48 protein-coding genes, 3 tRNA genes and 9 pseudogenes (2 of these 60 running past the window's edge) are annotated in these 57,174 nt (G+C 58.4%); 32 read left to right on the top strand and 28 right to left on the bottom strand.

From position 1 onward, the window contains the following. Window positions 1–548: the final stretch of a hypothetical protein gene (locus AU14_RS08720; RefSeq protein ID WP_236744567.1), read on the top strand. It extends 1,243 nt beyond the left edge of the window; only the last 548 of its 1,791 coding nucleotides appear in the window; its start codon lies off the left edge, out of view; the stop codon is at window positions 546–548. Window positions 549–783: 235 nt separating this feature from the next. On the opposite strand, the gene AU14_RS08725 is transcribed toward AU14_RS08720, so the two are convergent. Continuing rightward, a tRNA-Leu gene (locus AU14_RS08725) sits at window positions 784–870 on the bottom strand. Between the two features lie 261 nt (window positions 871–1,131). On the opposite strand from AU14_RS08725, the gene rnr reads away from it, so the two are divergent. The 8 genes and pseudogenes from rnr (at window position 1,132) to alr (ending at window position 9,433) form a co-directional block, all read left to right on the top strand. Continuing rightward, window positions 1,132–3,735 (top strand): ribonuclease R, encoded by a 2,604-nt coding sequence (gene rnr / locus AU14_RS08730; protein ID WP_041340345.1) that lies wholly within the window; start codon window positions 1,132–1,134, stop codon window positions 3,733–3,735. A 15-nt stretch (window positions 3,736–3,750) separates the two neighbouring features. Beyond that, window positions 3,751–4,488 (top strand): 23S rRNA (guanosine(2251)-2'-O)-methyltransferase RlmB, encoded by a 738-nt coding sequence (rlmB, locus tag AU14_RS08735; RefSeq protein ID WP_041340347.1) that lies wholly within the window; start codon window positions 3,751–3,753, stop codon window positions 4,486–4,488. Window positions 4,489–4,730: 242 nt separating this feature from the next. After that, window positions 4,731–5,159 (top strand): 30S ribosomal protein S6, encoded by a 429-nt coding sequence (rpsF, locus tag AU14_RS08740; RefSeq protein WP_041340349.1) that lies wholly within the window; start codon window positions 4,731–4,733, stop codon window positions 5,157–5,159. Between the two features lie 25 nt (window positions 5,160–5,184). Next, entirely contained in the window at window positions 5,185–5,415 is a 231-nt protein-coding gene (gene rpsR, locus AU14_RS08745) for a 30S ribosomal protein S18 (protein ID WP_007154918.1), read from the top strand. A 26-nt stretch (window positions 5,416–5,441) separates the two neighbouring features. Continuing rightward, the gene (locus tag AU14_RS08750; RefSeq protein WP_041340350.1) at window positions 5,442–6,308 is read left to right on the top strand and encodes a YybS family protein; all 867 of its coding nucleotides are present in this window, start codon (window positions 5,442–5,444) and stop codon (window positions 6,306–6,308) included. A 20-nt stretch (window positions 6,309–6,328) separates the two neighbouring features. Continuing rightward, window positions 6,329–6,775, top strand: a complete 447-nt coding sequence (gene rplI / locus AU14_RS08755) for a 50S ribosomal protein L9 (protein WP_041340352.1) — start codon at window positions 6,329–6,331, stop codon at window positions 6,773–6,775. Window positions 6,776–6,953: 178 nt separating this feature from the next. Beyond that, window positions 6,954–8,358, top strand: a pseudogene (gene dnaB, locus AU14_RS08760) (replicative DNA helicase). Further along, window positions 8,358–9,433 (top strand): annotated as a pseudogene (gene alr, locus AU14_RS08765) (alanine racemase). The pseudogenes dnaB and alr overlap by 1 nt, the downstream one beginning before the upstream one ends. A gap of 35 nt (window positions 9,434–9,468) precedes the next feature. Here the strand turns inward: alr and AU14_RS08770 are convergent. Next, window positions 9,469–9,825, bottom strand: a complete 357-nt coding sequence (locus tag AU14_RS08770) for a hypothetical protein (protein ID WP_041340354.1) — start codon at window positions 9,823–9,825, stop codon at window positions 9,469–9,471. 161 nt (window positions 9,826–9,986) lie between these two features. Here AU14_RS08770 and AU14_RS08775 point away from each other — a divergent pair, with 161 nt between their 5' ends. Then, window positions 9,987–10,862, top strand: a complete 876-nt coding sequence (locus AU14_RS08775; protein WP_041340356.1) for a sugar nucleotide-binding protein — start codon at window positions 9,987–9,989, stop codon at window positions 10,860–10,862. Between the two features lie 22 nt (window positions 10,863–10,884). Here the strand turns inward: AU14_RS08775 and fnr are convergent, their stop codons facing one another. Both fnr and fabB read right to left on the bottom strand, forming a co-directional pair. Then, entirely contained in the window at window positions 10,885–11,637 is a 753-nt protein-coding gene (gene fnr, locus AU14_RS08780; protein WP_041340358.1) for a fumarate/nitrate reduction transcriptional regulator Fnr, read from the bottom strand. Window positions 11,638–11,772: 135 nt separating this feature from the next. Then, complete coding sequence (gene fabB / locus AU14_RS08785) at window positions 11,773–12,981, bottom strand: beta-ketoacyl-ACP synthase I (protein WP_094191189.1); 1,209 nt, start codon at window positions 12,979–12,981, stop codon at window positions 11,773–11,775. A gap of 216 nt (window positions 12,982–13,197) precedes the next feature. Here fabB and AU14_RS08790 point away from each other — a divergent pair, with 216 nt between their 5' ends. The 3 genes from AU14_RS08790 (at window position 13,198) to AU14_RS21220 (ending at window position 14,624) form a co-directional block, all read left to right on the top strand. After that, window positions 13,198–13,731 carry an Mpo1 family 2-hydroxy fatty acid dioxygenase gene (locus tag AU14_RS08790; RefSeq protein WP_041343793.1) on the top strand — a complete coding sequence of 178 codons (534 nt, stop codon included), beginning with the start codon at window positions 13,198–13,200 and terminating at the stop codon, window positions 13,729–13,731. Window positions 13,732–13,851: 120 nt separating this feature from the next. Then, complete coding sequence (locus AU14_RS21215; RefSeq protein WP_236744568.1) at window positions 13,852–14,160, top strand: hypothetical protein; 309 nt, start codon at window positions 13,852–13,854, stop codon at window positions 14,158–14,160. A 98-nt stretch (window positions 14,161–14,258) separates the two neighbouring features. Further along, entirely contained in the window at window positions 14,259–14,624 is a 366-nt protein-coding gene (locus AU14_RS21220) for a helix-turn-helix transcriptional regulator (RefSeq protein WP_236744601.1), read from the top strand. Here the strand turns inward: AU14_RS21220 and ylqF are convergent. Next, window positions 14,575–15,509 (bottom strand): annotated as a pseudogene (gene ylqF, locus AU14_RS08800) (ribosome biogenesis GTPase YlqF). The gene AU14_RS21220 and the pseudogene ylqF sit on opposite strands and share 50 nt — an antisense overlap. Before the next feature lie 241 nt (window positions 15,510–15,750). On the opposite strand from ylqF, the gene AU14_RS08805 reads away from it, so the two are divergent. Continuing rightward, a complete protein-coding gene (locus tag AU14_RS08805) occupies window positions 15,751–16,203 on the top strand; it encodes a Spy/CpxP family protein refolding chaperone (RefSeq protein ID WP_052472003.1) in 453 nt (150 codons plus the stop codon). A 62-nt stretch (window positions 16,204–16,265) separates the two neighbouring features. Here AU14_RS08805 and AU14_RS08810 read toward each other — a convergent pair whose 3' ends face one another. From AU14_RS08810 to AU14_RS08825, 4 genes are all read right to left on the bottom strand, one after another. Then, window positions 16,266–18,761 carry an efflux RND transporter permease subunit gene (locus AU14_RS08810; protein ID WP_041340364.1) on the bottom strand — a complete coding sequence of 832 codons (2,496 nt, stop codon included), beginning with the start codon at window positions 18,759–18,761 and terminating at the stop codon, window positions 16,266–16,268. Between the two features lie 99 nt (window positions 18,762–18,860). After that, entirely contained in the window at window positions 18,861–19,910 is a 1,050-nt protein-coding gene (gene lipA, locus AU14_RS08815; RefSeq protein ID WP_041340366.1) for a lipoyl synthase, read from the bottom strand. 181 nt (window positions 19,911–20,091) lie between these two features. Then, window positions 20,092–21,369 carry an O-acetylhomoserine aminocarboxypropyltransferase/cysteine synthase family protein gene (locus tag AU14_RS08820; protein ID WP_041340368.1) on the bottom strand — a complete coding sequence of 426 codons (1,278 nt, stop codon included), beginning with the start codon at window positions 21,367–21,369 and terminating at the stop codon, window positions 20,092–20,094. 98 nt (window positions 21,370–21,467) lie between these two features. Beyond that, window positions 21,468–22,682 (bottom strand): serine hydrolase domain-containing protein, encoded by a 1,215-nt coding sequence (locus AU14_RS08825; protein WP_041343797.1) that lies wholly within the window; start codon window positions 22,680–22,682, stop codon window positions 21,468–21,470. A gap of 156 nt (window positions 22,683–22,838) precedes the next feature. Here AU14_RS08825 and AU14_RS08830 point away from each other — a divergent pair, with 156 nt between their 5' ends. Together AU14_RS08830 and AU14_RS08835 are read left to right on the top strand one after the other, a co-directional pair. Beyond that, window positions 22,839–23,171 (top strand): DMT family transporter, encoded by a 333-nt coding sequence (locus AU14_RS08830; protein WP_041340371.1) that lies wholly within the window; start codon window positions 22,839–22,841, stop codon window positions 23,169–23,171. A 131-nt stretch (window positions 23,172–23,302) separates the two neighbouring features. Then, window positions 23,303–24,091, top strand: coding sequence for a substrate-binding periplasmic protein (locus AU14_RS08835; RefSeq protein WP_094191190.1), 789 nt, complete (start codon window positions 23,303–23,305; stop codon window positions 24,089–24,091). Window positions 24,092–24,118: 27 nt separating this feature from the next. On the opposite strand, the gene AU14_RS08840 is transcribed toward AU14_RS08835, so the two are convergent. From AU14_RS08840 to AU14_RS23275, 13 genes and pseudogenes are all read right to left on the bottom strand, one after another. Continuing rightward, complete coding sequence (locus tag AU14_RS08840) at window positions 24,119–24,316, bottom strand: hypothetical protein (protein ID WP_052472004.1); 198 nt, start codon at window positions 24,314–24,316, stop codon at window positions 24,119–24,121. A 140-nt stretch (window positions 24,317–24,456) separates the two neighbouring features. Continuing rightward, window positions 24,457–25,758 (bottom strand): sensor domain-containing diguanylate cyclase, encoded by a 1,302-nt coding sequence (locus AU14_RS08845; RefSeq protein ID WP_201773523.1) that lies wholly within the window; start codon window positions 25,756–25,758, stop codon window positions 24,457–24,459. Window positions 25,759–25,962: 204 nt separating this feature from the next. Beyond that, window positions 25,963–26,409: a PACE efflux transporter gene (locus AU14_RS08850; protein ID WP_041340374.1), complete on the bottom strand. Its 447-nt coding sequence runs from the start codon at window positions 26,407–26,409 to the stop codon at window positions 25,963–25,965. 122 nt (window positions 26,410–26,531) lie between these two features. Beyond that, a tRNA-Met gene (locus AU14_RS08855) sits at window positions 26,532–26,608 on the bottom strand. Between the two features lie 92 nt (window positions 26,609–26,700). Further along, complete coding sequence (ychF, locus tag AU14_RS08860; RefSeq protein ID WP_041340377.1) at window positions 26,701–27,792, bottom strand: redox-regulated ATPase YchF; 1,092 nt, start codon at window positions 27,790–27,792, stop codon at window positions 26,701–26,703. A gap of 82 nt (window positions 27,793–27,874) precedes the next feature. After that, window positions 27,875–28,465: an aminoacyl-tRNA hydrolase gene (pth, locus tag AU14_RS08865; protein ID WP_041340380.1), complete on the bottom strand. Its 591-nt coding sequence runs from the start codon at window positions 28,463–28,465 to the stop codon at window positions 27,875–27,877. Between the two features lie 21 nt (window positions 28,466–28,486). After that, window positions 28,487–29,134: a 50S ribosomal protein L25/general stress protein Ctc gene (locus AU14_RS08870; RefSeq protein ID WP_041343803.1), complete on the bottom strand. Its 648-nt coding sequence runs from the start codon at window positions 29,132–29,134 to the stop codon at window positions 28,487–28,489. Window positions 29,135–29,300: 166 nt separating this feature from the next. Continuing rightward, complete coding sequence (locus AU14_RS08875; RefSeq protein ID WP_041340382.1) at window positions 29,301–30,251, bottom strand: ribose-phosphate pyrophosphokinase; 951 nt, start codon at window positions 30,249–30,251, stop codon at window positions 29,301–29,303. Window positions 30,252–30,303: 52 nt separating this feature from the next. Next, window positions 30,304–30,378: transfer RNA gene (locus tag AU14_RS08880), tRNA-Gln, on the bottom strand. 19 nt (window positions 30,379–30,397) lie between these two features. Continuing rightward, the gene (ispE, locus tag AU14_RS08885; protein ID WP_041340385.1) at window positions 30,398–31,261 is read right to left on the bottom strand and encodes a 4-(cytidine 5'-diphospho)-2-C-methyl-D-erythritol kinase; all 864 of its coding nucleotides are present in this window, start codon (window positions 31,259–31,261) and stop codon (window positions 30,398–30,400) included. Beyond that, window positions 31,258–31,898, bottom strand: a pseudogene (gene lolB, locus AU14_RS08890) (lipoprotein insertase outer membrane protein LolB). Before lolB ends, ispE begins: the two are co-directional and overlap by 4 nt. Then, entirely contained in the window at window positions 31,898–33,295 is a 1,398-nt protein-coding gene (locus tag AU14_RS08895; RefSeq protein ID WP_330217976.1) for a tetratricopeptide repeat protein, read from the bottom strand. Before AU14_RS08895 ends, lolB begins: the two are co-directional and overlap by 1 nt. Further along, window positions 33,223–33,642 (bottom strand): hypothetical protein, encoded by a 420-nt coding sequence (locus AU14_RS23275; protein ID WP_330217977.1) that lies wholly within the window; start codon window positions 33,640–33,642, stop codon window positions 33,223–33,225. Before AU14_RS23275 ends, AU14_RS08895 begins: the two co-directional genes overlap by 73 nt. Before the next feature lie 235 nt (window positions 33,643–33,877). Between AU14_RS23275 and hemA the strand changes: the two genes are divergently transcribed. The 4 genes and pseudogenes from hemA to AU14_RS08915 all read left to right on the top strand — a co-directional run bounded on the left by hemA (window position 33,878) and on the right by AU14_RS08915 (window position 37,870). After that, the gene (gene hemA / locus AU14_RS08900; protein WP_041343805.1) at window positions 33,878–35,167 is read left to right on the top strand and encodes a glutamyl-tRNA reductase; all 1,290 of its coding nucleotides are present in this window, start codon (window positions 33,878–33,880) and stop codon (window positions 35,165–35,167) included. Then, window positions 35,164–36,252: a peptide chain release factor 1 gene (gene prfA / locus AU14_RS08905; protein ID WP_041340387.1), complete on the top strand. Its 1,089-nt coding sequence runs from the start codon at window positions 35,164–35,166 to the stop codon at window positions 36,250–36,252. Before hemA ends, prfA begins: the two co-directional genes overlap by 4 nt. Next, window positions 36,242–37,131 (top strand): annotated as a pseudogene (gene prmC, locus AU14_RS08910) (peptide chain release factor N(5)-glutamine methyltransferase). Before prfA ends, prmC begins: the two are co-directional and overlap by 11 nt. Next, complete coding sequence (locus AU14_RS08915) at window positions 37,121–37,870, top strand: HesA/MoeB/ThiF family protein (protein WP_041340389.1); 750 nt, start codon at window positions 37,121–37,123, stop codon at window positions 37,868–37,870. Before prmC ends, AU14_RS08915 begins: the two are co-directional and overlap by 11 nt. Window positions 37,871–38,040: 170 nt before the next feature. Here the strand turns inward: AU14_RS08915 and phrB are convergent. Further along, a pseudogene (gene phrB / locus AU14_RS08920) lies at window positions 38,041–39,442 on the bottom strand (deoxyribodipyrimidine photo-lyase). A 209-nt stretch (window positions 39,443–39,651) separates the two neighbouring features. On the opposite strand from phrB, the gene AU14_RS08925 reads away from it, so the two are divergent. The 11 genes and pseudogenes from AU14_RS08925 to AU14_RS08975 all read left to right on the top strand — a co-directional run bounded on the left by AU14_RS08925 (window position 39,652) and on the right by AU14_RS08975 (window position 52,856). Further along, entirely contained in the window at window positions 39,652–40,440 is a 789-nt protein-coding gene (locus AU14_RS08925; protein ID WP_179944721.1) for a hypothetical protein, read from the top strand. Between the two features lie 50 nt (window positions 40,441–40,490). After that, complete coding sequence (locus AU14_RS08930) at window positions 40,491–41,351, top strand: mechanosensitive ion channel family protein (RefSeq protein ID WP_041343807.1); 861 nt, start codon at window positions 40,491–40,493, stop codon at window positions 41,349–41,351. Next, window positions 41,332–41,829 carry an ATP-dependent zinc protease family protein gene (locus AU14_RS08935; RefSeq protein ID WP_041340392.1) on the top strand — a complete coding sequence of 166 codons (498 nt, stop codon included), beginning with the start codon at window positions 41,332–41,334 and terminating at the stop codon, window positions 41,827–41,829. The genes AU14_RS08930 and AU14_RS08935 overlap by 20 nt, the downstream gene beginning before the upstream one ends. Next, window positions 41,826–42,734, top strand: a complete 909-nt coding sequence (gene rimK / locus AU14_RS08940) for a 30S ribosomal protein S6--L-glutamate ligase (protein WP_041340394.1) — start codon at window positions 41,826–41,828, stop codon at window positions 42,732–42,734. Before AU14_RS08935 ends, rimK begins: the two co-directional genes overlap by 4 nt. A 1-nt stretch (window position 42,735) precedes the next feature. After that, window positions 42,736–43,803, top strand: coding sequence for a succinylglutamate desuccinylase/aspartoacylase family protein (locus tag AU14_RS08945; protein ID WP_041340395.1), 1,068 nt, complete (start codon window positions 42,736–42,738; stop codon window positions 43,801–43,803). 13 nt (window positions 43,804–43,816) lie between these two features. Continuing rightward, a complete protein-coding gene (locus tag AU14_RS08950; protein WP_041340397.1) occupies window positions 43,817–44,242 on the top strand; it encodes a secondary thiamine-phosphate synthase enzyme YjbQ in 426 nt (141 codons plus the stop codon). Between the two features lie 259 nt (window positions 44,243–44,501). Continuing rightward, window positions 44,502–45,478: pseudogene (locus tag AU14_RS08955) on the top strand (TAXI family TRAP transporter solute-binding subunit). 93 nt (window positions 45,479–45,571) lie between these two features. Continuing rightward, a pseudogene (locus AU14_RS08960) lies at window positions 45,572–47,749 on the top strand (TRAP transporter permease). 97 nt (window positions 47,750–47,846) lie between these two features. Then, window positions 47,847–49,654, top strand: a pseudogene (locus AU14_RS08965) (sensor histidine kinase). Continuing rightward, the gene (locus tag AU14_RS08970) at window positions 49,651–51,003 is read left to right on the top strand and encodes a sigma-54-dependent transcriptional regulator (protein ID WP_041340400.1); all 1,353 of its coding nucleotides are present in this window, start codon (window positions 49,651–49,653) and stop codon (window positions 51,001–51,003) included. Before AU14_RS08965 ends, AU14_RS08970 begins: the two are co-directional and overlap by 4 nt. Window positions 51,004–51,161: 158 nt before the next feature. After that, window positions 51,162–52,856, top strand: coding sequence for a methyl-accepting chemotaxis protein (locus AU14_RS08975; protein WP_041343809.1), 1,695 nt, complete (start codon window positions 51,162–51,164; stop codon window positions 52,854–52,856). Between the two features lie 75 nt (window positions 52,857–52,931). On the opposite strand, the gene AU14_RS08980 is transcribed toward AU14_RS08975, so the two are convergent. From AU14_RS08980 to AU14_RS08990, 3 genes are all read right to left on the bottom strand, one after another. Beyond that, on the bottom strand, window positions 52,932–54,287 hold the full coding sequence (locus AU14_RS08980; protein ID WP_052472005.1) for a PhoH family protein: 1,356 nt from the start codon (window positions 54,285–54,287) through the stop codon (window positions 52,932–52,934). A gap of 54 nt (window positions 54,288–54,341) precedes the next feature. Then, on the bottom strand, window positions 54,342–54,833 hold the full coding sequence (locus AU14_RS08985; RefSeq protein ID WP_041340405.1) for a CBS domain-containing protein: 492 nt from the start codon (window positions 54,831–54,833) through the stop codon (window positions 54,342–54,344). Window positions 54,834–54,901: 68 nt separating this feature from the next. After that, complete coding sequence (locus AU14_RS08990; protein ID WP_041340407.1) at window positions 54,902–55,639, bottom strand: START domain-containing protein; 738 nt, start codon at window positions 55,637–55,639, stop codon at window positions 54,902–54,904. A 453-nt stretch (window positions 55,640–56,092) separates the two neighbouring features. On the opposite strand from AU14_RS08990, the gene AU14_RS24055 reads away from it, so the two are divergent. Further along, entirely contained in the window at window positions 56,093–56,782 is a 690-nt protein-coding gene (locus AU14_RS24055) for a DUF2804 domain-containing protein (protein ID WP_456237747.1), read from the top strand. Between the two features lie 22 nt (window positions 56,783–56,804). Here AU14_RS24055 and minE read toward each other — a convergent pair whose 3' ends face one another. After that, window positions 56,805–57,056 carry a cell division topological specificity factor MinE gene (gene minE / locus AU14_RS09000; protein WP_041340410.1) on the bottom strand — a complete coding sequence of 84 codons (252 nt, stop codon included), beginning with the start codon at window positions 57,054–57,056 and terminating at the stop codon, window positions 56,805–56,807. Window positions 57,057–57,059: 3 nt separating this feature from the next. After that, window positions 57,060–57,174: the final stretch of a septum site-determining protein MinD gene (gene minD, locus AU14_RS09005; protein ID WP_041340413.1), read on the bottom strand. 698 nt of this gene lie beyond the right edge of the window; the window shows 115 of its 813 coding nt (coding positions 699–813); its start codon lies off the right edge, out of view — the gene reads right to left on this strand; the stop codon is at window positions 57,060–57,062.

Genomic DNA, 57,174 nt, shown 5'->3' on the forward strand with positions numbered 1-57,174 from the left:
CCAGCGAGTTGGGTGGCAATCCGGAGGTGACCTACAGCTGGACAATTGATGGCGACGACCGGGTTGAGCTTGAGGCTCGCATTTTCCGGCCTGATGGCTCCGTGCTGACCAAGCGGACTCTTGCGTCAGGATCCATTGCAGATGAAATCGCCGGCTTTGTCCCTCACACCCTGAGCGAGGGCGCGACTGAGTTGATGTCGTTGCAGTTGGCGGCTACTCGTGAGCAGTGTGAGGTGACGGATGACATGGCTGGGTTAGATGGCGCGGTCACTGCGGTAGAGCCGTTCACGTACTCGGGCTACGAGCCGCAGCCAGTGTCATTCAGCGATCTGGAAATGGAGCTGGACACCCGCACGCTATTAGATCCCGGCACCAATGGCGAGGTCACATTCAATCGTTTACTGCGTTACGGCTTCCTGGATCCACAAACTGCCGGTCTGAGCAACGTGGATTCGACGCGGGGCTTTGAATGGATGATGTACTACCCGCCGGTGGCAAGTTCGGCGTTTGCGCCTGCCCAGCCGAACCTGATCGAGGAGCTTATCTAACTCGGCATAACGGCGACAAGCCCTGTGGTCGCGAGTTTGATCGCACGCCAACATCGGCCTACGCACGGGTCGAATACGATTATCAGTCGCTGTCTGATTACCTGATAGGGCTGTTGCAGTAGGTGAGCGCCCACAAGAGATATAACGAAAACAGTCCGGCCACGCAGATCAGCGGGTCGTAGTCGTTTGAAAAATCGTTTGATTTGGGTAATTCGCCATTTCCTGGGGGAGGAAATGGTGCCGAGGAGAGGACTTGAACCTCCACGGGGTTGCCCCCACTAGCACCTGAAGCTAGCGTGTCTACCAATTTCACCACCTCGGCAGGTGATTTGCAGTTCGTCGTTAGTCAGTTGAAAAACTGGACGTTTCTGCCAGCGGTGAGGTGTGTCCCTCAACCGATGGCGCGTACTTTAATAATTCCGACAAAAGCTGTCAAACGTTTCGAAAAAGATGGGCAGGTATTTGTGCCTATTCTTCTCCCCTTGTTAGGCAGCTACCCCATCACGACGTTATACTGCAACACAAATCTTATACACATGAGCCTTAGAGGCTCGGTATCACAGTAATCATAGAAAGGATCCGAATGGTTTCCAGGAAGAAAGAGCATCAGGACCCTCACGCCAATCGTGAGGCCGATAAGTACGAAAATCCTATTCAAAGTCGTGAGTTCATCATCGCCCACTTGAAAGAGAGAGGGGCGCCGGCAACTCATGAAACCCTGTGCGACGAGCTGGGGCAAACCTCGCCTGAGGGTGTTGAAGCGCTTCGCCGCCGCCTTATCGCCATGTGTCGTGACGGACAGATGATCTGCAACCGTCGTGGTGCTTACCTGCCCATCGAAGAAGCGGACTTGGTAACCGGTCGTATCATCGGTCACAAGGACGGCTTCGGTTTTCTGGTGCCGGACGACGGTGGCTCCGACCTGTTCCTGACCGCACGCCAGATGCGCCAGGTCTTTCATGGTGACCGGGTGGCTGCCAGGGTGGATCGGGTTGACGACCGAGGGCGCCGCGAGGGCGTCATTGTCGAGGTGCTCGAGTACCGTACCAATCAGACTGTAGGCCGGTTTTTCCAGGAAAGCGGTATCAGTTTCGTGGTGCCGGAAAATGCCCGTATCAATCACGAAGTGCTGATACCACAGGAGCATGCCGGTGAAGCTCGTCACGGCCAATACGTGGTTGTGGATATTATTCGTCAGCCCAGTGTGCGAACTCAGCCGTTGGGCAAGATTGTTGAAGTGCTGGGCGAGCATATGGCGCCAGGCATGGAAATTGATGTTGCCATCCGGTCCTACGACATTCCCAACAGCTGGCCGCCAGCGTTAGGGGAGCAGGTCGCCAAGATTCCGGATGAGGTCACTGAAAAAGATAAAGAAAACCGGGTTGATATCCGTAACCTCCGGTTGGTGACCATTGATGATGAGACCGCTCGTGACTTCGACGATGCGGTCTATTGCGAGCCAAGGCCACGGGGTGGTTACCGCCTGCTGGTTGCGATTGCAGACGTATCCCATTATGTCCGTCCGGGCTCGCCGCTGGATGATGAGGCGGTAAACCGCAGTACGTCGGTTTACTTCCCGGACCACGTGGTTCCAATGCTGCCCGAGAAGCTGTCCAACGGTCTGTGCTCGCTGAATCCAGGTGTCGATCGCTTGTGCATGGTGGCCGACATGACCATCAGTGCTTCCGGCAAAATCAGTGGCTACAGTTTCTATCAGGCGGTGATGTACAGTCATGCCCGGCTTACCTATAACAAGGTGAGCGACATGCTGGAAAATCCCGATACCGAGTCGGGTTATCGTCTGTGTGAGCAGTACGCTCATGTGCTGCCACAGCTGCACAACCTCTATGGTCTGTATCAATTGCTCCGTAAGGCCCGGACCGAGCGCGGCGCGATTGATTTCGAAACCACGGAAACGAAGATTGTCTTCGATGCTGATCGCAAGATTGAAGAGATTGTCCCGGTTACCCGGAACAATGCTCACAAGATCATCGAAGAGTGCATGCTGTGTGCGAACGTGGCTACCGCCAAGTTCCTCAAGAAGCATAAGCTACCGGCGCTGTACCGGGTTCACGATGGCCCGTCCGAAGAGCGTCTGAATGCAGTCAGGCTGTTCCTGGGCGAGCTGGGTCTGCAGTTGGGTGGCGGTGATACCCCCAGCTCCGCCGACTACCAGGCATTGCTGTCAGAGATTTCGGATCGCTCCGATGCCAACGTCATCCAGACGGTCATGTTGCGTTCACTCAGTCAGGCGGTGTACAGCCCGGAGGAAGGCGGTCACTTTGGTCTCGGATTTTCCGGTTATTCGCATTTCACGTCGCCGATTCGTCGCTACCCTGATTTGATCGCCCACCGGGCCATCAAGTCGGTGATTCACAGCGAGTCAACGTCCAAGGATATTGTGAAGCCGCCGAAGTCGGATCCGGAGTTGGCGGAATACCCCTACGATTTCGCGCGCATGCAGCAGCTGGGCGAACACACCTCGATGGCCGAGCGCCGCGCCGACGACGCCACCCGCGATGTCATGGCCTGGCTCAAATGCGAGTACCTGCGTGATCACGTCGGCGAGGAGTTCGACGGTGTGATTGCGGCCGTGGTGCCGTTCGGGTTCTTTGTTCAGCTGTCCGGTGTCTATATTGAAGGGCTGGTGCATGTCTCGACGCTCAGCGGTGATTTCTTCCATCACGATTCCGCCAAGCATCGGCTGATCGGCGAGCGCACGGCCATGAGTTTCCGGCTGGGTGACGAGCTGCGGGTTAAGGTGATGCGAGTCGGTATGGAAGATCGCAAGATCGATCTGGAGCTGGTCAGTGAGCCGGTGCACCGTAAAGAAGATCGTGACGCGCTCGATATCCCGGATCGTTCGGATGCCAAGAAAGGTCGGCGCAAGGCCGGTGGCAAGTCCGGAGGCGGCAAGCCAGAGGGCCGTGCGAAAGCTCCAGGCAAGGCGCCGCGGACCGGGGGTTCGGATAAAAAGTCGGACGCCCCGCTGAAGGCGCCCCGGAAACGACCTGCGGCCTCCAAGCCCAGTTCCAAGCCCAAGCCGGAAAGCTCGAAGCCGAACCCGGACGAGCCGATGTCTGCTCGGGATGAGCTGGTGGCTCAAGCCGCCAAGCTGGCCCTGGATAAGGACAAGAAGCCGGGCAAGGACGGTAAAGCCGACAAAAAGCGCAAATCCCGTAAATAACAGGAAGCAGAGTCAGTGTCCGGAGAATTTGTGTTTGGCTGGCACGCGTTTGAGGCTGTCCTCAAGCGTGAGCCCGAGAGGTTGCAGCAGGTCTGGATTCAGACCGGCAGACAGGATAAGCGCGTCAAAAGCGTGACCGATGCGCTCGATGGTTTGGGCGTGCGCTGGAAGGTGGTTCACCGTCGTGAACTGGATGAGCGCGTCTCTGGTGTGCACCAGGGTATCGTGGCTGCCGTCAGCGAGAGCCGGGAATGGACCGAAGATGATCTGCTGGCCCAGTTGGCCAGCAGTGACAAGCCGCCGTTCCTGTTGGTACTGGATGGCGTCACCGATCCTCATAATCTGGGGGCCTGCATGCGCACCGCCGATGCCGTGGGTGTCCAGGCGGTGATTGTGCCGAAAGACAAGTCCGCGTCCCTGACGCCTGTCGCTCGAAAGGTAGCCTGTGGCGCCGCGGAAACCGTGCCTTTTGTGCGGGTAACCAACCTTGCCCGGTTCCTGAGAACCCTGAAGGATCAAGGGGTCTGGTTGATTGGTACTGCCGGTGAGGCGGATGCAACGCTGTTCCAGGCCGACTTCAAGGGGCCGGTCGCGCTGGTGATGGGGGCCGAGGGTAAGGGCATGCGCCGGCTGACCCGGGAGCATTGTGACCAGCTCATCAATATCCCCATGCTGGGTCATGTCGACAGCCTGAATGTGTCCGTGGCTACGGGTGTTTGCCTATACCAGGCATTGCGCCAGCGCCTTGGTTAACCCTTGCACAGAAGCCCCCGTCCGCCTAGAATACGTCACCCCTTTTCCAAGGGGTGGCTTCGTGTTGTCTGCTCGTCAGGCATGCCCAGCCACGCTTTTGATCAAGCCTTTCTCGTAAAGCCTTATTGATAAAGCAAAAAGAAACCGACAGCTAAGGCTGTCACCTCCTTGCTTTCGCGTTTTGCCGCCGATATTTGAAATGGCGGTCAAAAAGAAAGCTGTTTAAACCGTAGGGAGAACTCATGCGTCACTACGAAATCGTTTTCATGGTACATCCGGATCAGAGCGAGCAAGTGCCCGCGATGATCGAGCGTTATACCGGCGTCATCACTGAAGATGGCGGTCAGGTACATCGCTTGGAAGATTGGGGCCGTCGTCACATGGCATACCCGATCAACAAGATTCACAAAGCTCACTACGTGCTGATGAACGTTGAATGTTCACAGGCCGCGATGGACGAGCTGACTCACAACTTCCGGTTCAACGATGCCATTATTCGCGAACTGATTCTGCGTCGCGATGAAGCTGTTACCGATCTGTCTCCGATGAAAGCTGCCGAGTCCCGTGAGGACCGTCGTTCCGGCGGAGACGACCGTCCGCGTCGTTCAGCAGAATCTGATGATCGTCAAAACGACCGTCAGAAAGCTGAGACCCAGGACGAAGAAGAGTAATTAACCGGAGTTGAGGAGTTAAGTTATGGCTCGTTTTTTCAGACGTCGTAAATTCTGCCGCTTTACGGCAGAAGGTGTTAAAGAGATCGATTACAAGGATCTGGACACCCTGAAAGGCTACATCACTGAAACCGGCAAAATCGTGCCCAGCCGCATCACCGGCACCAAAGCACGTTATCAGCGTCAGCTGGCTACCGCTATCAAGCGTGCCCGCTACCTGGCACTGCTGCCGTACTCGGACAGCCACGATAACTAAGTAACAGATAAACAGGACTTGGGACCATGCGTGCACTCGCACAATTTGTAATGCGCGGTCCCCTTCAGGCCAGTGCGGTAGCAGCAGTCACAACTGCGGTACCTTTGCTGTTCTGGATTGGCGCAGCGGTTGTCGGCCTGGTGATTCTCAGGCTTGGCATCAGTCAGGGGCTTAATATCGGCCTTTGGGCATTGCTTCCGGCACTCGGCTGGAGCTGGTTCGGGCAAGACCCGACCGCTCTGGCGGTATTGCTTCAGGTAATGCTGATGGCGTCAGTGCTCAGAGCCACGCTGTCCTGGGAAAGAGCCCTTCTCGGAGGGAGCTTTCTGGCGATTGTCACCGGGCTTATGTTGCCGGTGATCTACCCCGGATTGCTGGACGATCTGGTCCAGGCCGGGGTCAGCTTTTACGAACAGTACAATGCCGATGTGGCCCGAACCCTCGGGGGCGACCTCGAACAGGTCATTCGGGACACCATGAATGCCAGCATGGCGGGCACTTATTTCGCCACTGGCATCGGTATGACGATGTTGGCCAGGTCATGGCAGGCGGGTCTTTATAACCCCGGTGGATTCCGTACGGAATTCCATGCCCTGAAACTGTCGCCCGCCGTTGCGGTGGTGTGTGCAGTCACCATGGTGATTGGTCCGGTACTCGGGCTGAATGCCATGTTGCTGGTCTGGGTTGCCGGGACACCGCTGTTTTTGGCGAGCCTGGCCCTGACTCATGGCATCGTTGGACGTAAAAAGCTGAGTGGTCAGTGGCTGGTGCTGTTTTACATTGCGCTGGTTTTGCTGGGCCCAAGCCTGATGATTCTGTTAGTGGTTCTGGCTTTTGTGGATAGCTGGCTGGATATCCGGAAGCGTATAACGCCTGCCGGGCCGGCTGAATAAAGCACGAAGAGGTTAACGAGATGGAAGTTATTCTGCTCGAGAAAGTTGCAAACCTTGGCTCCCTGGGTGACAAGGTAAAGGTTAAGGCCGGTTACGGTCGTAATTTCCTGCTTCCTTATGGCAAGGCTGTACCTGCCACCGAAGCAAACCTGAAGGCGTTCGAAGAGCGTCGCGCCGAGCTGGAAAAAGCCGCTGCCGAGAAGCAGGCTGCTGCCCAGGCACGCGCTGAAGCTCTGGAAGGCGCAGCCTTCACCATCAGCTCCAAAGCTGGTGAAGAAGGTAAGCTGTTCGGTTCTATCGGTGTGCGTGATATCGCTGATGCGATCACCGCTGGTGGAACTGACGTCGAGAAGAGCGAAGTTCGTCTGCCCGAAGGTCCGATTCGCGTGACCGGCGAGTACGAAATCGAGCTGCAGCTGCACTCTGACGTAGAAGTGACTGTTAAGCTGGCGGTTGTTGCGGCGTAACTTGTCGCAGCGTCCAGCCTGGCCGGCACTGCCGGCCTAGCTTGATTGAACGGGCCCGAACCGGCGACGGTTTCGGGCCCGTTGCTTTCTGGTATTCTTAGTTTTTCTCAGCCTCTCCCAAACCCGAAGCGTTCCCCGTAAACTGGACCATTCGTGTTATCCATCAGAAGACGTAGTTATGGCCAAGCCCAATCTGAAACCCGCCAGTAGTGATCTAGAAACCAGTCGCATCAAAGTGCCGCCGCATTCGGTTGAAGCCGAGCAGGCAGTGCTGGGTGGCCTGATGCTCGATAACCGTCGGTTCGATGAAGTGTCGGAAATCATTTCCGCAGGCGACTTCTACCGGCAGGATCACCGTCTGATTTTCGGGGCAGTGGAGCGCCTGGCCAGCGAAAGTGAACCCCTGGATGTGGTCACGCTGGCGGAATTCCTGGAGCGTGCCGGGGATATCGAAGATGCCGGCGGTCTGGCGTACCTGGCCGAGCTGGCGGAGAAGACTCCGGGTGCTGCCAATATTCGGGCCTATGCCGATATCGTCCGTGAGCGATCGGTGCTGCGCCAACTGGTGGAAGTTTCGGGCAAGATTTCGGATTCGGCCTTCAATCCTCAGGGCCGCAACAGTAACGAGATTCTGGATGAGGCCGAGCGCAACGTATTCCAGATTGCCGAATCCCGGGTCAAGGAGGGTTCTGGCCCGCAGGGAATCAACCCGATCCTGACCAAGACCCTGAGCCGGATTGAAGAACTGTTTGAATCCGGTGAGCAGACCACCGGCCTGACCACCGGGTTTCGGGATCTGGACGACCAGCCTCCGGTATGCAGCCGGCCGATCTGATTATCGTGCAGGGCGGCCCTCCATGGGTAAGACCACCTTCGCCATGAACATTGTTGAAAATGCGCTGATCAGTAGCGGTACCCCGGTGCTGGTATTCAGTATGGAGATGCCCGCGGATGCCCTGGCCATGCGGATGCTGTCCTCCCTTGGCCGGATTGACCAGACCAAGGTGCGGGGCGGTAAGCTCGAAGAGGATGACTGGCCCCGCCTGACCTCGGCGGTGAGCCTGCTCAAGGACAAGCCGCTGTATATTGACGATACCCCGGGCCTGAGCCCGACTGAAATGCGGTCCCGGGCCCGGCGGATTGCCCGGGAAAACGACGGCAAGATTGGCCTGATCATGGTCGACTACCTGCAGCTGATGCGGGTGCCCGGCAACACCGAGGGCCGGACCGCCGAGATCTCCGAGATTTCCCGGTCCCTGAAGGGTATTGCCAAGGAATTGAGTTGCCCGGTGGTGGCCTTGTCCCAGCTCAACCGAAGCCTGGAGCAACGGCCCAACAAGCGCCCGGTGAACTCCGACTTGCGGGAATCCGGCGCCATCGAGCAGGACGCCGACGTCATCATGTTTGTGTACCGGGACGAGGTGTACAATGAAGACACCCAGGACAAGGGCATTGCCGAGATCATCATCGGTAAGCAGCGGAACGGCCCGATCGGCACCATTCGCCTGGCGTTTATCGGTAAGTTCACCAAGTTCGAGGATCTCGCCCATGGGAACTACGGCGATTATGGTGGTGAATACTGATGCCGCGCAGTACCGTTGCCCGCATTGATCTGGAGGCACTGCGCCATAATTACCGGTTGGCCTCCGAGCGCGCCGCGCCGCCCTGTCGATGGCTGTGGTGAAAGCCGATGGCTATGGCCATGGCATTGTGCCGGTGGCTCAGGCCCTCGCCGACGACGCCCCCAAGTACGCGGTGGCCTGTCTCGGTGAGGCGGAGGCGATTCGAGATGCCGGCCTGCTGCAACCGGTGGTCATGTTGCAGGGCGTGCACGCCGCGGAAGATTTTGAATTGTGCGCCCGGCGGGGATTCGAGCCGGTGGTGCACGGCCATCACCAGCTGGACTGGCTGGCCCAGACCGGCGCCCGCCCGGCGTTCTGGCTCAAGGTAAACAGTGGCATGAATCGGCTCGGGTTTCAGCCTGATGAGCTGGTGCAGGTGATGACACGCCTGGATGCCATGGGTGCCCGGCCGGGATTGCTTGGTTTCGTTACCCATTTTGCCTGCGCCGACGACAATGCCAGCTCGATGACCAGAGAGCAGACTCTGTGTTTTGAACAAGCCACCACCCCCTGGCCCGAACTGATGAAGAGCGTCGGTAATTCCGCCGCCCATTTCATTCAGGGCCAGCCACTGTATGACTGGAGTCGGCCCGGCATCATGCTCTACGGCGGCTCGCCAAAGCTGGCTCAGACTGGCCCGGAGCTGGGTTTAAAACCGGTGATGTCACTGGAAGCACCGTTGATCACCACACGCACGGTTCGTGCCGGTGAGTCGATAGGCTACGGTGCCGGTTTCGTGGCCGACCGGGATACCCCGATGGGTATGGTGGCGATCGGCTATGGCGATGGCTACCCGCGCCACGCCGGCACTGGCACGCCCGCAGCCGTCAATGGCCAGCGGATTCGCCTGCTGGGTCGGGTGTCCATGGACATGCTCGCGGTGGATCTGAGCAATGCGCCCGATGCCAGGGCCGGTGACCTGGTAGAACTCTGGGGTGGAACCGTGGCGGTGGATGAAGTGGCCAGCTGCGCCGGTACCATTTCCTATGAGCTGCTGACGGGCATCACGGCTCGGGTGCCACGGGTCTATCAATAGCTGACAGCTTGCTATAGCTGATAGCTGGGGCTCGTTCAGGCCGGTTCCGGCTCGTGAATGATTTCTGCAATGAAATCCAGAATCGCGGCCAGGCTTCGATCGTCCAGTTTTTTCAAGACCTTGTGCACCACCATCTTGCTACCCTTGAGCATACTGCTGATGCCCATTTTGGCCATGCCCATCATCATGTTGCCGGCGTTCAGCCGGCGCAGTGGCTCAAGGAAAAAGAAGTCGAGACCTGCGTCGGTCAGTTCCACAATAAGATCAAACAGCTGGTCGATGGCAACCTTGTCGGCCTTGCCGCGTTCCCGCAGCTGTTCCACGGTGTAAAGTGCCCGGGTACGCAGTTCGTCCGGAATCGGTGCCACAATGTGGCTTTGTTGTTTCAGCATCTTGGATCCTGCTGTTGTAGACTGTTGAAAGAAAAGGTAAAGAGAAAACTGCCAGCGCTTGTAGCTGGCAGTTATTGTAGAGACCGATCTCCGTTAACCATTGGCCAGATCGGTTCGGCAATTCCGTCAAATCAGTGAAGTTCTGGAGGCTTTGACCCCTCGTGCACGTGCTAGTTGTTCATGATTATGGCCCCTTGGGCAAATTGGTGTTGGAGCGTCTACGCGAGACGCCACTGCAGGTGAGCCCATTGCTGGTCAGCGATCCTGCCGGTGCCAATCTCAATGCCCTGGAGAACTGGATTCCGGAAGACACCGATCTGATTGTTAATGCGCTGTGGCTGTCTGATCCTGAAGTGGCTCAAGATGATCCTGAGAGCACTCATAAGGCCGCCTTTTCCCTGCCCGTAGCGATCGCTGAGTTTGCCCGTGATCGTGGCATGGCATTGTTACAGCTGTCGTCGTGCTATGTGTTCGATGGACGCAAGCAAACGGGTTATATCACCTCGAACCCAGGGCATCCCTGTAACGAGCTGGGCAACTGGCAGTGGGAGTGCGAGCAAGCACTACGGACTTTGTTGCCCCGGCATATCATTCTGCGCACCGGCTGGAGTCTGGCCCGCTTTATTCGCAAGGTTCAGGCCAGCACTGCATCCGGCGAAACCCTGATGTTGCCGGGCCGCTGCCGTGGCCAGCCGGTGGCGGTCCGGGATCTTGCCCGGGTGGTGACAGCGGTGATTCAGCAGATCGATTGCGGGGCCGAGGTCTGGGGTACGTTTCAGTATGCCGGGGCCGAGGAGATCAACCTGTACGAGCTGGGGCTGGCGATCGCGGGACTGCCCGGTATTCCCGAAGATATCCGGGTGGTGGATGAGGTGCCGGGCTGGGGGCACCTGGAGCCGGTGAACACCACATTGATCTGCACCAAGGTCCGCAACACATTCGGTATCAAGCAGTTACCCTGGCGCTCCGGATTGGTGGAAGAGTTCGCGATGATGAAGGCACAAAATGGGCAGGATGAGAAAGCGCCGGTCAATTGAGCGCTGTCACCGGTTGCAACTGCTAGGGGCAGACCTGACGGGACAACTCCCGGGTAACGCCTTGCAGGGCAGCTAAGTCCAGCAGCTCCACTTCCCGGCCCCGGGCCTTGATAACGCCCTGAGTCTGGAACCGGGTGAATACCCGGCTGACGGTCTCAACCGCCAGGCCCAGAAAGTTGGCAATGTCGTTGCGCGCCATCGGCAAGCTGAAACGGGTGCCGGACAGGCGTCGGCGCTGTAACCGGCTGGACAGCGACAGCAACAGTGCGGCAACGCGTTCTTCGGCAGTATTTTTGCTCAACAGCATGTTCAGCTGGTGGCTATGCTGTATTTCCTGGCTCATCAGGTGGTACATGTGATGCTGAAGGTCGGGTAGCCTGGTTGTCAGCTCCTCCAGCTTCTGCACGGGAAATTCGCAGATACTGGTCCGCTCCAGTGCCCGGGCAGTGCAGGCATAATAATCCCCTCCCATGCTGTCGAGTCCAATCAGCTCGCCGGGCAGGAAAAACCCCGTTATCTGTTCCTCGCCATCCTCAGACACAATCGACGTCTTCACCGACCCACTGCGCACGGCAAAGCAGGAGCGGAAGGGCGTGCTCTGGTCGAAAATGTGCTCACCCCGTTTATAAATCCGTCCTTGCTGGACAATGTCTTCCAGGCTTTCGAGGTCGGTTTCATCAATAGCCAGAGGCAGGCACAGGTTGCTCAGACTGCAGGTATGACACGACGCTTTAAGCGGAGAGGGCACCGGTCGGAAGGGGAGTGTTTGGGCCATAAGCGACGTCCAAATTGATCCTGATCAATTTCTAACCTTAGTACGGAAGCGCGGCTTTGCCAATGGGAAAGGTAGTCCGGGGTGTTGCGGCAGGCGGGAAGTAACAGGCCCGAAAGCCTGTCATCCCCATCCTTATTACAGTTTCTCGAACACCAGTGAGGCGTTGGTGCCGCCAAAGCCGAAGCTGTTGGACATGACAGTGTTGAGCTCGGCGTTCTGCGCTGCCGGGCCGACCAGTGGCATGTTGCTGATCTTGTCATCAACATTGGTCAGGTTGGCCGTGCCGGCAATCAGACCGTTCTGCAGCATCAGCAGAGAGTAAATAGCCTCGTGTACCCCGGCCGCGCCCAGGGAATGCCCGGACAGCGATTTGGTCGAGGAGATGGGCGGTATGTCTGCGCCGAAGGTGTCGCGCACCGCGCCCATTTCAGCCACGTCGCCTACTGGAGTGCTGGTGCCGTGGGCGTTGATGTACTGAACTTTGCCGCGGATGGTTGCCATGGCCTGCTTCATGCAGCGCTGGGCACCTTCGCCGGAGGGCGCGACCATGTCGTAGCCGTCGGATGTAGCGCCGTAGCCGGTCAGTTCGGCAATGATATTGGCGCCGCGCTTTTTGGCGTGCTCCAGCTCTTCCAGCACCACCATGCCACCGCCACCGGCGATAACAAAGCCGTCCCGGCCGCTGTCGAACGGACGCGAGGCCGTTGCTGGCGCATCGTTGTACTTGGTGGACAGGGCGCCCATGGCGTCGAACATCATGGTCAGGCTCCAGTCCTCTTCTTCACCGCCACCGGCGAAAACGATGTCCTGCTTGCCCGCCTGAATCTGCTCCATGGCATGGCCAATACAGTGAGCGCTGGTGGCGCAGGCAGATGACATGGAGTAGTTCACGCCCCGAATCTTGTAGGCGGTGGCCAGACAAGCGGATACGGTACTGGTCATGATTCGAGGCACCATGTAAGGCCCAATACGCTTGACGCCTTTTTCCCGCATGATGTCGGTCGCTTCGACCTGGCTGGAGCATGACGCACCACCGGAACCGGCAATCAGGCCGGTGCGGTCATTGGAAATCAGGTCTTCGGTCAGACCGGCCTGGGCGATCGCCTGTTCCATGGACAAATAGCTGTACATGGCCGAGGGCCCCATGAAACGTCGCATCTTGCGATCGATCACTGAGGTGTCGACGTCTGGCGAGCCAGAAACCTGGCTGCGAAAGCCCATTTCTTTATAGGTTTCATTGAAGCGGATGCCGGATTTGCCGTGTTTCAGGCTGTCCAGCACTTCATCCAGCGAATTTCCGAGGCAGGACACAATGCCCATGCCGGTGACGACAACGCGTCTCATACATTCCTCCTGTGCGACTCGCCCGGGTGGGGCGACGTCATGCGATCAATGCTGTTGTCCCCCAGTGTAGGCTCTTTGCCAGGCCCGTGATATTTGACCTTGGTAAGGGGCAGGGGCGTTGAGCTGTCAGCATGCAGAATAGCCGTTACGTACAAGGTTGACGCTAAGGCGCCTGCTAAAGTGGCGGTTATTAAAGACAACATCGGAGATCTGAATATGCGTACACTGGCGCAGTTTCTGGGTGATTATGGCGACAGTCACCAGAATAACTTCAACCAATGGGTTCACATCGTGTGCGTGCCCGCCATTGTGTTCTCAACCCTCGGCCTGCTCTGGCTGATTCCTGTTGGAAGCTGGCTCGGCCTGACCGGCACGGCGGGCGAATGGGTGAATGGCGCGACCCTGTTGGCCGCGATCTCGGGCCTGGTGTACCTGCGCCTGTCGGTTGGGGTGTTTGTGCTCATGGCCGGCTGGTTCGCGGTCTCGGCCCTGATCATCCAGGGTGTCCTGGCTGCCGGGTGGTCACTGTTCTGGACCAGTCTCGTGGTCTGGATCGCGGCCTGGGCCCTGCAGGTTTATGGGCACAAGATCGAAGGAAAAAAACCATCGTTTGTGGAAGACCTGGTGTTCCTGCTGATCGGGCCAATCTTTGTCAGTATCGAGTTTGCGTCCAAGCTTGGTTTGCCTGTTCCATACGCCCAGCGCAGCCACGGCAAAGACCACACCGAGGGACAGATTCAGGGTCACTGAGTGATTCAATTCCCCGCGCCGTCTTCCCGGATGGCAGGTAGGGCGGTCGCACGAGGCTGGAGAAAAGGTTGTCCTGAGGTATGCTTTGGGCACCCTAATCAACAGATAACCGGCCCGGATATGCACCATTCGCCACGCGGCACCCTGTTCCTCTGGCCCGATCACTGGCAGGTGATCGGGCACCTGACACCGAACCGACCTCATCGGCACATCAGTGCGTCCTTACTGGTCGGCCTCGACGGCCCCTTCCGATTGCAGGTCGATGGTCACTGGCGCACGACCTCGGCTGCGCTGGTGGCGCCGGACGTTGAACAATCCCTGGATCCCGGTGACACCCGGATGTGGTGCGCCCAGCTCGATCCGGACAGTGATTTCTGGCGGGCCCTGCAGCACAGGCTCGGTGATCAGCCTCGGTGGATATTCCGGTAATCGGGGCGAGCCTACCCAGTGCCGTGCCCGGTGATTGCCAGGCCGCCTGGCAGGCTTTGTCGAGCGCTGTAAAGCATTTGGGTGGTCCGCCGGAGCCTATGGACAGGAGAGTGCGAAAAATCTGTGACGAGCTCCGTAGCCAGTTGCCGGACAAGGTGGATGTCTCCCGGTTGGCGCAGGCAGTAGGGTTGTCGTCCTCGCGGCTGAGTCATCTATTCCGGCAGCAAACCGGTGTAACCTTGCGGCGCTTTTTGCTGCACCTGAAAATGAACCAGGTTCTGGCCCAATGGGAGCGGGGCAAGTCGATGTCCCAGCTGGCGATGGATGCAGGCTTCTACGACCAGCCCCATTTTGTCCGCACCGCCCGGGGCATGTTTGATGCCATGCCCTCTGAGTACGTGACCACCGGTGCGTTCACCGTTTGCCGCTGCGGCCTTTCTTCTTCTTCCCTTTCTCTTTCGTAGCTTCCTGCTCGGCCTTTTCGGCGGCGGCCCGGGCAGCTCCTCGGCTTCCTGCTCGACCATCGCCGGGGTTTCCAGTGACACCCGGCCAAGGGTGCCGGCCCGGAATTCATTCAACAGCACCTCAGACACCTTGTGCAGGTCTGGTACGCCGCCGCGACCAAAGAACCGGCGTTTGGCGGCAATGCCGTCCATCACTGCCAGACCATCCACCGGTAGCTCCTCAAACCCATAGCGGCTTTTTATCAGTTCCGGATAGGCCTGGCGGAGAAAATCCGCCTCGAACAACGCGACATCTTCAAAGTCCAGCACCGAGCTGCGAATAGCGCCGGTCACTGCCAGCCGATAGCCGCAGGCCTCCGGCGACAGCTTGGGCCAGAGGAAGCCGGGGGTGTCGTAGAGCAGGATGTTGTCCGGCAACTTGATAGCCTGCTGCGCCCGGGTCACCGCCGGCTCGTTGCCGGTCTTGGCCGCGGGGCGGCCCGCCAGGGTATTGATGATGGTGGACTTGCCGACGTTGGGAATGCCCAGGATCATCACCCGCAGGGCGCTTTTCTGGCGGTCGTGGTCGGGGGTCATTTCCTGGGCGAGCTTGAGGATTCCCAGGGCTTCGTTGCGCTGGTTTTGGGTCAGGGTGATGGTGCGCACCCCCCGCTCCTTTTCAAGCCAGTTCTGCCACTGCTGGGTGATCTCCGGATCGGCCAGGTCTCGTTTGTTCAGCACCTTGATCAGTGGTTTGTCGCCACGCAGGGAAGGTACCAACGGATTTTCGCTGCTGAACGGGATGCGCGCATCCAGCACCTCAATGATGAGGTCCATCTGCGGCATGACCTGCTTGATCTCCTTGCGGGCCTTGTGCATGTGCCCTGGAAACCAGTTAATAGCCATCTCATATACTCCGGAGGTCGTTGGTCGGCGCCATTATGAAGGGGAATGACTAAATTTTCACATTTGTTTCGGCCCGCCTGTGTGGCGGGCTGAGCGCTAACAGGCCGGAAAATATGTACAAAAAGAAGGGGTATCGGGGTGAAAATCGGCGTCGTGATGTTTTAGGGTGTACAGCCTGAACAACACAACTGGCACGAATCGGTGGTTTTAAATTGTGGCCACCCCGATAACGGAGAAGTCTATGAAGCTCGCAAAGATGTTTGGTACCGCTGTTGTCGCACTGAGCCTGTCCGCGCCTGCGGTTGCACAGCAGGCCGCCGGTGGTCAGCCGGATCAGGTGGATCAGCTGGCACAGATGGTTGGCCTGTCCGATGATCAGCAGACCGAGATCCGCGGCATCATCGATGAGAAGCAGGACAAGATTGCCAAGCTTCGCCAGGAAGCCCGCGCTCTGCAGCAGCAGATGCAGGCTGAGATCAAGCCGGAGTACGATGAAGATTCCATTCGTGACAACGCCGAAGAGCTTGGTGATGTAACCGGGGAGATCGCGGCCCTGTCCACCCTGATGCAGGCGAAAGTGGACAGCGTGTTTACCGAAGAGCAGCGCAATACCCTGGACAAGCGCATGCAGCAAATGCAGCAGCAGCGTCAGCAACAGCAGCAGATGATGCAGCAGCAGATGCAGGGTCAGTAAACCGAACGGGTTTCGCTGAACAAAAAAGGCCGCATCCCCGGATGCGGCCTTTTTTTGTGCCTTTATTCGGTCGCGCCCGGACCGAAGGGGCGGATGAGAATGATCAGTCTCGGCAGCAGTGTCAGCGCGCCCAATAATGCCATGAACATGGCGAAGCCGGTGAACAGCCCGAAGTAGATGGTCGGGATAAAATTGGAAAGCACCAGGATCGAGAACCCGACGATAATGGTCAGCGAGGTGTAAAACATCGCGCGGCCGATACTGCGGTGGCAGCGATGCATAGTGGCAAGATAATCCCGGTCCTTGGCGAATTCGGTCTTGAACCGGTGGATGTAGTGGATGGTGTCGTCCACGGCGATGCCAACGGTAATGGCCGCAATGGTGATGGTCATCATGTCCAGCGGAATTCCGAGCCAGCCCATCAGGCCCAACACCGAGCCGGCGGCAATAAGGTTGGGGGCAATACCTATCAGGGCCAGCTTGAGTGAGCGGAACAACAGCAGGAACATGATGGTGATTACTACGAACACCGCCCCGATGGTCTTGATCTGGGAATCGAACAGGCTCTGCAGCATGTTGTTGTACATGACGGTCATGCCCGCAAACAGCACCTGATCCTCTTCGTAGCCGAGTTCTGTTGTCAGGTGAGTGCGGATGCGGTCCAGTAGGGCTTGTCGGCGCAGCTCTGGCATGGTCTCCAGAATCCGGATGCTGAACCGGGCCTGATCGTGCTCCTCGGAAATGTAGGGCGTCAGCAGGGTGTCCTGCAGATCGTCCGGTACGGCCGCAGGCACAAAGGCCAGTTCCAGTGCGTCCAGCGGCTCGCCCTGATTGATCTGGGCAAGGATCTCCAGGGTGGTGGTGATCGACAGTACCTTGCCAGTTTCCGGCAGGCTATCGAGGTAATCGTGGACCTGCTCCAGACGTTGCATTTTCTGGTAGGTGTACCAGGTATCCCGGTATTCCTCGCCGTCGCCACAATCCTCAACAAACGGGTCGCAGCTGCTGGCAAACGGGTCGCTGTCGGTGCTGGCGTTCTCCGGCGCCGGGTCGTCGGTAATCACGATGTCCAGGGGCGTGGTGCCGCCCAGGCGGTCGTCGATGGTGATCATGCCCTGGTGGATTTCGGTCGACGGCTTGAAGTAGTCGATGAAACTGTTTTCCACCGTCAGCCGGCTGACCCCAATGGCACACAGCACGGCGATGACCGCCGAGCCCACCAGCACGCTCTTGCCAAACCGCTCGGTGAAGCGGGCAAAGGTGTCGGTAAACGGCACCCGGTCGGAGGTGACTGTCCAGTCCGCCTTGGGTGGCAGTAGCCGCAGCAATACCGGGAAGATCAGGAAGGTGATCAGGAAGGCCACGGTCAGGCCCAGGGTCATCATCCAGCCGAAGTCGATCACCGGGCGGATGCCGCTGAAGGTAAGGGAGCCAAAGGCGACAATGGTGGTGATGGCCATGTAGAAGCAGGGTTTGAACATGGCGGCAAGGGTTTGGCGCAGGGTTTCCCGGGGCTCACCCTCGGTGTCGTCATGCTGGAATTCCCGGTACCGCACCATCAGGTGAATGGTCAGGGACAGGGTCATGATCAGCAGCAGTGCAATAAAGTTGGCGGAAATCACGGTAACCGGCCACTGGGCCCAGCCCAGGAAACCGATCATCAGCCACACGGTAAAACCACAGCACAGCAGTGGCACCAGTACCCAGCGCCACTGGCGGAAGATGATAACCAGGGTCAGCACCAGAAACGCCAGCACTCCCAGCCCGAAGGTGGACAGGTCATTCTTGATGAAGCGAATCATGTCCGACACGATCATAGGCACGCCGCCAAGATGGATCTCGGCGCCGTCGCGGTAGCTGTCGAGAATGCTTCGCACACGCTCGATGGTGGCGTCGCGCTCCTCGCCCTGGGTTTCGGTGAAGCCGATGAAGGCTTGCTGGGCCGCTTCCAGTTGTTCCTGCTCGGCAGCCGAGGCATCGTCAGCCTCTACCTTGTCACGCAGCTGGTTCCGTTCCCGCAGCAGTTCAAAATACCGCTCCGGGGTCGGCAGGTTGACCTGGATGGCGGTGGTCCGGGCATCCTCGCTGATCAGCAGGTTGGGGTAGAGCGGGTTGTCCAAGAGGGCAGTGCGGACGGTATCTGGCGGGACATTGTCTTCATCTACGGTCTTGATTTCGGCATCGACGGTGTCCAGGGTCAGCTCGGGACTGTGCAGCAGGGGCACGTTCAATATGCTGTTGGTGGATCCCACCGCCGGCAGTGCCTGGAGTTCGTCGCGCAGAGCTTGAAGCCGGCCCAGGCCGGCCTCGGAAAAGAGTTCACCCTCGGGGGTGTAGGTGACGATGAGGAAGTCGTCGGAGGTAGTGAAGCGACGGTTGACCTTGCGGTACTGCTCCAGCGATCGATCGTTTTCCAGCACCAGAGACTCGGCCGAGGCATCCAGCCGGAACTGGCCGAATTTGATGGCTGCTACGGCCAGCAGGAGAGCAAAAATACCAAGAACTACCAGGGGACGAGCAAGGATCAGGCGATCGTACAGGGTACCGAACCGGTTCATGAAGCAACTACTCAGCTGAAAACGAGTGCAGAGTGTGCCACAAAGTGCCGCGAACTGTGACCTTTGGCTGGGCTTTGTTTGGCGCCTGGCGGCGCCGGATCAGTCGACCGCTTTGACCGGAATCTGCATGGCGTTGTCGACTTGCGGAACCTCTGGCACCGCAAGGCCCAGGTTGTTCTGGTCAAAGACCTTATCGGCTCGGTAGCTTGAACGCACCATTGGGCCTGAGGGCACTTCCATAAAGCCTTTTTCCAGGCCCAGCTCCCGGTATCGGTTGAACTCTTCCGGCGTGACGTAGCGCTCCACCGGCAGGTGGTTCGGTGTCGGGCGCAGGTATTGGCCGAGAGTCAGGATATCCACCCCGATGGCACGAAGGTCGTCCATGGTTTTCAGGATTTCCTCTTCGGTTTCACCCAGGCCCAGCATCAGGCTAGTCTTGGTGAGCACGTCGGGGCGATGCTTCTTGGCGTGAGCCAGCACGCTGAGGGTTTTTTCGTAACCGGCGCGGGGGTCACGTACCCGGCTGGTCAGGCGCTCTACGGTTTCGACGTTCTGGGCGAAGACGTCCAGGCCGGAGTCCACCACCTTCTCTACGTGGGGCATCACCGCGTCGAAATCCGGGGTCAGTGCTTCAACGGCTACCTGTGGAGTCCGCTGCTTGATGGCCGACACGCAGGCCGCGTAATGCGCGGCACCGCCGTCGTCGAGATCGTCCCGGTCGACCGAGGTCAGAACAATGTAGCGCAGCCCCATCAGCTCCACCGACTTGGCGGTGTTGTCCGGCTCGTCGTGATCCAGCCAGCCCTTGGGGTTGCCCGTGTCCACTGCGCAGAACTTGCACGCCCGGGTGCAGACCGAACCCATCACCATGATGGTGGCGGTGCCGGCTGCCCAGCATTCGCCAATGTTCGGGCAGTGGGATTCCTGACAGACCGTGCTCAAACGGTGGTCGCTGACATTCTTGCGAACGGCCTCGTAACGCTCACCGCCGGGCATCTTGGCCCGCAGCCACTTGGGCTTGCGCTCTACCGGTTTGGATTCCGAGGTCTCGCCCGAGCTGCGCTTGATACCATCCTTGATGGCGGAAAAGCCGTGCTCGTTACGGAATTTGGAACCACTGGTAATGCGGGGTTTTACGCTGTCGCTCATAGCAACGGGACTCTCGTTTGGGCATGCGTCAAAGCGCATGCAATGAGGCATTCAAGCAGAAAAAATTGGTCAGTCTTTAAGGGTAATGTCAGGCGGGGCCAGTTACAAGGCGGGTAGGGGCAATCACGGGGTTACCGGGCACGACATTGGTCGTACCCGGTAAATTGGAGACGCTGGCTTATCAGGCCTGGGCGGCGTCCAGCGCCTGGGTGATGTCGGCGATCAGATCATCAACGTGTTCAATGCCGATAGACAGGCGAACCAGATCCTCGCTCACACCGGCGCTCTTGAGCTCGTCCGGGCTCAGCTGGCGGTGGGTGGTGGAGGCCGGGTGACAGGCCAGGGACTTGGCATCGCCGATGTTGACCAGGCGGTAGATCAGCTGCAGGGCGTCGATAAACTTCGCCCCGGCCTGGTGGCCGCCCTTGATGCCAAAACTCAGAATGCCGGAGGCCTTGCCGCCGCAGATTTTCTCACAGGTGGCTTTGTACGGGCTGTCGGCCAGCGCCGCGTAATTAACCCACTCCACCGAGGGATGCTGCTGTAAGAAGTTGGCGACCTTTTCCGCGTTCTCGCAGTGACGCTCCATGCGCAGGGACAGGGTTTCCAGGCCCTGCATGATCAGGAAGGCGTTGAACGGAGCCAGCGCGGCGCCGGTGTTGCGCAGCGGGACCACACGACAGCGACCGATGAAAGCGGCTGCGCCCAGGGCGTCGGTATAGACCACGCCGTGGTAGGACGGATCCGGCTCGTTCAGCATCGGGAACTTGTCGGCACTGGCTTTCCAGTCGAACTTGCCGGAATCCACCACAATGCCGGCAACGGTGGTGCCATGGCCGCCGATGTATTTGGTCAGGGAGTGCACGACGATATCGGCACCGTGCTCGAACGGACGGCACAGGAACGGGGTGGCGACAGTGTTATCCACGATCAGCGGGATGCCGTGACGGTGGGCGATGTCGGCCCAGCGCTGAATGTCCACCACGTTGCCGGCGGGGTTACCGATGGATTCGCAGAACAGGGCCCGGGTGTTGTCGTCGATGGCCTGTTCAACGGCGTCAAAGTCGTCATGTGGGACCATGCGGCAGTCGATGCCCTGGTTCGGCAGAGAGTGGGCAAACAGGTTGTAGGTGCCGCCGTAGAGCTGGCTGGTGCTGACGATGTTGTTGCCAACCTTGCAGATGGTTTGCAGGGCATAGGTGATCGCCGCCATGCCGGATGCCAGGGCCAGCGCGCCAATGCCGCCTTCCAGTTGGGCCATCCGTTCCTCAAGAACACCGTTGGTGGGGTTCATGATGCGAGTGTAGATGTTGCCTTGTACCTTCAGGTCGAACAGATCCGCACCGTGCTGGGTGTCGTCAAAGGTGTAGGAGGTGGTCTGGTAGATCGGGGTGGTGGCGGCGTTGGTTGCCGGGTCTCCGCTGAAGCCCGCGTGCAATGCCAGGGTTTCGAGTTTCATTGCAACTTCCTTGCTTGTGGTTTGTTGAAGTTATTGGTGTTGATCAGCAGTATGCCACAGAGTTTCAAATCGTCGAATGGGCCTGGTTGTCACACCGGTCAAACGAGAGCGCCGTGCACCATCGCTCGCAACTCCTGGCGAATCGGGTAGGTTGAAGAGGGCATGAGCTGGGTCATGAACACCACTACCATGTCCTCCACCGGATCGACGAAAAAGTTAGTGCTGGCCAGGCCGCCCCAGCCATATTCGCCCACGGAGCCGATGGTGTGGGACTTGGCCACGTCGGTTTTGACCGAGAAACCCAGGCCAAAGCCGTTGCCCTCGTAAGGTGTTTCGCTGAAAGCGCCGATCGACAGCGTCGGCAGATCCTGATTGCCAGGCAAATGATTGCTACGCATGAATTCCAGGGTTTTTCGGCCGATGATGCGCTCGCCCTGGTACTCGCCGCCCTGGCACAGGGCCTGGGCAAACCGGTGGTAGTCGCTGATCGTGGACACCAGCCCGCCGCCGCCGGAAAGGAAACCCGGGGTTTTCAGGTAGCGCGAACGCTGCGGATCGTCTTGCAGCTTCATGGTGTCACCCGGTTGGTGCAGGTAGCAGGCGGCAAAGCGATCCAGCTGAGCCTGAGGTACCTGGAAGCCGGTATCAATCATGCCCAGAGGGTCAAAGATGTGCTCCTGAAAGTAGTCGTCGAGCGGTTGATCAGACAGCTTCTGTACCAGGTAGCCGAGCACATCGGTTGATACCGAGTAATTCCAGGCGGTGCCGGGTGAATACTCCAATGGCAGATCGGTCAGCCGATCGACCAGTTTGTCCAGAGTCAGGGTGCCGCTGCCATCCAGTTTGAGCTGGCGGTAGGCGGCATCAACCTCGGTGCGGTCCAGAAACCCGTAGGTCAGGCCCGACATATGGGTGAGCAGGTCGCGTACGGTCATGGCGCGGGTAACCGGTTGGGTCTCGAAATCCGGCCAGCTTCCGGCTTTGTAGACTGCCAGATTGCGCCACGCCGGAATGTATTTGTGCACCGGATCGTCTAGCAGGAAGCGCCCCTGCTCATAGAGCTGCATCATGGCGATGGAAGTCACCGGCTTGGTCATGGAGTAGATGCGGAAGATGGTGTCGTTCCGTGCTGGCTTGTTGCGCTCTACATCCATCAAGCCTTGGGCGTGGGTCCAGACCACCTGCCCGTGGCGGGCCACCAGGGTAACGGCGCCGGGTAGCTTGCCGGGCTTGATGTAGTTGTCATCAAGATGACTTGCAATGCGCTCCAGACGATCCAGCGACAAACCGGCGACAACGTTGGGTTGGGGCATGACGGACTCCTTCGGGTAAAACCGGAGCTTATGCCATTCTGACGGCGGCGAGAAGGGTGGCGGCCGGCGGATCCAGCCGGGTAGGGAAATGCCGGGATTCACATTCTGAAAGCCAATCAGCACAATGACGCGCCATTCCTCGGGAGGTGACGATAAATGACAAATTGGGTTTTTCTGGCGTTGGCGATTGTCGCGGAAGTGGTGGCCACTTCGTCGCTGAAGGCGAGTGATGGTTTCACCCGGCTGACGCCCTCGTTAATCGTGGTTGTGGGCTATGGCGTGGCCTTTTATCTGCTGTCTTTGGCGTTACGAAGCATACCGGTGGGAACCGCCTACGCGATCTGGGCTGGTCTGGGGATTGTTCTGGTGGCGGCAGCGGGCTGGCTGTTGTTTGACCAGAAACTGGATGCCTGGGGTGTGGTTGGCATGGCGCTGATCGTATCCGGGGTGTTCGTGTTGAACGTGCTGTCCCGGGCGGGTGGTCACTGACTGGGTGGTGATTCTACAGGTTGGGGTGATACCGCGATCAGACCTGTGGATTTCGTTATCCTGTCGGCTGTGGGTATACTCAGATTGCGAGTTTGATCTCTCTATCCTGAATGGGGCGCCACATCAGAGCGATGAACCCTTCCAAGACGTTGCTTGCCGTTCTCTGCGGCTTTTTCCTGTTGGCTTTCTCGTCTTTCAGTCTGGCAGGTGTGCTTCGTATCCTCGCTCCCGATTTACCGGGCACCTCCGAACCGGGCGGCAAGGGCCGGGATGCCGAAACCGTCAAGCGAGTGTTACAGCGGTGCGGTTATGAGGCTAAATTCCTGATCCAGCCATTTGGTCGACACATCTTTACCTATCGGGATTCCAATAAAGCCGACGCGGTGATGACGGTGCCCCTGGGCGCTAAGCTCCCCGGTTACTCTACCGCGGCCTACATCTGGTATCAGAACGGTGCTATTTACGACGCCAATCGCATTCCCCCAATTACCACTGTGGATGATCTTCGGGGCCGGAAGGTGGTGACCTTCAAGAATGGTATTGAGTTGCTCGAGCTGGAAGATTTTGAGGCCAGTTTGGGCTCGGTCCTCGAGCTCTCCAACCAGCGGATTCACTCCCACCTGCTGATGCTTGGGCGGGTAGACGCCATTCTTGCCGACGGGCTGATCGTGGCGGAGATCAACCGGCGAATTTTGACTTCAACAACTGCCATGCTTGAGTTGGACCAGTTGCCAGACCTGAAATTTGCCCCCATTTTTACACCCACTCCCTACAAACTGGTGTTCCGCGACCCATCGCTGGCCGAAGCTTTCGATCGCTGTTTTGACCAGGCTTACGCTGACGGTTTGATAATGGCGATCGATGAGAAGTATATAGGTCGGTTCCAGCGAGCGCTGGGTTATCGTTACCTGGGATTCTGAGCTGGTCTGGGATTGGGGAACTTTGGGCTAGTGTCCGCCGTCTTCACCGCCATGGCGGCGACGCTTAAGGTAGTCGTGGATAGAAGGGTAGAAAAACACCGCCAGGCAGGTGGCGAACAAAGACAGGGAGACAGCGACCGTTTTCAGGCTGCTTCCGGCCGAAAGCAGGCTAACGGTCACCACCAGAACGATCAGGAACAGGGACTCGGCTTGTCGCGATTGCATGATGTGAACTAACCAGAAAGAGTTCAGGGAGCCAGAGTCTGATATTACCGCAATAGCCTGGTCTTGATTGTCAAAGGTTGTGTAATTTGCCCGTCGGTTGGTAAACGATTGCTCGATGGGTGCGCCTCAGCTGTGAATGACTATGTGATCCCGTCCGGAACTCTTAGCCAGGTACATTGCGTCATCTGCCGGGATAACAGGCTGCCGATGCTCTCACCCTCACGCAACTGGGCCACCCCGACACTGATGGTCAGTGTGGGCGCACCCTCGTCATCGGAAATGATCACATCCCGGAGCTGGCTGGCCAGCCGGTCCATGATTTTGACGGCCTCGGCACTGGTGGTGCAGGGCAAGCCGGCGATGAATTCCTCGCCACCCCAGCGCGCAAACAAATCCTCATCGCGCGCCTCACGCTGGGCGATGGCAGCAAAAGCCTTGAGCGCGTCGTCGCCAGTCTGGTGGCCGAATTGATCATTGATGCGCTTGAAGTGATCGAAGTCGATGATGGCGATCGAAAAGTCGGTTCCGTGGCGCTTGGCCCGGGCTACTTCCTTCTTCATTGATGTTTCCATCATTCGGCGGTTGCCCAGCCCGGTCAGCGGATCGGTCGCCGCTAAACGCTCCATCTCTAGGCGGGTTGAGGTCAGTGAGTCCAGATGCCGCTGACGCTGGATTTCATTGCCAATCCAGTCTGCAAACAAACGGATCAGCTCAATGTCCTGGCCGGTGAACGGGCGGGTTTCCTCGGGGCTGGAGAAGTTCAGGGTGCCGAAGCGGCCGCCGTCGACAAAAATGGGCGAGCCCAGGTAGGCCTCCAGTCCAAAAGTCTGGTAGCAGGGATGACTGTTGATCCTGCTCTCGGCGACATGGTGGAAGCCCTGCACATCATTGGCTTCAAAAACGTGAGAGCAGTAGGTGTTGCCCAGCTCAAAGGTCATGCCGGGGGACAAAGCGTTTTCCGGGTGTACCGCCCTGATCACGGTGTAGGTGGCGCCATCAATCTTGCTGAAGATGGCGATCGGGAGCCCAAAATGATCAGCGCCCAGTTCCAGGATCGCATCCACCCGTTCATTGAAGGAAAGGCTCTGGTTCGAGGTAATGCTGTGCAGGCGGTTCAGTGTGCGCTCGGCGGACAGTCTCGCTGAGACGTCGCGGATCAGGCCCACAAAATAGATCAGCTTGCCGTGCTCGTCGTGGATGGGGCCGCCCTGGGTTTCACCCTCAAATGTTTCGCCGTTCTTGCGGGCATAAGTGATGGTGTAAAGGGAGGTTTCACTGGCAGTCGCGTTGTAACGCTGTCGGCCCTGTTCCTCAAATTCATCGGGGGAGGCGTAGAGCATCTTGATTTTTTGGCCCCATACTTCTTGCTCCGAATACTGGAACAGTGACTCTGCGGCGGCGTTAACCATCACGATTTCGCGTTGCACGTTCGCGATAACCACCGCGACATCCAGTTTATCGAAAACGGACCTTAAGAGGGGGGGGCAACCGGTCATCGCTAATGGTAGGAGTGATGTGGCTTGAGCTCAATTTGCCTCCTGCGCGCCCGCTTTTTATTTTTGTGGCAAGGATTCCTGCAGCCAGCATAGCCGTAGACGCTGCTCTGTACTAGCGCAGCCTGCCGACTGGCTCGTCACCCGCGGGTTTCAGTGTTGGGCCCTTGTGTCCAGTTCCTCCCCGGAATCCGGGTCTGGAAACACGGTGTCGTAACACCAGGTGAACACAAACGCGTACACCAGGTAAAAGAGCACAAAAGCAACGTCGACAATCAGGGCCTCGATGAGTCCGATTCCCATCCACCAGGCGATCACCGGCAGAAATGCGATCATCAAGCCTAGCTCAAAGCTGATGGCGTGAACGAATCGTACCGGCAGGGTTTTACGGGTTGAGCCGGTCAGGCGCTTCAGGCCGTGATCGAAGGCCAGGTTGAACACATAGTTCCACATCGTGGCCATGGTTGCACCGACCACACCGAGGACGCCGGTTTTACCGAGATCGTACCCGAAGGTAAACGCAGCCAGGGGGATGGATAACAGGAGGCCAATCACCTCGAACGAGATGGCCTGGCGAATTCTGTCTTTGATCGTTCTCATAGCAGGACCATACGAAGGCGGGTCGTCCCGCGTTCAGTTCCCGGGAAGGGTGGGGTCGTCCCCAGTAAAGTGCCGCTAACGAAAAAAGGGCCACGACGTTAATCGTGGCCCTTTTCGAAGTCTGGTAGCAAGGGGCGGAGTCGAACCGCCGACCCCAGCATTATGAGTGCTGTGCTCTAACCAACTGAGCTACCTTGCCATTTCGTTCCGGGCGTTGCCCCAAACGAGGCGCGTATTTTCAGTATTTGGGCCCATCCTGTCAAGGCTTTGGGCCCACTTTTTCCTGAAAAGTTACACGTTGAAGCGGAAGTGGATGACGTCGCCGTCCTGAACGATGTAATCCTTGCCCTCCAAACGCCATTTACCGGCGTCTTTGGCACCGGCTTCGCCATTGAACTGGACGAAATCGTTGTAGCCCACAATCTCGGCACGGATGAAGCCACGCTCAAAATCGGTATGGATCACGGCTGCTGCCTGGGGCGCTGTGGCACCGATGCGAACGGTCCAGGCACGAACCTCCTTCACGCCGGCGGTGAAGTAGGTCTGCAGACCCAGCAGGTCGTAACCGGCGCGAATAACGCGGTCCAGTCCCGGCTCTTCCATGCCCATTTCATCCAGGAACATCGCCTTTTCTTCGTCCTCCAGTTCCGAAATCTCGGCTTCCAGCTTGTTGCAGATGGGGACGACAACGGCGTTCTCGGAAGCGGCAATCTCCCGCACGGTATCCAGGTGCGGGTTGTTCTCAAAACCGTCTTCGTTGACGTTGGCAATGTACATGGTTGGCTTCACGGTGAGCAGACACAGCTCGCGGATCAGCGCCATCTGGTCTTTGTCCAGATTCATGCTGCGCACCGGCTTGCCTTCGTTCAGCACGGGCAGCAGCTTCTCGAACATCTCCAGCTGGGCCTTGGCTTCCTTGTCGCCACTCTTGGCCACGCGCTGAACGCGTTTGATGGCCTTCTCCACGGTGTCCAGATCGGCCAGGGCCAGCTCGGTGTTGATCACGTCGATGTCAGATGCCGGATCAACCTTGTTGGCGACGTGGATCACGTTGCCGTCTTCGAAGCATCGCACCACGTGTGCAATGGCGTCGGTCTGACGAATGTTGGCCAGGAACTGGTTGCCCAGGCCTTCGCCCTTGGATGCACCGGCAACCAGTCCGGCGATGTCGACGAATTCCATGGTGGTTGGAACCGTGCGCTCTGGCTTGACCATCTCGGACAGCTTGTTCAGGCGCGGATCCGGCATCGCTACCACGCCGGCATTGGGCTCGATGGTGCAGAACGGGAAGTTCTCAGCGCCAATGCCAGATTTGGTCAGTGCGTTGAAAAGGGTGGATTTGCCGACGTTGGGGAGGCCGACGATGCCGCAGTTAAATCCCATGGAATGCCTCTGCTGGTACTAAAAAATGTGGGCGGATTATACCGGTGTCAGCCGGAACGTGCGAGTAAGGGGAAATGCCCTCTCAGGGCGCAGGCTTGAAGCTGTGCAGGCGGTTCATGGCGGCGGCCAGTTTACCGCTGGCGGCCTCTGGCAAAACCCGCATGACCTCATCAAAGACCGCGGTCAGCTCCTCGGTTTCTTTCTTGCCGAGTCGGCCGAGCACGAAGCCGGTTACCTTCCGGCTGTCGCCTGGATGGCCAATGCCCAATCGTAGGCGCTGGAACTCTTTGCTGCCGAGGTGTGCGATGGTATCCCGCAGACCGTTGTGGCCACCATGACCACCGCCTTTTTTCAGCTTGGCAGTGCCAGGGGGCAGGTCGAGTTCGTCGTGGGCGACCAGAATCTGTTCGGGGGAAATCTTGAAAAAGTCCGCCAGAGCCTTGATGGACAGGCCGCTGCGGTTCATAAACGTGGAGGGGTTCAGCAAGTGCAGGTCGAGTCCCTGCCACTGAATACGGGTATAAAGCCCGTGGTACTTCTTTTCGGGACGGAGCGTCTGGCCCGCATGGCGGGCCAGCGCTTCGACGAACAGGGCGCCGGCGTTGTGGCGGGTATTCTCGTAATCAGGACCGGGATTACCCAGTCCGACCACCATGACAATATCCTGTCCCATTCGCCGTTGCCCCCGGAGTAATTACTCCTTCTCTTCGCCGTTCTCTTCGCCTTCTTCACCTTCTTCCGCTTCGTCGACTTTCGCGCCGCGCGGCTTGTGAATAGCGACAACCGGCAGGTCGTGGTCTTCACCCTGGAGCAGGGCAGCAACACGAACGCCTTCCGGCAGTTTCAGATCGCTCAGGTGAACAACCTGGTCCATTTCAACCGCAGTCATGTCGACTTCGATGAACTCAGGCAGGTTCTGCGGCAGACAGATCACTTCTACTTCGTTGATCTGGTGGTTAGCCACGCCGCCGTGAAGCTTGATAGCCGGTGCAGTTTCTTCGTTGATGAAGTGCAGCGGTACGTTCACGTGGATTTCGTGGTCCTTGTCTACGCGCAGGAAGTCAGCGTGCGTCAGGATAGGCTTGTACGGGTGACGCTGCAGATCCTTCAGGATCACGCTTTCTTTCTTGCCGTCCAGTTCAACGGTCAGAACGTGGGAGAAGAACGCTTCGTTTTCCAGCGCTTTCTTCAGCTCGTTGTGCCAGATGGAAATCGCGGTTGCTTCCTTGTTACCACCGTAAATGATGGCTGGAATTTTCCGTTCCTCACGACGCAGGCGGCGGCTCGCACCTCTCCCCTGATCGTCACGAGGAAATGCTTCAATAACAAAATCCTGAGACATGGTAATAACCTCAATCGTCACCTGAACTGCCCGCGACCAGGCGTTGGATCAGGTGATGTTTCTGAAAAGCCGGATTTTTCCGGCTGACTAAAAGAGTCGGGAGCCTGATTAGGCTCCCGACTCGGTAACTGCTTGTTTTGCCTGAGGGCTAAAGCGTTAAACCCGCTTAGGCGTTCTCGAACATGGCGCTGATCGATTCTTCGTTGCTGACGCGGCGAATCGACTCCGCCATCAGCCCGGCCATTCCGAGGACGCGGATTCTATCACAATTTTTAGCTTTGTCACCCAGCGGGATGGTATCGCAGACAACCAGCTCGTCCAGATCCGACGCGTTGATGTTATCAATCGCGGGGCCCGACAGAACCGGGTGGGTGATATAGGCCACAACCCGGGCCGCGCCATGCTCTTTCAGAGCGTTGGCCGCTTTGCACAGGGTGCCGGCGGTATCGATGATGTCGTCCACCAGGATGCAGGTCTTATCGCGAACGTCACCGATGATGTGCATAACCTGGGACACGTTCGCCTTCGGGCGACGTTTGTCGATGATGGCCAGGTCGGCATCGTCCAGTTTCTTGGCAACGGCGCGGGCGCGAACAACGCCGCCAACGTCAGGAGAAACTACGATGAAGTTTTCAAAGCGCTGCTTCTCGATGTCTTCGAGCATGACCGGCGTGGCGTAGATGTTGTCTACCGGGATGTCGAAGAAGCCCTGAATCTGATCAGCGTGCAGGTCGACAGTAAGGACACGGTCCACGCCGATGCTGGAGATCATGTCTGCTACTACCTTGGCGCTGATGGCAACTCGCGTGGAGCGCACCCGGCGATCCTGGCGTGCATACCCGTAATAGGGGATAACGGCAGTGACGCGTGTTGCGGAGGCCCGGCGAAGGGCGTCGGCCATCACGATCAGTTCCATCAGGTTATCGTTGGTGGGGTAGCAGGTCGGCTGGATGATGAATACATCATGGCCGCGAACATTCTCATTGATTTCAACGGTGGTTTCACCGTCGCTGAACCGACCGACAGTAGCCTGGCCCATGGGAATGTGGAGTTTCTGTGCGATGTCTTTGGCAAGCTCAGGATTGGCATTGCCAGCGAAAATCATCAGTTTGGACACGACGGCATCCTTCTCAGTATCGGCGTTTGATTCAGAAGAAGCGGGAGAAAGGTGGCTGGGGTGGCAGGATTCGAACCTGCGCATGACGGGATCAAAACCCGTTGCCTTACCACTTGGCGACACCCCAGTATCGTGCTTTTTTGGCATCATTTCAGCTCTGTCAGCTTTTTGTGTAGAGGCGAATAGTTCACCCCTTTAGCTACGAACCCCGTGATGCCGGAGGGTTTGCTTTCCCAGATAATCCGGGCTGCGGATTCTGTAGGGAAACGTCCAAATATGCAAGCCCCGGTTCCGGTTAATCTTGCAGGTCCGAATTGTGCAAGCCAATCCAGGCTTTGGTTGACCTCAGGATACAGTCTTCGAACCGCATCTTCACAGTCGTTTCGGTACCTCGAGGCGTCTCCCTCAAAAGCGGGCGCTATTGTGATTCTCGGGGTGTTTCTTGTCAACCCTTGATCTGAAAAAATCTTACCGGTGTTGATGTTGCAGCCAGGTTTCAGAACCACGAACCAGTCCTCCGGCGGTGTCGCCGGTGTCAGTTTCTCACCTACACCTTCACCAAAAGCGGCGTGGCCTCGGACAAACACCGGCACGTCGGCGCCGAGGGTCAGGCCCAGTTGTGCCAGCTCATCACTATCGAGGTCCAGCTGCCAGAGATGGTTCAGGCCCAGCAGGGTAGTGGCAGCGTCAGAGCTGCCACCACCCAGGCCGCCGCCCATGGGCAGGCGCTTGGTGATGCTGATGTCGACCCCGGGCAAGGGCGTGTTCGCACGTTTCGCCAGGGCTTCGGCGGCACGCACCACCAGGTTGTCCTGGTCGGGAACGTCGTCGAGGGCCTGGGTAAGACGAATGCCGGGGCGCTCGGGCGTCAGTGTGAGGGTGATGTCGTCGCCGTGGTCGAGAAACTGAAACAGGGTTTGCAGTTCGTGGTAGCCATCGGGCCGGCGCCCGACAATGTGCAGAAACAGGTTCAGTTTCGCCGGCGCCGGCAGAGTGATGCTGCTAGTCACGGCTTGGTGTCCAGGGTGTTCCAGTCACTGACCACTAATCGCACCCGCTTGTCGCCCTTCAGGGCGGTGATTTTCGCCGGCAGGGTGGGGTGGTCTGGCAGGAATTGCTGCCAGCGGTCGTAGCGGATTTCCCAGCCGGCCTGGCGGATGATCGCCAATTGGCTGGCGTCGTCAAACAGCAGGCGGAAGTCGTCGCCCGGGGCGGGCAGGCCTCGAATCCACCACACCAGGTGGTTCAGGGGTAATTGCCACCCGGTAGCAGCGGCCACCAGGGCTTCGGGCTCGCCGGACCGGTAAGTGTCGCCGCCGGGCAGGGTGAGTTCAATGAACCCCGGCACGCCCTTCAGGGTGGTGCTGCCCATACCAAGAAACGACGACGACAGGGCCAGGTCGTAGCTTCGCCTTGCTGGATCCAGTGGTTGATCAGCGCAGTTCCGCTGTCCGAGGGTTGGCGCACCGCCAGTTTACCCATCAGCTGCCAGTGGTCGAAGCGGGTCAGTTGCTGACTGCGCCTGGCCCAGTCAGCGGGTGGCTGATCGGTCATGCCCTCTGGCAAGGGTGTCAGGTCAATAGTGGTGCAGGCGCCAAGCAGGGCGATCAATGGCAGTAGCAGCCAGAAACGGCACGTGCGGGGCATTACAGATCACCGTTGTCGGTCAGGCGGTCGATGGTTTCGCGCAGAACACTGTGGTCGGCATCCTGTTCCAGGCCTTCCTTCCAGACAATGCGGGCCTGATCCTCGGCACCGCTAACCCAGAGCGCCTCGCCATAGTGGGCAGCGACTTCCGGATCGGGGAATGCGGACCAGGCCCGTGCCAGGTAGTCGAGGGCCGGTTGCAATTGTCCTTCCTGAAACAGAACCCAGCCCATGCTGTCGAGAATGGCGGGGTTTTCAGGGTCCAGGGCCAGGGCACGCTCGATGTAATTGCGGGCTTCCTTAAGTCGGTCAGTCCGGGTGGTCAGGATATAACCCAGGGCATTGAGGGCGACTGCGTTACCCGGGTCTTCTTCGATGATGCGCTTGAGGTCTTCCTCGGCACGTCCCGGTTGATCCATGGTATCCAGCATCATGGCACGGGCGTAGCGAATCTGAATGTTGCCGGGGAACTCGTCCAGTGCCTCGGTGGCCGTTTCCAGGGCGGCCTGATTCTGGTTCTGGTCAAGTAGCAGGTTTACTTCCAGCAGCCAGAAGTTCTCGGCTTGTTGCGGGTTGGTGCCTTTCAGGTTGCGGATGTTGGCAACGGCATCGTCCAGCCGGTTCTCTTCGGCTAGCAATTCGCTGGTGCGCGCCAGTGCCGGGAAATAGTAGTTGCCCTGAGTGACGCTCTGGTAATAGCTGATGGCCTGCTGGGTATTGCCAGCCTCGTCTGCCATGCGTCCCAGGTAATAGTTGGCTTCGTTGGTGTGGTGGCCTTGCTGAATCAGGCGGTTCAGTTCCTGTCTGGCCAAATCGGTCTGGCCGTTTTCCATGGCAACCAGGGCGTGGGACAAGCGAATACCCGGGGTGTTCGGGTATTGTTGCACCAGGCGCTTGAATTCGTCCTGGGCGGCCTGCAATTCACCCTCGCCAAGCAGCATGCGGCCATAGAGTGTGCCCATGCGGCGGTTGGCCGGGAAGCGCCGGGTGTTGGTCATCAGGTAATCGAGTGCCTGCTTCTGGGCGTTTTCCTGATAGAGCAGGTCGCCTCTAAGAATGATCGCTGGCTGGAAGTTGGCGTGTTCCTCCAGCAGTGGGGTCAGTCTGTTCAGGGCCAGACCGGGCTCGCCGGTTACTTTTAACAGCAGTGCAATGCTGTATTCGAGCTCCGGAGAATTCGGGTAGCGCTCCGCCAGCTCCTTATAGAGCTGCAGTAGTTCCTGTTGCTGTTCCGGAGGCAGGTTGCCGGCCATGGCAGCCAGGCTGTCGAAATCAGCATCGCCGCCCTGGTTCATGATCTTTTCCATATGACCCAGCGCAGTATTCAGTTCGTTGCGTTTGATGGCCTGGATGGCAGATACCCGCAGGGCCTGCAGGTTGTCAGGGTCGACTTCCAACACAGTGCGGCAAGTTGGGTCTGGGCGTTGTCGCCATTGAGGGATTGGGCAATGCGCATGGCGCGCTCGATCACGCCCTTGTCCCGGGACTTCTTGGCAGCTTTCAGGTAATTCACCAGGGTGACATCGTAGCGACCGCGCTGAGCGGCGATCTCGCCGGTAAGGAGAAGGTAGAGAACATCCGGCTCGAAGTCGGCATACTCAATGCTCGCCTCGCTGGCCGGCTTGGCCTCGGGGGCGGCTTGGGCTTCGGTGGTGGTGTCTTCCCCGGAGCCATTCAGGCTGGCGCAGCCGGCGAGGGAGAGGCCCAGCAGGCAGGTGACCAGTAAGGGTGCGGATTTGTGCATGCAACTTCCCGTGATTCTGTCGACAACTCATCAGAGATTGACGCCAACCCGCCATTGGTTTGAGCTGGATCGGCTCGCGGCCGTGGCCGGTTCCCTATAATGGCATAAGCGTCTGATCTTGCCCAACCTGTCCGCACTTGCCGCAGCGTTCAGGCATTAAGGTGGCAGCGGAGGGCGCTGGTCGTTAAAATGTCCTTCATTAACTCCTGTTGGCATAAGGTTGTACAACCAAGACATGGCACTGGTAACGCTCGGAATCAATCATCGTACAGCTCCTGTAGAGCTGCGCGAGCGCGTGGCGTTCACACCGGAGCACATGGGTGACGCCTTTGCCGAATTGCGGGCGGCGTCCGGTGCCACCGAGGCGGCCATCCTTTCTACCTGTAACCGCACTGAGCTCTACCTGGCGGGCGACGACGATTGCGCGCCGTCGGTGCTGCGCTGGCTGGCGGGCTTTCACGATCTGGACAGCTCCGAGCTGGAGCAGTCGCTGTATGTCTATCGGGATGCCGAGGCCGTCCGGCACGTGATGCGGGTTGCTGCGGGTCTTGATTCCATGGTGCTGGGCGAACCCCAGATCCTTGGGCAGTTGAAAGATGCCTACGCTCTGGCGCGGGAAAACAGCGCCAGTGGCGCCTTCCTGTCCCGAATGTTTGAGCAGGCGTTCTCGGTAGCCAAGCGGGTGCGCACCCAGACTGCGATCGGTGAAAACCCGGTGTCGGTGGCCTACGCCGCCGTCAGTATGGCGCACCACATTTTCGCCGACATGTCCCGCAACAAGGCCTTGTTGATCGGTGCTGGCAAGACCATTGAGCTGGTGGCCCGGCATCTGGCCGATGCCGGCGTGCAGGATTTCCTGGTGGCGAACCGGACCCTTGAGCGAGCCCAGACCCTGGCCGGCCGACATGGCGGCAAGGGCATTCTGCTGTCGGAAATCCCGGAATACCTGACTGACGTCGATATCATCATTTCCTCAACCGCGAGCCCTTTGCCCATTTTGGGTAAAGGCGCGGTTGAGCGGGCGTTAAAGAAGCGCAAGCACAGGCCCTATTTCATGGTGGACATTGCTGTACCCCGGGATATCGAACCGGAAGTGGCCTCGCTGGACGATGTCTATCTGTATACCGTCGACGACCTGCGTCAGGTTATTGAAGAAAATATCCGGTCCCGCGAAGGCGCGGCCCGGGAAGCTGAAAACCTGGTCGACTCCGGGGTTCAGGATTTTCTCAATCAGCTCCGCGCGCTCGATGCGGTATCAACGCTCAAGCAATTCCGCCAACGCGCCGAAGTTTTGCGCGATGTGGAAACCGAAAAAGCCCTGCGCACTCTCCGTAACGGAGGCGATCCGGAAACGGTGCTGCGCAGTCTGGCTCGTGGTCTGACTAACAAACTTCTGCATGAACCGTCGGTACAGGTCCGCAAGGCGACTACCGAAGGACGTCCCGAGGTGACCGAATGGCTGCGTGAATTGCACCAGCTGGATGTTCTCGAAGCAGACGAGCCGACCACCCCGGAAAAAATATGAAACCATCGATCCAATCTCGCCTCGAACAGCTTACTGACCGCTTCGAGGAGGTCAGCGCGTTGCTCAGTGACGCATCCGTTATCTCTAATCAAAACCAGTTCCGGGATCTGTCCCGTGAATTTGCCGAGATAGAGCCGATTGTCCATTGCTTCGAAGCCTGGCGTGAATCCCTGAACGACATCGAAGCGGCCAAAGAACTGGCCGAAGACACCGATGCCGATATGCGCGAAATGGCGGCCGATGAATTGGCGGTTGCCCGCCAGAAAAACGAAGAGCTGGACGAAGAGCTGCAGCGGCTGATGCTGCCGAAAGACCCCAATGACGGTAAAAGCGTGTTTCTGGAAATCCGGGCTGGCACCGGCGGCGACGAAGCGGCTATTTTTGCCGGCGACTTGTTCCGGATGTATGGCCGTTATGCCGAGCGCCGTCGCTGGCAGGTAGAAATTGTCAGCGAGAGTGAGGGCGAGCACGGCGGCTATAAGGAAGTCATTGCCCGGGTTGCCGGCGACGGCGTGTACGGCGCGTTGAAGTTTGAATCCGGTGCGCACCGGGTTCAGCGGGTACCGGAAACCGAATCCCAGGGCCGCATCCACACTTCCGCCTGCACTGTGGCGGTTATGCCAGAGGCCGATGAGGCCGAGGCGGTGGAAATTAACAAGTCTGACCTTCGGGTTGATACCTTCCGCGCCTCCGGTGCCGGTGGTCAGCACGTAAACAAGACCGATTCCGCGATCCGCATTACCCACCTGCCCACTGGGATTGTGGTGGAGTGTCAGGAAGAACGGTCGCAGCACAAGAACCGGGCCAAGGCTCTGAGTTTCCTGGCGTCCCGGCTGCAAAACGCCGAGTTGGAACGGCAGCAAAAATCCATGGCGGAGACCCGCAAAAGCCTGGTCGGCAGTGGCGACCGTTCCGAGCGGATTCGCACCTACAACTTCCCCCAGGGCCGGGTGACCGATCACCGCATCAACCTGACCTTGTATAAGCTGGACGAAGTGGTATCCGGTGATCTGGATGCGGTGCTGGTGCCGTTGCAGCAGGAGCACCAGGCCGAGCTGCTGGCGTCACTGGCTGATGACCAGTAATACCCCGCTGAGCTGTGAGAACTTGTTGCGCCAGGCCGCTGAGCAGATTGGCGGTGACAGCCCCCGCCTCGATGCGGAGTTGCTGCTCAACCACGTTACTGGCCTGAGTCGGACCAGTTTCCGGGCCTGGCCAGAGCGTGAGGTTACCGCCGAGCAGGCGGCAGAATTCAATTCCCTGGTGTTTGAACGCGCTGACGGCAAACCTGTGCTTATCTTCTCGGGCACCAGGAATTCTGGTCTCTTCCTTTATTGGTCAGCCCCTCTACCTTGATTCCCCGCCCCGACACCGAGTGCCTGGTGGAAGCCGCGTTGTCGCTGCCGCTTCCGGCGGCGGCTCGGGTTCTGGATCTGGGCACCGGCACGGGTGCCATTGCCCTGGCGTTGGCCAGTGAACAGCGAGATTGGCAGGTGATCGCCTGCGATTGCGTGGACGAAGCCGTGACGCTGGCCCGCAGTAATGCCCGGGAGTTAGGGCTGTCGATTGAGGTGCTGCAAAGCTTCTGGTTTTCCGGCCTTGCTCCGGGAAAATTTAATCTGATCGTGTCCAATCCGCCCTATATTGCAAATACTGATCATCATCTCCGTGAAGGTGATGTGCGGTTTGAGCCGTCGTCCGCCCTGGTGTCTGGCGTGGACGGTCTCGACGATATCCGACAGATTGTGGAGCAGGCGCCAGACTGGCTTGAGCTCGGCGGCTGGTTGCTGATGGAGCACGGCTTCGATCAGGCGTGCGGGGTTCGTTCGTTGCTGGAGAGGCGTGGTTTTGTGGCGGTTGAAAGCCGGAAAGATTACGGTGACCGTGACCGGATGACGCTCGGGCGTTGGGCTGGGAGTTCGGTGCCATCGATTCAGCAAACAGGAGAGCGACATGCTCAGTGATGACGAGCTGCTGCGTTACAGTCGACAGATTCTGATGCCCAGCTTTGACGTGGCTGGCCAGGCTGCACTGAAATCGGCGCGGGTGCTGGTTATAGGCGCGGGCGGCCTGGGCTGCCCGGTGGCTTTGTATCTCGGTGCGGCGGGCGTGGGTCAGTTGACCCTGGTGGATGACGACGACATTGAGCTGGCGAATCTCCAGCGCCAGATTGGCTTCGAGCAGTCGGAACTGGGGCATTCGAAAGCTGAAGCCCTGGCTAACCGGGTGCAGCGCATCAATCCGTTGATTTCAGTCTCAGCCCTGAACCGGCGCCTGGACGGCGATGCACTGGCTCGGCAGGTAGAAGAAGCGAGTCTGGTGGTGGATTGCTGTGACAACTTCCAGACCCGGTTCGCGGTAAATCGGGCCTGCGTGGCTGCCAAGGTGCCACTGGTGTCGGGTGCTGCGATCCGGGGTGAGGGCCAGCTTTCGGTTTATGATTCCCGGGATGCCCAGAGCCCTTGTTACCACTGCCTCTATCCCGAGCAGGGCAATGAGGAACTGACCTGTTCAGAAGCCGGCGTGATCGCACCCCTGGTTGGCATGATCGGGTCGGCCCAGGCCATGGAAGCCCTCAAGGTGATTTCCGGTGTCGGCGCACCGCTGGTTGGTCGGTTGCTGATCCTGGATGCCTGGCAAATGGCGTGGCGCGAAATGAAACTGGCTCGGGATCCTGAATGCCCTGTATGCGGGCAACATTAGACTTCGGAGAGCAGCAAGCTGGAAGGCACTTCCAAAACACGCTGTGAATACATCCCTGTACGCTCGGCTCCGCCATCCATGGCTCCGCACGGTTTTGGAAGTGCCTTCCAGCATGCTGCCGCAGGGTGTGGGCAGAGCCTTCCAGTCTGTTGCCTACACCTAGCCCCGTCTCAGTCCTTCAAAGCCTGAAACTTGGCAATCGCCTCCTTCCGGCTTTCCTTTAGGTCCACAATAGGTCGCGGATACCCCTTCGGAATAACGCCGCCTTTGCTGCCGGGATCGTGAATGCGTTTGTTGTCGAGTTTGGCCAGCTCCGGCACCCACTGGCGAATGAAATAGCTTTCGGGTCAAAGCGCTCGCTCTGGGTAACAGGATTGAACACCCGGAAGTAGGGTGCAGAGTCGGTGCCGGTCGACGCGCTCCATTGCCAGCCACCGTTGTTTGATGCCAGAAAGCCGTCCACCAGTTTCGACATGAAATAGGCCTCGCCCAGGCGCCAGTCGATGAACAGGTTCTTGGTCAGGAACATGGCGGTTACCATGCGTAGGCGATTGTGCATCCAGCCGGTTTCGTTCAGTTGGCGCATGGCGGCGTCGACGATCGGGATGCCGGTCCGGCCTTCTTTCCAGGCCTCGAACTTCTCACCGGGTTCATTCCAGGTCAGCGCTTCGGTGTCGGTTTTGAACGCCCGATGCATGCTCACGCGCGGGTAGTGGTAAAGAATGTTGATATAGAAGTCGCGCCAGGCAATTTCACTGATCCAGGTGGTCAGGCCTTCCTGGTTGCCGCCCATGCCCTGGGCCTGGCGTGCGGCCAACAAACACTGCCGGCCGGACAGCACGCCGTTGGCAGGTACGGCGACAATTGGCTGGTGCCGTCCAGTGATGGGAAGTCCCGGTCTTCCTTATAGGCTCCCGCGCGCTCACTGAGGAAGCTCTCCAGCTGGTCATGGGCGGCATCTTCACCGGTTTCCACCAGTGCTGGCGGGGCGTCGCGAAAGGCCTTGGGTATCTCGTCTATACTCGCCGCCTTCACTGGCTTGCCCCGGGCTTCGGGAATCGGCAGCACCGTCGGTTGGGCGACATCGATCCATTTTTTCCAGCTGCGGGAAAAGGGCGTGAACACCGAGTAGGGCTCTTCCTGTTGGGTCAGGATCTCACCCACCGGGGCGACCGTCTGATCACGGTACTTACAGACTCCCACGTCCTCAGTGTCCAATTTCTGTTTCAACTGCTTATCGCGGCGGCGCTCGTTGACCCCGTATTCCTCATTGAAGTGCACGTGGCTAATGCCTTTGTCGCGACAAAGCTGCGCCAGGGATTCGATGCTGTCGCTGAATCGCTTGGCAGTAATAAAGGTCATCGGGATACCCAGTTGCGCAAGTTCCTTGGCCAAGGCATTGGCGTGGGCGATGACAAAGTGCACCCGGGCCGGAGACCAGTCGTGCTCCTGCCACTGCTCCGGGGTGAGGATGAAACAGGCGTGCACTGCGCTCTTGGATTTGCAGGCGGCGGTGAGCGCCGGGTTGTCGGCGGTACGGAGGTCGTTTCGAAACCAGACCAGCTGTGTCATGGGAAGTCCTGTCGCGCGTTGCTCTCTAGGAGGTACATTTGGAGTACCTTAATTTATCAAGCCGGGCATAAGGGTAAATACATGCCAAGGATTCAATAAAATCACAGACTTGGATATTCGCTGAGCTGCATGATTGGATTATAGTTAGTGAAATCTGCCAGTGAGACGCTAAGGAGACCCGTGGCACAAATGGAATTCCAAACCGAGGCCTGCAAGACGGTGTGTGGGCTCAGCTGTACACCCTGGCTTCCGGACAAACCCAGTATCATCAGCTGGGGCAAGTGCGTCTTTGGGTGACTCTTCTGGATCAGGAATGGCAGGTGCGGTCCCAGACTCTGGCACCGGAGACGGATCCTGTCACCTGGACCCAGAGTATCGGGCACACCTTGCCATCGTCCGATGTGGAGCTTCAGCGGTTCATCCGCCCCGGCGATTCCAATGTCGTTACCTTTATCCCGGGTGTTGCGTCCCTGCCCACAGTGATCCGCCCTTTTCAACCGCTGACCATCCCCGCCGGTGGCCGCTGCGTCATTTATGTCGGCACGGTGGTCTGGATGAAGGTCTGTGTTGGCGAGACGAAAACGCTGCTGACCGAGGTCCCGCTGGGAATACCTTCGCTCACGTGGGTTGGCCGCAACACCATGGAAGGGGAGCTGTGCTATTCGTCGTCCAGTTTTGCCCGGCTGGTGTTGGAAGCGGTACCCAAGCGGCCTTGGCGGGCGGTGACGCCAGTCACTATCGTGAACCAGCGGACAGAACCGCTGTTGCTGGAGCGGTTCAGCTTGCCGACGCCGTTGCTGTCTCTGCACCTGAACGAACGCGGCCAGCTCTGGACGCCAGGGGTGACGGTGGTGTGTGAAACCGAAATGAATTCGGCCAGTCTGAACGTGGACCAGTCGTTGTTGGCAGCGGCGGGCCCGTGCCAGCAGGTTGGGCCCGCCCGTGAGCCCATTGCCCGTGGCCGTCTTGTCCGCGCCTTTGATCGCATGTTTGGTTAACCCCGTTTGAGGGAGTCATCGTTTTGCTAGAACAAATTCAGGCCGGCGTGATGTCGGTGTTTACTGATATTGCCTGGGGTGTTTGGGCCAGTGCGCTGTTTTTGCTGGTACTGGGTGTGGTGTTAGGCTCCGTGGCCGGTCGCAGTGCGGCCCGATTCATGGAACAGCGCAGCACCCGGCATCACACCGTGATGGTGCGGCGGCTGGTGTTTTACGTCATCGTGCTGCTGTTCGCCGTGGCCGCCCTCCGGGAAGCCGGTTTCTCGCTGGATGTGGTTCTGGGCGCGGCGGGGATACTGACGGTGGCCATCGGTTTCGCCTCCCAGACCTCCGCCTCCAATATGATCAGCGGGTTGTTCCTGCTGGTGGAAAAGCCCTTTGAAATCGGTGATGTCATTGAAGCCGATGCCACCATTGGTGAGGTAGTCGGTATCGATATGTTGAGCGTTAAATTGCGGACGCCGGACAACCTGTATGTCCGCATCCCCAATGAAACCCTGATCAAGACCCGGGTGGTCAACCGGTCGCGGTTCCCCATTCGCCGGCTCGACCTGACCGTTGGTATTGCCTACGCTGAGGATGTAGAGCGAGTTGAGGCCCTGTTGCTGAAACTGGCCGAAAAGAACCCCATTTGTTTGGAAGAACCCAAACCCTTTGTGCTGGTCACTGCGTTTGGTCCGTCTTCGGTGGATCTGCAGTTTTCCTTTTGGGTGCCAAAGGACAAAGTGCTGGATGGCCGCAGCAGTATGATGGTGGCAATCAAACAGACGCTGGACCGAGACGGGATCGAGATTCCATTCCCACACACCAGTATCTATGCCGGCAGTCATTCTGAGCCGTTCCGGGTGCAGTTGCTGGGACCGGAGACCACTGCTAACAAGGAACCGCTGGATGTCGACCAAGACCGTTGAGAAGATCAAATCAACCCCACCGATACCCAACGACAATAAGGTTGCCCTGGGCTGGCGGGAGTGGATCGCACTGCCGGATCTGGATATTGGCCGGATCAAGGCGAAGGTGGATACCGGAGCCCGAACTTCGTGCCTGCATACCTTTCGCACTGAGCCATACACCGCCAATGGTGAGCGCCGGGTTCGATTTTGGGTCCATCCGGTCCAGAACAACCTGCAACAGGTGGTGGAGTGCGATGCCAAAGTGCTGGATGAGCGCGACGTATCCGATTCCGGTGGACATAGAGAATTGCGGTTGGTGATCGAAACCACACTGGTAGTGGGTGATCAGAGCTGGCCGATTGAAATGACGTTAACCAACCGGGATTCCATGCGATTCCGGATGCTACTGGGGCGTACGGCTATGGCCGGGCGCTCAATGATTTACCCTGAAGCCTCTTATTTAGCCGGCGAGCCGGCGCTAAGGACCGAGAAATGAGAATTGCGGTATTGTCGCGCAACAAGAATTTGTACTCCACCCGTCGTCTGGTGGAAGAGGGCATCAATCGGGGTCACGACGTGCAGGTGATTGATTGCCTGCATTGCTCCATGAACATCACCTCGGCCAAGCCCCAGATCCATTACCACGAGGAAGTGCTGGAAGAGTACGACGTGGTTATTCCCCGAATTGGTGCCTCAGTGACCTTTTACGGCACAGCGGTATTGCGCCAGTTCGAAATGATGGGCGTGTTTCCGCTGAACGAATCAGTGGCCATCACCCGTTCCCGGGACAAACTGCGTTCATTGCAGTTGCTGGCGCGAAAAGGTGTGGGCATGCCGGTGACCGGCTTCGCCAACAAGCCGGATAACGTACCCGAGCTGCTGAAAATGGTGGGCGGTGCGCCGGTGGTCATCAAGCTTTTGCAAGGCACCCAGGGTATTGGTGTTGTGCTGGCGGAAACCCGGAAGGCTGCGGAAAGCGTGATCGAGGCCTTCATGGGGCTGAAAGCTGACATCCTGGTGCAGGAGTTTATCAAGGAGGCCGGTGGCGCCGATATCCGTTGCTTTGTCATCGGTGACAAGGTGATTGCCTCCATGAAGCGTCAGGGCGCGGAAGGTGAATTTCGCTCCAACCTGCACCGCGGTGGCAGTGCTTCTCTGGTGCGCATTACGCCTGAAGAAAGACGCACAGCAATTGCCGCTGCCAAGGCCATGGGCCTGAATGTAGCCGGCGTCGACCTGTTGCGGTCGAGCCGTGGGCCGTTGGTGATGGAAGTGAATTCGTCGCCGGGCCTGGAGGGGATTGAGAATGCCACCGGCAAGAACATCGCCGGCATGATCATCAACTGGACCGAGAAGAATCAGAAACCCTGGAAAACCCGGACCAAGGGCGGGGGCGGCTGAGATGGCAGCACGCGCTCCCTTTGTTATTGCCGATTACGAAATAAAAGCCGGCACCCGGCGCACCGTGGAAGTACCGGTCGCCAAGCTGTATACCCATACGCCACTGCATATCCCGGTGGAGGTGGTGCATGGACGTCGTGCCGGCCCAGTGCTGATGGTGTGCGGGGCGATTCACGGCGATGAAATCAACGGTGTGGAGATTGTTCGCCGCGTGTTGAAGAATTCCGCCCTGCGTCATCTGCGGGGCACCCTGGTGGCGGTTCCGATCGTGAACATCTTCGGCTTTGTGCAGCGCACTCGCTACCTGCCGGACCGTCGGGATCTGAACCGCTGTTTTCCGGGCACTGAATCCGGTTCGCTAGGTGGTCGCATCGCCTACCTGTTGCGCACCCAGATCATGGAGAACGTATCGCACATCATCGACCTCCACACCGGTGCGATTCATCGCTTCAATCTGCCCCAGATTCGGGCCGAGTTGAAGAACCCGGAAACCATTCGCATGGCTGAGGCTTTTGGTGCACCGATCATCATCAATGCTGGCCTGCGCGAGGGCAGTCTGCGGGCCTACGCAGATTCCCAGGACATCCCGGTTATCACCTTCGAGGGCGGTGAAGCCCTGAGGTTCGATGAGGTGGTTATCTCCAGCGGCGTGAAAGGCGTGATTCGCGTGATGCGGGAGTTGGAAATGATTCCGGCCAAGAAAGGCCCGGGTGCTCCGAAGACACCCTCAGAAACCGCCGCCAACTCTCAGTGGGTGCGTACCGACATAGACGGCATCATGCGCCCGGTGGCGAGGTTGGGGCAGAGGGTCCGGAAAGGCCAGAAGCTGGCGATGGTGGCTGATCCGTTTGGCGAGTCAGAGAACGCGGTGCTGTCACCCTGTTCCGGTATCGTCATCTGCGTGAACAACCTGCCCCTGGTCAACGAGGGCGAGGCGATTTACCACATCGCACGCTTTGACGAGCTGGGTGAAGCCGAAGCCGCCATGAAGCATTTCCGTAGCAGCTATGAGTCGGATCTGGCCGATGATGTAGTGCCGGTGCACCCGTGGGACGAAAACCAGAAATGACGGGAGGCTAGCGATGATCTGGGATCAGACATTTATTGACCTGGAGCCCCTGCCAAGGGGATTCCACCTGGTAACCAATGAAGTTCTGGCCCGAGCACCCAACCTGAACAACTGCGAGGTGGGACTGTTGCACCTGTTTATCCAGCACACCTCGGCGTCGCTGGCGGTTAATGAAAATGCAGACCCCGATGTCCGCGGCGACCTTGAGCGGCATTTCAACGTCATGGCTCCCGAGAATGCGCCCCACTATCAGCATGTGATGGAAGGGCCGGATGACATGCCGGCGCACATCAAGAGTGTCCTCATTGGTCCCTCCCTGACTCTGCCGGTTAACCATGGTCGGCTGGCCCTGGGAACCTGGCAGGGCATTTATCTGTGCGAGCACCGGGACCACGCCGGTGGCCGTCGTCTGGTCGCAACCCTTCAGGGGCGATGGTAAATACCCGGCCTGGCCTTCCCGCCTTACGAGTTTCCCGATTCGTTCTACACTGAGTGTGAGTTTCCACCCATTGCCCGAAAATTATGGGTGGAAGTTCACCCATTTTCGAGCAGGGATTGCCCGGTGTATTTCGTATCGTATTGGTTTAAAACAATTTTCTCGAACTGGTCTGCTCCTTGCTCATTGATCTGAAGCCGTTGGTCTTTCTGATGGCTCTAATCAGCACCCAACAAACAAAATGAAACGGGGAGCATCCTCTATGAAGACCCAAGCCATTATGGCGGCAGCATTTGCCTCCACTCTCATTGTCGCAAACCCTGTCAGCGCGCAGGATCGTGAAGGCTGGCCTAATAACTTTACGGTGGGCACTGCGAGCCAGGGCGGCACTTACTTCGCCTACGGTTCCGGTTGGGCCAACTTTGTCGCCGAAAACCTGGGCGTGTCTGGCGGCGCCGAAATTACCGGCGGCCCGATGCAGAACATGGCACTGGTACACACTGGTGATCTGCAGTTCGGTCTGACGACCATGGGCCCGGCCCGGGAATCCATGGACGGCAACAGCCCCCTGGCTCCAGGTATGAAAATGGTTAACGTCTGCGCGATGTTCCCCATGTACGAGACACCGTTCTCGGTAACGGCACTGTCCAGCTCCGGCATCACAACCATCGCAGATATTCCCGCGGGTGCCACCATCGGGTTCGGCCCGGCTGGCTCCACTTCAGACACCTACTTTCCGCGCATGATGGAAACCCTGGGCGTTGACTTTGAGCGCCGTAACGGCAGCTGGTCTGACCTGGGTGGTCAGCTCCAGGATGGCTTGATCGATGTGGTTGCGTTTGCTGCAGGCATTCCGATTCCCGCAGTCAGCCAGCTGGAAGTTCAGGCCGATGTGAACATCATCGAGATGACCGACGCCGAGGCCAAGACTATTACCGACAACTACCCTGTCGCCGAGTTCGTTATTCCGGCCGGTACTTACCAATCCCTGGACAAGCCGTCGCGTGTGGTATCCATGTGGAACTTCGCCATGGTGAATTGCGACATGCCTGAGAGCATGGTGTATGAAATCACCAAGCTGACCATGGAGAACAACGACAAGATGGTCTCCATTCATAAGGCTGCCCGCAACTCTGTTGCAGAAAATTATAGCAAGAACAACGTACTGCCCTGGCACCCAGCGCGGCCCGTTGGTTTAACGAAAACGGCTACACGATCGAAGCCAGCATGATCAAGTAATAGCCGGATCTGCGTCGGGGGATGGTCAACGCCCCCGACGTCTAGCCGGCCTTTCGGCCGGCTACATTTGAATAACTGCCCTTAGGTAGCCCCATGTCCAACAATTCCCAACACCAAGAGTCGTCTGCGGCCCTGCCCGAAGAAGACCACATGCTCGCGCACAATGTCGACGAAGAACCGGTTGAAGGTAATCGCCGGCTTTTTGAGGGCGGCATGCTCAAGTTTGTGGCGCTGCTTGCCATTGCTTATTCGTCGTTTCATCTTTACACCCTGAACATTGCGCCGCTGGAGACCTGGTCTTACCGGATCATCCACGTGGCCGGAGCTCTGGTTCTGGGCTTCATCCTGTTTGCAGCGCCCGATTTGTTTCCGCCGAAGAAGGCGAGGCCCGCCACCGATGGACCACCTGGATTGGAGGGGGCGCCATGCTGCCGGCTCTTTACGCTCTATATCAGACCTTCGCGTTTTACCAGCAGGTTCAAGGCGGTGCCATGCGGATTCCGGTTGAGTTGGAAACCTGGCACTTTGGCTGGCCACTGCTGGCCGCCACCGCCGTCGGCATTGTCATGAGCTGGTTCCATCAGCGCCAGCGGTCCCATTTCAGCGTACCAGACCTGACCTTGGCGATTTGCTCCATTGCGGTCGCCGGCTACTTCCTGATGGCCTACAACACGAACATGCGGATGTCCACGGGCACCTCTTTTGCGCCTATTGGCATTTCCTTCGCGGCTGTTGCAGGTACAGCTCTGATCATGGAGCTGACTCGGCGTTTGGCCGGTATGGCTCTGGTGATAATCGCGATTGTGTTTCTGGCTTACGTTTTTGCCGGCCCCTATATGCCGGGGTTCCTGGGCTACCCAGGCCTGTCGGTTCAACGTTTCTTTAGCCAGGTCTACACTGATGCCGGCATTCTTGGGCCGACCACCGCGGTCTCTTCGACCTACATTATCCTATTCATCGTCTTTGCGGCCTTTCTCCAGGCTCCAAGGTCGGTGACTACTTTGTTAACTTCGCCTTCGCTGCCGCAGGCGTTCCCGCGGTGGGCCCGCCAAGGTGTCTATTTTTGCCTCCGGCCTGATGGGTATGATTAACGGCACCAGTGCCGGTAACGTGGTATCCACCGGATCGCTGACTATTCCGTTGATGAAGAAGGTGGGCTACAGCAAACAATCTGCAGGTGCGGTTGAGGCTGCTGCTTCCACGGGTGGCCAGATCATGCCGCCGATCATGGGCGCTGGCGCCTTCATCATGGCCGAAATCACCGGTATTCCTTATTCGGAAATTGCCATTGCGGCGATCATCCCGGCGATCTTGTACTTTGCTTCGGTCTACTTCATGGTCGATTTTGAAGCTGCCAAGACCGGTATGCGCGGCATGCGGGAAGATGAGCTGCCGAACTTGAAGCGACTGGCCAAGCAGGCTTACCTGTTCATTCCCATCGTGATCCTGATTGTTGCCTTGTTCATGGGCTACTCGGTCATTCGGGCCGGTACGCTGGCCACCGTTTCTGCTGCGGTTGTGAGCTGGCTGTCCCCCAACAAGATGGGTATCCGCGAGATTTTGCACGCCCTCGAAATCGCCTCTTACATGGCTATCCAGATCATCGTGGTGTGTGCCGCGGCGGGTGTGATTGTCGGGGTGATCTCGCTGACCGGCGTCGGTGCACGTTTTTCGGTGCTGTTGCTGGATGTCGCCGAGGCGAGTCAGCTGCTGGCATTGATCTTTGCCATGTTCATTTCTATTTTGCTAGGCATGGGTATGCCGACCACGGCTGCCTACGCGGTGGCTGCCTCGGTGGTGGCGCCGGGTCTGGTCCAGTTGGGTATTGAGCCGCTCACCGCGCACTTCTTTGTGTTCTACTTTGCCGTGGTGTCGGCGATCACTCCGCCGGTGGCTCTCGCGTCCTACGCGGCGGCGGGCATCTCCGGTGCCAACGCGATGGAAACCTCGGTCGCTTCGTTCCGGATCGGCATAGCCGCGTTCATCGTACCGTTCATGTTCTTTTACAACAGCGCTCTGTTGATGGACGCCGGCTGGTTCGAGATCGCCCGCGCGCTGATCACCGCAACTTTCGGTGTGTACATGCTGTCGGGTGGTGTCCTGGGCTGGTTTGCCAATATTTCGGCATCCTGGCTCACCCGGATTCTGCTCATTGGTGCCGCACTGATGATGATTGAGGGTGGTCTTTGGACGGATCTGGCGGGCATCGGCTTGGCTATTGTTTCTTTCCTGATCCAGCGTCAGCGAAAACTTGGGCTGGCCACAGCCTAAGGCATAGCTGGCTGGTCACCCGGGTTGCTGCACTCAGGTGCAGTTGCCCGAGGTGGTGCCAGGCGTTAGGCTAGCGGTTTTTCGGGGTTCGGGGTCTATGTCCTACCGGGTTGGTATCGTTGTTTTGCTTGGCCTCACCCTGGTGCTGTCCTGGGTACTGGGAGGCTGGGTTGGCTATCGCCAGGTCGAACAGGAAAGCCTCGAAGATCCTTTCGTTATCGCCAGCTGGTGGCCAATGAGCTGAACCGCTACCTGCCGATCCCCGAACTGATGGCCGAACACCCCTTGCTGGAAGAGGCGCTGCGCCAACCTGATAACCCTGGGCTGATCCTGCTGGCCAACGAGGAAATGCAGCGAATGGCCACCATTGTTGGCAGTTCCGATGTCTACCTGATGGACACTTCCGGCCTGACCATCGCCGCCAACAATTACCAGCAAAACGACAGTTTTGTCGGTCGCAATTTCTCCTTTCGTCCGTACTTCTCCGAGGCCCTGGCAACCGGTGATTCCGCAGTCTATTTTGCCCTGGGTCTGATGTCTGGGGTGCGCGGCCTGTATTTCTCCCATCCGATCCGGGGCGCGGAAGGAAAGGTTCTGGGTGTTATTGCGGTGAAAGTCCTGGTGCACGAGCTGGAATCCCAGTGGCACCGGCCGGCGTCTCTGACCGAGGCGGAAATGGTGGTGCTGGATCCATCCGGCGTCAGCTTTCTGGCCAGCAAATCACGCTGGCTTTACCGGGACTTTCAACCCGATGTCGAGATGGGGGCGACGGTCCGCCAGCGCTATCCCGACCGGGAACTGGCGCCGATCCAGTTTGAACCGCTGGGGCGGCCCTGGGGGCTGTCCGAACAGTCCAGCAAAATCCGGATCCTCGGAGATGGGCAAAAGGGGGACTACCTCAGTGTCCGTACGGACTTGCCTCGACTGGACTGGACCCTGCAGGTGATGGTCAGTACCCAGCCGGTGGTGTGGATGCGGCTGGCTTTCGTGGGTGGCGGTCTGGCGGTTTTCTTCGGGGGCCTGCTGACCTGGCTGTATCTGCGCGAGCGCTACCGCCGGGAGGCGGAACTGGCGCTGCGGGGCGAGCAGCTAGAGCGCAGTGTGGCCGAGCGCACGGTGGATCTGGAACGCTCCAATCAAAAGCTGCTGGAAGAAATTCAGGAGCGGGAGCGCACCCAGACCGAACTGCGGGAAACCCAGCAAGAGCTGATTCAGGCCGCCAAGCTGGCGGTTCTGGGGCAGATGTCGGCTGGCCTGAACCATGAAATGAACCAGCCGTTGACCGCCATTCAGACGTACGCCCGTAACAGCCGAAAGTTTCTGGACAAGGGCGCTACCGAGATGGTGGATGCTAACCTGCAGGAGATCGTCAGCCTGTGTGACAAGATGTCGGAGCTGACCCGGCAGTTCAAGGTGTTTGCCCGCAAGTCCGAAGGTCCGCCGTCGGTGGTGGATCTGTGCCAGCCCATTGATGCCGCACTCAAGATCATCAAGGCCCAGACCAGCAGTGGAGGTGTTGAAATCCATTGGCATCGGCCGGAGCAGCCGGTCTTGTGCCATGGCGACCTGATCCGTATTGAACAGGTGATGGTTAATCTCCTGGCCAACGCAGTACAGGCGGTTGAAGACAGGGAGCAACCCCTGATCAGCATCGACATCAAGGACCAGGTTGAGCACTGGCAATGTGTGGTGCGGGATAACGGTTCCGGTTTGCCCGGCAACAGCGAGCAGATCTTTGAACCCTTCTTCACCACCAAGTCTGTCAAGCAGGGTCTTGGGCTCGGCCTGTCCATCTCGCGCCAGATTGTTGATGCCCTGGGCGGCCGGTTAACCGGGCACAACCGGACCGACGGCCCCGGAGCGGAATTTGTGCTGACCCTGAAAAAACGGGAGACCATGGAATGACAGAACCTTCGGTAATCTTCGTGGACGATGATCCACACATCCGGAAGGCCATCAGCCAGACGTTCGCGCTGGAGGAGTTGGCGGTCGCCTGTTTTGAGGACGCAGCCTCCGCACTGGAAACCATCACTTCCGATTACGAGGGTGTGGTGCTGTGCGACTACAACATGCCGGGTATGGACGGCCTCGCCATGCTGGACCGGGTACGCGACCTGGACGACGCCATTCCGGTGGTTATCCTGACCGGCCAGGGCGATATCAGTACCGCGGTCTCCGCGATGCAGCACGGGGCTTACGATTTCATCGAAAAGCCGTTCGATCATGAGGAATTGATCGAGCTCTTGCGGCACGCGCTGGAGAAGCGGCACCTGGCTCTGGAAAACCGGCGCCTGAAGGCCCAGTTAAAGCACCTGGCCCGCCCCGGACCTCGGCTACTGGGCGAATCGGCGATCATGCAGCGGGTGATGTCCACCATCGATCCGGTTCTGGATATCTCCGCCAGTGTCTTGCTGCACGGTGAAACCGGTTCCGGTAAGGACGCACTGGCTCGCTATATTCATGAAAACAGTCAGCGCAGCGCCCACAACTTTGTCGCCATCAATTGTGGTGCAGTGCCGGAAAGCCTGATTGAGAGTGAGCTTTTTGGTCATGAAGCGGGTGCATTCACGGGGGCCGACAAGCGTCGCATCGGTAAAATCGAACACGCGCACCGGGGCACGCTGTTCCTCGATGAGTTGGAAAGCATGCCCATGGCCCTGCAGGTCAAGTTGCTGCGGGTGCTGGAGGAGCAGAAAGTTGAGCGCCTGGGCAGCAATCAGGTCATTGATGTGGATGTGCGCATCATTGCCGCCACTAAGGCCGATCTGAAAGAGCTGAGCGATGCCGGTGAGTTTCGCTCGGACCTGTACTACCGGCTGAACGTGGTGAAGGTAGATATACCGTCACTTCGGGAACGCAAGGAGGACATCCCCCTGCTGTTTCATCACTTCGTGCTGATTGCCGCCGCCCGCTACGATCGCGAGAGTATTCCCCTGGACGCGAGTCAGGCCGCCCGGCTCATGCAGCATTCCTGGCCCGGTAACGTGCGGGAACTGCGCAACCTGGCTGAACGCTATGTGCTGCTGGGCCGGGCCGCGCTGGACGGCAATGCCGGCAATGGCGCCGACGATGTCGCCGGCCGCCAGACCCTCACCGAGATGATGGACGGCTTTGAGCGCTCGGCCATCGTCAGCGCCCTCAATGCCTGCCAAGGCAGCATCAAGGACACTATGGTGCAGCTGGGAATTGCCCGAAAGACCCTGTACGACAAGATGAAAAAGCACGGGTTGGACAAGGCCCAGTTCAAGGACTGAGCAAGTCACCGGTGGCAGTCCATTCCGGTTACGGACTGTTTCCAAATTACGCACTATGTCCAATGATTTATGGGGTCAGAGTTCGGTAACATTACGGCACTTTCATGAGTCCGGATTCACCGGCCATTCAGTGCATCGAATTAAAAGAAGCCCCTGTTATGAAAAACCTGACCATCCAGACCCGGGTGCTGTTGTTGGCATTGGTGCCCGTCATCGTGCTGACCGCTTTCCTTACCAGTTACAACCTGAACCAGGCCCGGGAAATCGGCGATGAAGCCGTGGCCGGTTTCTCCACCGACATGGAAGCCAGTAAGCGCGAAGAACTGAAAAACTACCTGGAACTGGCGCGTACTTCGATTGCGCATCTGTACGAACAGCCGGGCTCGGCTGACGATCCCGAAGTCCGTGCGCAGGCTTACGACATCCTGCGCCAGCTGCGGTTCAACGATTCCGGCAGCCCCGGCTACATCTTTGCCTATGACACCAGCGGTGTGAATGTCATGCATGGTGTGAAACCCGCGCTGGAAGGCAAGAACCTCTGGGGTTTTCAGGATCCCAACGGCACCTACCTGATCCGGGAGCTGGTCAAGGCGGCCCGCAGTGGCGGTGGCTACGTATCCTACGGTTGGAAAAACAGCGATACCGGTCAGGTTGCACCGAAACTCGGTTACGCCGAAATGCTGCCGAAGTGGGGCATCATGATTGGCACCGGGTTCTGGGTGGACGGTCTGGAAGGCCAGATTGCCGCCATGGATGCCAAGGTTGGTGAATCCCTTAATGACGCTGTGTTTGGTTCCATCACCACTTCACTGGTGGCGCTGGCCCTGATTGTATTGCTGGCTTTGATCGTCGTGCGCAGCATCATTCGGCCACTGAAGTCGGCGGTATCGGCGATGAATGACATCGCCAGTGGCGATGGTGACCTGACCCGTCGTCTGGAGATTGATGGTAAGGACGAGCTGAGCCAGCTGGCAACCGCCTTCAACAGTTTCGCCGATCAGGTGCATGGTCTGGTGGAGCAGGTGCTGTCGTCCACGCGCACCCTGAACGAGGCGTCCGAAGAGCTGAATCAGGTTATGGCGGAAGCTGAGGGCGGTGTTGAGCGCCAGAAGTCCGAGAGTGACCAGGTCGCGACGGCAATGAACGAGATGACTGCGGCGGCCCAGGAAGTGGCCAACAACGCCAGTGAGGCCTCCGAGGCGGCGGACCACGCCAACGCCCAGGTCTGTGACGCCCAGGGCCTGGTCCACCAGACCATCGGTGTCATCGGTGGTTTGTCTGAGCAGGTCGAGGAGGGCGTTAAGGTTATCGAAAAGCTGGGGTCGGACTCGCGCAAGATTGATAACGTGCTGGAAGTGATCCGTGAGATTGCCGATCAAACCAACCTGTTGGCCCTGAATGCTGCGATTGAGGCTGCGCGTGCCGGTGAGGCCGGTCGTGGTTTCGCGGTGGTGGCAGATGAAGTCCGTACCCTCGCAAGCCGTACCCAGCAGAGCACCCAGGAAATCCAGGAAACCATCGAGCGCCTGCAAACTGGCGCCAACAATGCCGTCACCTTGATCGGCTCGATCAGCGAGCGCAGTGAGGCGACTGTGGTAGAGACCCGTGAGGTCAACGATGCCCTGCAGCGGATCAATCAGGCAGTCAGCACCATCAACGATATGAACAGCCAGATTGCGAGCGCGGCGGAAGAACAGACCAGCGTTTCCGAGACCATCAACCAGAATGTTCACGAGATCGTGGCGATCACCGAACAGACGGCCGACGGTACCCGTCGGGCCGGGGCCGCAACCCAGCGACTCAAAGCCCTGGCATCGGATATGTCCGATCAGGTCAGCCGCTACCGGGTGTAATCGGCAGGTGAATAAAAAACCGGGGCTCAGGCCCCGGTTTTTTTATGTCGTGTTGGTTTTTCTATGTTTGCCTGATCAGAGATTGGCCTCGGCGAACTCCGCCAGAACCGAGCGCGGCACACCCTGAAGGTGGATGTGGGCACCGTGGCGGAAGCTCTTGAAGCGTTCGGTCATGTAGGTCAGGCCCGAACTCAGGGCACTCAGGTACGGCGTATCGATCTGTGCCAGGTTACCCAGGCAGATCACCTTGGAGCCGTTACCGGCGCGGGTGATGATGGTCTTGATCTGATGCGGTGTCAGGTTCTGGGATTCATCAATGATGATCAGGCTGTGCTGGAAGCTGCGACCGCGAATGTAGTTCATCGACTTGAAGTGCAGTGGCACCTTGCTGAGGATGTAGTCCACGCTGGCGGTCATGTTTTCATCGTCTTCGTGCAGGGCCTCGAGGTTGTCGACGATGGCGCCCAGCCAGGGCTCCATCTTCTCGGCTTCGGTGCCGGGCAGGAAGCCGATGTCTTCGTCCAGCCCCTGGGTTGAGCGGGTGGCGATGATGCGCTTGTACAGCTTGCTGGCGACCGTCATTTCGATACAGGCAGCCAGGGCCAGGATGGTTTTGCCCGAGCCTGCAGAACCGGTCAGGTTAACCAGGTGCACGTCCGGATCCAGCAGCAGGTTAAGCGCCAGTGCCTGGTAAATATCACGCGGCACCAGGCCCCAGACTTCTTCGTTCATCAGGTCATGCTGGTGCAGGTCGCGAATCACTATCTGGCTCTCGGACAGGTCGGAGACCTTGCCGACAAAGCCTTGCTGGTCAATCACAAACTCGTTGATGTTCAGTCGTGCCAGCTCACCCTCGCGCCGGAGGATGTGTTCGGTAATGCCCTCACGCTGGATGGTTTCCACCTTCTCAATGGTGTCCCAGAACGAGTTTGGGAACTCCCGGTAGCCCTTGGGCAGCAGGTCAATGTCGTCCAGCAACTGATCGTTGTGGTAATCCTGGGCTTCAACGCCAAAGCCGCGCGCCTTCAGGCGCATGTTGATGTCTTTGCTCACCAGGATGATGTCCCGGGCTCGGTGCTCGTTCTGCAGCGCCGCCAGGGTATTGATGATCTTGTTGTCGTTCAGGTGTTCGGGCAACGAGTGAGAATTCACATGCTGCGTGCTCATAAGAATCAGGAGCTTGCCCAGTGGCTCGGCTTTTTTGCCACGCACAATCGGGACACCTTTCTCGATCTCTTTTGGAGTGGCATCGCCCAGCAGTTTATCGATGTTTCGGATGGCCTGACGGCAGTCTGCAGCGACCGCTTGCTTACCGGATTTCAGGCTGTCGAGTTCTTCGAGAACGGTCATCGGAATGATGACATCGTGTTCTTCAAAGTTGAGGAGGGCGTTGGGATCGTGAATCAGAACGTTGGTGTCGAGGACGTACATCTTTTTGCGAGCTTCTGGTGCTCTGGGCATAGGTGGCGCTACCTCTCTGGTGGCTCAGTCGTTACCGGTACACCGTTGCGTGAGTGCGGTGTCCGAAATCAGCTTCAGCATGTCGTAAGTCGTTATGATACCGGTAATTTTTGAATCTCTGGTGACAAAGATCCGATGCAGGTGTTCACGCATCATTATATCCGCAATGTCGCGCACGGACGTCTGCTCGTCAACCGATAAAACGCTTGGGGTCATAATATCCCGGACTTCGACCGGAACTTTGCCCATTTCCTCAAAAATCACCATGCGCAGGCGTCGGGCTTCTTCCTGCTCTTCGGAAGTCAGGCTCGTATCGGCACCGGAACGGTTTGCGTTCCAGCGAAATTCGGTGATGTCCTTGAGGGTAACGATGCCGACGATGTCGCCGTCTTCGTCGGTGACCGGGCTGCCGGTGATTTCGTTGTCAGTCAGGAACCGAGCCAGTCGGTCCATGGTCCAGGATTGAGGAACTGCCTTGATGGTCGGAGTCATGATCTCGAAAGCGAGAACGGTCATTAAACGGGGCCTGCCTTCTATGTGTTCGTTTGGCCAAGCTTAGCCTGTCAGTGGGTGTGCGTCATCCCTCAATGCTCGGTTGGGCGCACATCCACTAACCGATCCTGGTCATCATAGACCAGCTCGAAATCCTGGTACCGATCTTTGCCCGCCACTTGTTCAAGGGCCTTGAGCGAGCGAACGGGAATATCTACCAACAGCGAATTGACCAGCCAGCCGGGCAGGGCGCCATTGGGGTCGGTGTGTTGCAACCAGATCATCCGGGTTTTATCTCCTTCCGGGATAAAACGGTACAGGGTGTCGGAGCGATCCACGCGAACCCGGTTATCGAATTCCGCCCGCTGGTTCGGGGTGGCGCTCAGGTCCATAACGATTTCGCTGCTGTCACGGTTGCCCCGGGTTCGGATGTGCAGCACGTAATCCCGATCGGTAACCGGCCAGGGCATGTCGTTGACGGAATAGGCGTAGCGGTCGTGAAAGCTGCCGGTGCCGAAGGCATAGGATTCGGTGCAGTTATGGACCCACTCGACGCAGGATTTGGGGTTCATCATGACTGCCATCACGGTTTCGATGGGCGCGTCCAGCATGGCAACAGCTTTGAACGCCTTGAAACTGGAATCCTGGTGATCGATGGTATACACCCGGATGTTGCCGGCTTCTTTGCGCAGGCTCCAGCCATCGTCGCTTTCGGCTGGTAATTCGGTCTGGACGCCGGCGGCCGCGAGCCCGGTCACCAGTAGGGCGCAGAGTCCGCCGGAGATGGCTGAAACGTAGCCCGAAAAGCGGTGGGCTCCGGTCTTTCTCATGGGGTAAACTTCCTTGACGGTGGTGGCCGGAGTCTAGCATGAGGCGATAACCGATAAGGCCACTAAAACAAGGGATTGTGAACCAGGTAACTCCCTGGGCAGGCGGTCCCGTCAAATGGCCCGAACTGACGCGATTATGACCTTACGCAAGCTCATCGATGACAAGGGAAGGTTCACTCCTGGGGTGATCGACCACCCGGTGGAGGAGATCAATTATCTGGACTATGACCTGCGCTCGGTCATGGACCGTCCTCGCTCTCGCCTGGCCCGACGCTGGAGGTTCAATCAGTTCCAGTTTGTCAGTGCCATGGCGCCCGGTTGGGTTTTCGGTATGGCCCTGGTGGATCTCAAGCTGGTGGCCAACGGTTTTTTCTACCTGTACGACTTTGAGACCGGCACCAAGTACGAACGGTCCTTTCTCCAGCCTTTGCCCGCGGCAGCCGGATCGAGCCCCTGCCTGAGCACGGTGTCGCCAGCTTCACCAAGGGCGATGTCTCGCTCCGGGTTAGCGCCGCCGTCGGTGGGCGTAATATCAGTGTTTCGGCGCCCGGTGGCATCCGGATTGATCTGGAAATCAAGGACGATAACGATCCGCTCCGGCTGGTGTGCCCGGCGGGTTACGATGGCTGGGTCTTCACCCGTAAATCTGCCGGCCTGCCGGTGGAGGGCGAAATTCGCTGGGATCATCGTATCTGGCGGTGTGATACCGATACCCGGGCGACAGTAGATTGGAGCTGCGGCTTCATGCGCCGGGAGACAGCCTGGAACTGGGCTTGTATGGCGGGAACGCTGGCCGACGGTCGCTCGCTGGGGCTTAATCTGGCGGCTGGAGTCAATGAGACGGGCATGACTGAAAACGCCATCTGGCTGGATGGGCGCTGCATCCGGGTCGGAACGGCCCGGTTTGTCTTTGATCGTTACCGGCCAGGGGCCGACTGGTATGTAAGCACTGACGACGGGCGAGTGGCGTTGCAGTTTGTTCCGTCTGGCGTGCGTCGGGAAAAGCTGAATGCGCTGGTGCTGGCGTCCAACTTCAGGCAGTTCATCGGCACCTTCCGCGGATTTGTCAGAGACGATGCCGGAAACAAAATCCCCGTAGACGGGCTACGGGGATTGATGGAAGACCATTACGCCCGCTGGTAGTTCGGCGGGCGTGGTGCTTCGGTTACCGCTCAGGCAGGGTGACGTTCAGTTCCAGCACCGAGCAGCTTTCGTTTCGGTCTACTTCCACCTGTACCATGTCATCGCTGATCTGTACGTATTTGCGAATGACCTCAAGCAGCTCCTGCTGCAACTTGGGCAGGTAGTCCGGTTGGTCTCGCTGTCCGCGTTCATGGGCGACAATGATCTGCAGTCGCTCTTTGGCGACGCTGGCGGTTTGTGTTTTCTTTCCTTTAAAGTAATCGAGGAAACTCATCCCTCAGCCTCCCTTGAACATCCGTGAGAAAAAACCTTTCTTCTGGGCAGTCATGAACCGGTGTTCCCGGTCTTCACCCAAAAGCCGCCCCACAGCATCGTCGTAGGCCTGGCCGGCA

This window comes from Marinobacter similis (assembly GCF_000830985.1).
Lineage (GTDB): Bacteria > Pseudomonadota > Gammaproteobacteria > Pseudomonadales > Oleiphilaceae > Marinobacter > Marinobacter similis.

What these genes read in the sequence shown, in the direction of transcription:
- AU14_RS08870 (WP_041343803.1), bottom strand. Translation starts at nt 29,134, where the DNA reads ATGTCTCAGGATTTTGTTATTGAAGCATTTCCTCGTGACGATCAGGGG.
- AU14_RS08970 (WP_041340400.1), top strand. Translation starts at nt 49,651, where the DNA reads ATGACAGAACCTTCGGTAATCTTCGTGGACGATGATCCACACATCCGG.
- rimK (WP_041340394.1), top strand. Translation starts at nt 41,826, where the DNA reads ATGAGAATTGCGGTATTGTCGCGCAACAAGAATTTGTACTCCACCCGT.
- fnr (WP_041340358.1), bottom strand. Translation starts at nt 11,637, where the DNA reads ATGGCCCAAACACTCCCCTTCCGACCGGTGCCCTCTCCGCTTAAAGCG.
- hemA (WP_041343805.1), top strand. Translation starts at nt 33,878, where the DNA reads ATGGCACTGGTAACGCTCGGAATCAATCATCGTACAGCTCCTGTAGAG.
- AU14_RS08770 (WP_041340354.1), bottom strand. Translation starts at nt 9,825, where the DNA reads ATGCTGAAACAACAAAGCCACATTGTGGCACCGATTCCGGACGAACTG.
- AU14_RS08820 (WP_041340368.1), bottom strand. Translation starts at nt 21,369, where the DNA reads ATGAAACTCGAAACCCTGGCATTGCACGCGGGCTTCAGCGGAGACCCG.
- AU14_RS08915 (WP_041340389.1), top strand. Translation starts at nt 37,121, where the DNA reads ATGCTCAGTGATGACGAGCTGCTGCGTTACAGTCGACAGATTCTGATG.
- AU14_RS08985 (WP_041340405.1), bottom strand. Translation starts at nt 54,833, where the DNA reads ATGACCGTTCTCGCTTTCGAGATCATGACTCCGACCATCAAGGCAGTT.
- AU14_RS08810 (WP_041340364.1), bottom strand. Translation starts at nt 18,761, where the DNA reads ATGAACCGGTTCGGTACCCTGTACGATCGCCTGATCCTTGCTCGTCCC.
- AU14_RS08840 (WP_052472004.1), bottom strand. Translation starts at nt 24,316, where the DNA reads ATGCAATCGCGACAAGCCGAGTCCCTGTTCCTGATCGTTCTGGTGGTG.
- lipA (WP_041340366.1), bottom strand. Translation starts at nt 19,910, where the DNA reads ATGAGCGACAGCGTAAAACCCCGCATTACCAGTGGTTCCAAATTCCGT.
- AU14_RS08835 (WP_094191190.1), top strand. Translation starts at nt 23,303, where the DNA reads ATGAACCCTTCCAAGACGTTGCTTGCCGTTCTCTGCGGCTTTTTCCTG.
- minE (WP_041340410.1), bottom strand. Translation starts at nt 57,056, where the DNA reads ATGAGTTTCCTCGATTACTTTAAAGGAAAGAAAACACAAACCGCCAGC.
- AU14_RS23275 (WP_330217977.1), bottom strand. Translation starts at nt 33,642, where the DNA reads ATGCACAAATCCGCACCCTTACTGGTCACCTGCCTGCTGGGCCTCTCC.
- rpsR (WP_007154918.1), top strand. Translation starts at nt 5,185, where the DNA reads ATGGCTCGTTTTTTCAGACGTCGTAAATTCTGCCGCTTTACGGCAGAA.
- rnr (WP_041340345.1), top strand. Translation starts at nt 1,132, where the DNA reads ATGGTTTCCAGGAAGAAAGAGCATCAGGACCCTCACGCCAATCGTGAG.
- AU14_RS08990 (WP_041340407.1), bottom strand. Translation starts at nt 55,639, where the DNA reads ATGAGAAAGACCGGAGCCCACCGCTTTTCGGGCTACGTTTCAGCCATC.
- AU14_RS08945 (WP_041340395.1), top strand. Translation starts at nt 42,736, where the DNA reads ATGGCAGCACGCGCTCCCTTTGTTATTGCCGATTACGAAATAAAAGCC.
- AU14_RS21215 (WP_236744568.1), top strand. Translation starts at nt 13,852, where the DNA reads ATGCACCATTCGCCACGCGGCACCCTGTTCCTCTGGCCCGATCACTGG.
- rpsF (WP_041340349.1), top strand. Translation starts at nt 4,731, where the DNA reads ATGCGTCACTACGAAATCGTTTTCATGGTACATCCGGATCAGAGCGAG.
- ychF (WP_041340377.1), bottom strand. Translation starts at nt 27,792, where the DNA reads ATGGGATTTAACTGCGGCATCGTCGGCCTCCCCAACGTCGGCAAATCC.
- pth (WP_041340380.1), bottom strand. Translation starts at nt 28,465, where the DNA reads ATGGGACAGGATATTGTCATGGTGGTCGGACTGGGTAATCCCGGTCCT.
- AU14_RS08980 (WP_052472005.1), bottom strand. Translation starts at nt 54,287, where the DNA reads ATGTACGTCCTCGACACCAACGTTCTGATTCACGATCCCAACGCCCTC.
- AU14_RS08790 (WP_041343793.1), top strand. Translation starts at nt 13,198, where the DNA reads ATGCGTACACTGGCGCAGTTTCTGGGTGATTATGGCGACAGTCACCAG.
- AU14_RS08750 (WP_041340350.1), top strand. Translation starts at nt 5,442, where the DNA reads ATGCGTGCACTCGCACAATTTGTAATGCGCGGTCCCCTTCAGGCCAGT.
- prfA (WP_041340387.1), top strand. Translation starts at nt 35,164, where the DNA reads ATGAAACCATCGATCCAATCTCGCCTCGAACAGCTTACTGACCGCTTC.
- AU14_RS08975 (WP_041343809.1), top strand. Translation starts at nt 51,162, where the DNA reads ATGAAAAACCTGACCATCCAGACCCGGGTGCTGTTGTTGGCATTGGTG.
- AU14_RS08930 (WP_041343807.1), top strand. Translation starts at nt 40,491, where the DNA reads ATGTCGGTGTTTACTGATATTGCCTGGGGTGTTTGGGCCAGTGCGCTG.
- AU14_RS08805 (WP_052472003.1), top strand. Translation starts at nt 15,751, where the DNA reads ATGAAGCTCGCAAAGATGTTTGGTACCGCTGTTGTCGCACTGAGCCTG.
- AU14_RS08850 (WP_041340374.1), bottom strand. Translation starts at nt 26,409, where the DNA reads ATGAGAACGATCAAAGACAGAATTCGCCAGGCCATCTCGTTCGAGGTG.
- AU14_RS21220 (WP_236744601.1), top strand. Translation starts at nt 14,259, where the DNA reads ATGGACAGGAGAGTGCGAAAAATCTGTGACGAGCTCCGTAGCCAGTTG.
- AU14_RS08950 (WP_041340397.1), top strand. Translation starts at nt 43,817, where the DNA reads ATGATCTGGGATCAGACATTTATTGACCTGGAGCCCCTGCCAAGGGGA.
- rplI (WP_041340352.1), top strand. Translation starts at nt 6,329, where the DNA reads ATGGAAGTTATTCTGCTCGAGAAAGTTGCAAACCTTGGCTCCCTGGGT.
- AU14_RS08830 (WP_041340371.1), top strand. Translation starts at nt 22,839, where the DNA reads ATGACAAATTGGGTTTTTCTGGCGTTGGCGATTGTCGCGGAAGTGGTG.
- AU14_RS08935 (WP_041340392.1), top strand. Translation starts at nt 41,332, where the DNA reads ATGTCGACCAAGACCGTTGAGAAGATCAAATCAACCCCACCGATACCC.
- AU14_RS08825 (WP_041343797.1), bottom strand. Translation starts at nt 22,682, where the DNA reads ATGCCCCAACCCAACGTTGTCGCCGGTTTGTCGCTGGATCGTCTGGAG.
- fabB (WP_094191189.1), bottom strand. Translation starts at nt 12,981, where the DNA reads ATGAGACGCGTTGTCGTCACCGGCATGGGCATTGTGTCCTGCCTCGGA.